At 43.8% G+C, this 57,671-nt stretch carries 50 protein-coding genes, 2 pseudogenes and 1 riboswitch (2 of these 53 cut by a window edge); of the genes and pseudogenes, 45 read left to right on the top strand and 7 right to left on the bottom strand.

Annotated elements, in window-relative coordinates; genetic code table 11:
- Positions 1-664 carry the 5' portion of a formate/nitrite transporter family protein gene (locus AC6I1H_RS07560; RefSeq protein ID WP_497740344.1) on the bottom strand. It extends 143 nt beyond the left edge of the window, so 664 of the gene's 807 nt are visible here — the first part of the coding sequence; the start codon lies at positions 662-664; its stop codon lies off the left edge, out of view.
- A 154-nt stretch (positions 665-818) separates the two neighbouring features.
- Between AC6I1H_RS07560 and AC6I1H_RS07555 the strand changes: the two are divergent.
- Positions 819-1,057, top strand: a pseudogene (locus tag AC6I1H_RS07555) (fumarate hydratase C-terminal domain-containing protein); the annotation flags it as partial.
- 11 nt (positions 1,058-1,068) lie between these two features.
- On the opposite strand, the gene cobT reads toward AC6I1H_RS07555, so the two are convergent.
- Complete coding sequence (cobT, locus tag AC6I1H_RS07550; RefSeq protein ID WP_497740343.1) at positions 1,069-2,124, bottom strand: nicotinate-nucleotide--dimethylbenzimidazole phosphoribosyltransferase; 1,056 nt, start codon at positions 2,122-2,124, stop codon at positions 1,069-1,071.
- Between the two features lie 108 nt (positions 2,125-2,232).
- Positions 2,233-2,411, bottom strand: a riboswitch (cobalamin riboswitch).
- Between the two features lie 164 nt (positions 2,412-2,575).
- On the opposite strand from cobT, the gene AC6I1H_RS07545 reads away from it, so the two are divergent.
- The gene (locus tag AC6I1H_RS07545; RefSeq protein WP_497740342.1) at positions 2,576-4,225 is read left to right on the top strand and encodes a M20/M25/M40 family metallo-hydrolase; all 1,650 of its coding nucleotides are present in this window, start codon (positions 2,576-2,578) and stop codon (positions 4,223-4,225) included.
- Here the strand turns inward: AC6I1H_RS07545 and AC6I1H_RS07540 are convergent.
- Positions 4,222-4,527: an ArsR/SmtB family transcription factor gene (locus AC6I1H_RS07540; RefSeq protein ID WP_497740341.1), complete on the bottom strand. Its 306-nt coding sequence runs from the start codon at positions 4,525-4,527 to the stop codon at positions 4,222-4,224. The two genes, AC6I1H_RS07545 and AC6I1H_RS07540, sit on opposite strands and share 4 nt — an antisense overlap.
- A 155-nt stretch (positions 4,528-4,682) precedes the next feature.
- On the opposite strand from AC6I1H_RS07540, the gene AC6I1H_RS07535 reads away from it, so the two are divergent.
- The 18 genes from AC6I1H_RS07535 to AC6I1H_RS07450 all read left to right on the top strand — a co-directional run bounded on the left by AC6I1H_RS07535 (position 4,683) and on the right by AC6I1H_RS07450 (position 23,221).
- Positions 4,683-5,393, top strand: coding sequence for a GntR family transcriptional regulator (locus AC6I1H_RS07535; protein WP_497740340.1), 711 nt, complete (start codon positions 4,683-4,685; stop codon positions 5,391-5,393).
- A 24-nt stretch (positions 5,394-5,417) separates the two neighbouring features.
- Positions 5,418-6,152 carry a glucosamine-6-phosphate deaminase gene (gene nagB, locus AC6I1H_RS07530; RefSeq protein WP_497740339.1) on the top strand — a complete coding sequence of 245 codons (735 nt, stop codon included), beginning with the start codon at positions 5,418-5,420 and terminating at the stop codon, positions 6,150-6,152.
- 538 nt (positions 6,153-6,690) lie between these two features.
- Entirely contained in the window at positions 6,691-7,959 is a 1,269-nt protein-coding gene (gene ltrA, locus AC6I1H_RS07525) for a group II intron reverse transcriptase/maturase (RefSeq protein ID WP_497740338.1), read from the top strand.
- Between the two features lie 218 nt (positions 7,960-8,177).
- Entirely contained in the window at positions 8,178-9,377 is a 1,200-nt protein-coding gene (gene nagA / locus AC6I1H_RS07520) for an N-acetylglucosamine-6-phosphate deacetylase (RefSeq protein WP_497740337.1), read from the top strand.
- A 172-nt stretch (positions 9,378-9,549) separates the two neighbouring features.
- Complete coding sequence (locus AC6I1H_RS07515) at positions 9,550-9,939, top strand: HEPN domain-containing protein (protein WP_497740336.1); 390 nt, start codon at positions 9,550-9,552, stop codon at positions 9,937-9,939.
- Entirely contained in the window at positions 9,896-10,267 is a 372-nt protein-coding gene (locus AC6I1H_RS07510) for a nucleotidyltransferase domain-containing protein (protein WP_497740335.1), read from the top strand. Before AC6I1H_RS07515 ends, AC6I1H_RS07510 begins: the two co-directional genes overlap by 44 nt.
- A gap of 96 nt (positions 10,268-10,363) precedes the next feature.
- The gene (locus AC6I1H_RS07505) at positions 10,364-11,206 is read left to right on the top strand and encodes a MurR/RpiR family transcriptional regulator (protein WP_497740334.1); all 843 of its coding nucleotides are present in this window, start codon (positions 10,364-10,366) and stop codon (positions 11,204-11,206) included.
- A gap of 210 nt (positions 11,207-11,416) precedes the next feature.
- Positions 11,417-12,790: a PTS transporter subunit EIIC gene (locus tag AC6I1H_RS07500; RefSeq protein WP_497740333.1), complete on the top strand. Its 1,374-nt coding sequence runs from the start codon at positions 11,417-11,419 to the stop codon at positions 12,788-12,790.
- Between the two features lie 24 nt (positions 12,791-12,814).
- Positions 12,815-13,900 carry a DUF871 domain-containing protein gene (locus AC6I1H_RS07495; RefSeq protein ID WP_497740332.1) on the top strand — a complete coding sequence of 362 codons (1,086 nt, stop codon included), beginning with the start codon at positions 12,815-12,817 and terminating at the stop codon, positions 13,898-13,900.
- A 4-nt stretch (positions 13,901-13,904) separates the two neighbouring features.
- Positions 13,905-14,804 carry an N-acetylmuramic acid 6-phosphate etherase gene (gene murQ, locus AC6I1H_RS07490; protein WP_497740331.1) on the top strand — a complete coding sequence of 300 codons (900 nt, stop codon included), beginning with the start codon at positions 13,905-13,907 and terminating at the stop codon, positions 14,802-14,804.
- Positions 14,805-15,356: 552 nt separating this feature from the next.
- A complete protein-coding gene (locus AC6I1H_RS07485) occupies positions 15,357-18,125 on the top strand; it encodes a sigma-54-dependent transcriptional regulator (protein ID WP_497740330.1) in 2,769 nt (922 codons plus the stop codon).
- Between the two features lie 422 nt (positions 18,126-18,547).
- Positions 18,548-18,868 carry a PTS sugar transporter subunit IIB gene (locus tag AC6I1H_RS07480; protein WP_497740733.1) on the top strand — a complete coding sequence of 107 codons (321 nt, stop codon included), beginning with the start codon at positions 18,548-18,550 and terminating at the stop codon, positions 18,866-18,868.
- Positions 18,869-18,884: 16 nt separating this feature from the next.
- Positions 18,885-20,135 (top strand): PTS sugar transporter subunit IIC, encoded by a 1,251-nt coding sequence (locus tag AC6I1H_RS07475; RefSeq protein ID WP_497740329.1) that lies wholly within the window; start codon positions 18,885-18,887, stop codon positions 20,133-20,135.
- A gap of 127 nt (positions 20,136-20,262) precedes the next feature.
- Positions 20,263-20,613 (top strand): PTS lactose/cellobiose transporter subunit IIA, encoded by a 351-nt coding sequence (locus AC6I1H_RS07470; RefSeq protein ID WP_497740328.1) that lies wholly within the window; start codon positions 20,263-20,265, stop codon positions 20,611-20,613.
- 10 nt (positions 20,614-20,623) lie between these two features.
- On the top strand, positions 20,624-22,063 hold the full coding sequence (locus tag AC6I1H_RS07465) for a glycoside hydrolase family 1 protein (RefSeq protein WP_497740327.1): 1,440 nt from the start codon (positions 20,624-20,626) through the stop codon (positions 22,061-22,063).
- Positions 22,064-22,400: 337 nt separating this feature from the next.
- A complete protein-coding gene (locus tag AC6I1H_RS07460) occupies positions 22,401-22,742 on the top strand; it encodes a type II toxin-antitoxin system Phd/YefM family antitoxin (protein ID WP_497740732.1) in 342 nt (113 codons plus the stop codon).
- A 63-nt stretch (positions 22,743-22,805) separates the two neighbouring features.
- Positions 22,806-22,928: a hypothetical protein gene (locus AC6I1H_RS07455; protein WP_497740326.1), complete on the top strand. Its 123-nt coding sequence runs from the start codon at positions 22,806-22,808 to the stop codon at positions 22,926-22,928.
- On the top strand, positions 22,925-23,221 hold the full coding sequence (locus tag AC6I1H_RS07450) for a type II toxin-antitoxin system death-on-curing family toxin (protein ID WP_497740325.1): 297 nt from the start codon (positions 22,925-22,927) through the stop codon (positions 23,219-23,221). Before AC6I1H_RS07455 ends, AC6I1H_RS07450 begins: the two co-directional genes overlap by 4 nt.
- A gap of 33 nt (positions 23,222-23,254) precedes the next feature.
- Here the strand turns inward: AC6I1H_RS07450 and AC6I1H_RS07445 are convergent.
- Together AC6I1H_RS07445 and AC6I1H_RS07440 are read right to left on the bottom strand one after the other, a co-directional pair.
- Positions 23,255-23,641 (bottom strand): annotated as a pseudogene (locus tag AC6I1H_RS07445) (restriction endonuclease subunit R); the annotation flags it as partial.
- On the bottom strand, positions 23,542-23,763 hold the full coding sequence (locus tag AC6I1H_RS07440; protein WP_497740904.1) for a hypothetical protein: 222 nt from the start codon (positions 23,761-23,763) through the stop codon (positions 23,542-23,544). The pseudogene AC6I1H_RS07445 and the gene AC6I1H_RS07440, both read right to left, overlap by 100 nt.
- Before the next feature lie 221 nt (positions 23,764-23,984).
- Here AC6I1H_RS07440 and AC6I1H_RS07435 point away from each other — a divergent pair, with 221 nt between their 5' ends.
- The 15 genes from AC6I1H_RS07435 (at position 23,985) to AC6I1H_RS07365 (ending at position 42,884) form a co-directional block, all read left to right on the top strand.
- On the top strand, positions 23,985-25,340 hold the full coding sequence (locus AC6I1H_RS07435; protein ID WP_497740324.1) for an ATP-binding protein: 1,356 nt from the start codon (positions 23,985-23,987) through the stop codon (positions 25,338-25,340).
- Between the two features lie 153 nt (positions 25,341-25,493).
- A complete protein-coding gene (gene glcT / locus AC6I1H_RS07430) occupies positions 25,494-26,336 on the top strand; it encodes a glucose PTS transporter transcription antiterminator GlcT (RefSeq protein WP_497740323.1) in 843 nt (280 codons plus the stop codon).
- 413 nt (positions 26,337-26,749) lie between these two features.
- The gene (locus AC6I1H_RS07425) at positions 26,750-28,120 is read left to right on the top strand and encodes a PTS transporter subunit EIIC (protein ID WP_497740322.1); all 1,371 of its coding nucleotides are present in this window, start codon (positions 26,750-26,752) and stop codon (positions 28,118-28,120) included.
- A 70-nt stretch (positions 28,121-28,190) separates the two neighbouring features.
- Positions 28,191-29,645, top strand: coding sequence for a glycoside hydrolase family 1 protein (locus AC6I1H_RS07420; protein WP_497740321.1), 1,455 nt, complete (start codon positions 28,191-28,193; stop codon positions 29,643-29,645).
- Positions 29,646-29,701: 56 nt separating this feature from the next.
- Positions 29,702-30,199 (top strand): PTS sugar transporter subunit IIA, encoded by a 498-nt coding sequence (locus AC6I1H_RS07415; protein WP_497740320.1) that lies wholly within the window; start codon positions 29,702-29,704, stop codon positions 30,197-30,199.
- 212 nt (positions 30,200-30,411) lie between these two features.
- Positions 30,412-31,197: a DeoR/GlpR family DNA-binding transcription regulator gene (locus AC6I1H_RS07410; protein ID WP_497740319.1), complete on the top strand. Its 786-nt coding sequence runs from the start codon at positions 30,412-30,414 to the stop codon at positions 31,195-31,197.
- 19 nt (positions 31,198-31,216) lie between these two features.
- On the top strand, positions 31,217-32,260 hold the full coding sequence (locus AC6I1H_RS07405) for a dihydroxyacetone kinase subunit DhaK (protein WP_497740318.1): 1,044 nt from the start codon (positions 31,217-31,219) through the stop codon (positions 32,258-32,260).
- Complete coding sequence (gene dhaL, locus AC6I1H_RS07400; protein WP_497740317.1) at positions 32,257-32,901, top strand: dihydroxyacetone kinase subunit DhaL; 645 nt, start codon at positions 32,257-32,259, stop codon at positions 32,899-32,901. The genes AC6I1H_RS07405 and dhaL overlap by 4 nt, the downstream gene beginning before the upstream one ends.
- Before the next feature lie 38 nt (positions 32,902-32,939).
- Positions 32,940-33,875: a 1-phosphofructokinase family hexose kinase gene (locus AC6I1H_RS07395; RefSeq protein WP_497740316.1), complete on the top strand. Its 936-nt coding sequence runs from the start codon at positions 32,940-32,942 to the stop codon at positions 33,873-33,875.
- An 18-nt stretch (positions 33,876-33,893) separates the two neighbouring features.
- Positions 33,894-34,760: a class II fructose-1,6-bisphosphate aldolase gene (gene fba, locus AC6I1H_RS07390; protein WP_497740315.1), complete on the top strand. Its 867-nt coding sequence runs from the start codon at positions 33,894-33,896 to the stop codon at positions 34,758-34,760.
- 112 nt (positions 34,761-34,872) lie between these two features.
- Positions 34,873-35,847 carry a substrate-binding domain-containing protein gene (locus AC6I1H_RS07385; RefSeq protein ID WP_497740314.1) on the top strand — a complete coding sequence of 325 codons (975 nt, stop codon included), beginning with the start codon at positions 34,873-34,875 and terminating at the stop codon, positions 35,845-35,847.
- A gap of 78 nt (positions 35,848-35,925) precedes the next feature.
- On the top strand, positions 35,926-37,452 hold the full coding sequence (locus AC6I1H_RS07380) for a sugar ABC transporter ATP-binding protein (RefSeq protein WP_497740313.1): 1,527 nt from the start codon (positions 35,926-35,928) through the stop codon (positions 37,450-37,452).
- A complete protein-coding gene (locus tag AC6I1H_RS07375; RefSeq protein WP_497740312.1) occupies positions 37,449-38,396 on the top strand; it encodes an ABC transporter permease in 948 nt (315 codons plus the stop codon). Before AC6I1H_RS07380 ends, AC6I1H_RS07375 begins: the two co-directional genes overlap by 4 nt.
- Positions 38,397-38,685: 289 nt before the next feature.
- Complete coding sequence (locus AC6I1H_RS07370; protein WP_497740311.1) at positions 38,686-42,138, top strand: AAA domain-containing protein; 3,453 nt, start codon at positions 38,686-38,688, stop codon at positions 42,136-42,138.
- 149 nt (positions 42,139-42,287) lie between these two features.
- Positions 42,288-42,884 (top strand): 5-formyltetrahydrofolate cyclo-ligase, encoded by a 597-nt coding sequence (locus AC6I1H_RS07365; protein WP_497740310.1) that lies wholly within the window; start codon positions 42,288-42,290, stop codon positions 42,882-42,884.
- A 97-nt stretch (positions 42,885-42,981) separates the two neighbouring features.
- On the opposite strand, the gene AC6I1H_RS07360 is transcribed toward AC6I1H_RS07365, so the two are convergent.
- Entirely contained in the window at positions 42,982-44,208 is a 1,227-nt protein-coding gene (locus AC6I1H_RS07360) for a dicarboxylate/amino acid:cation symporter (RefSeq protein WP_497740309.1), read from the bottom strand.
- Between the two features lie 351 nt (positions 44,209-44,559).
- Here AC6I1H_RS07360 and guaA point away from each other — a divergent pair, with 351 nt between their 5' ends.
- The gene (gene guaA, locus AC6I1H_RS07355) at positions 44,560-46,095 is read left to right on the top strand and encodes a glutamine-hydrolyzing GMP synthase (protein WP_497740308.1); all 1,536 of its coding nucleotides are present in this window, start codon (positions 44,560-44,562) and stop codon (positions 46,093-46,095) included.
- A 183-nt stretch (positions 46,096-46,278) separates the two neighbouring features.
- On the opposite strand, the gene AC6I1H_RS07350 is transcribed toward guaA, so the two are convergent.
- Entirely contained in the window at positions 46,279-47,028 is a 750-nt protein-coding gene (locus AC6I1H_RS07350) for a Fic family protein (RefSeq protein WP_497740307.1), read from the bottom strand.
- A 314-nt stretch (positions 47,029-47,342) separates the two neighbouring features.
- Here AC6I1H_RS07350 and pstC point away from each other — a divergent pair, with 314 nt between their 5' ends.
- The 9 genes from pstC to AC6I1H_RS07305 form a co-directional block, all read left to right on the top strand.
- A complete protein-coding gene (gene pstC, locus AC6I1H_RS07345) occupies positions 47,343-48,233 on the top strand; it encodes a phosphate ABC transporter permease subunit PstC (RefSeq protein ID WP_497740306.1) in 891 nt (296 codons plus the stop codon).
- A complete protein-coding gene (gene pstA, locus AC6I1H_RS07340) occupies positions 48,233-49,117 on the top strand; it encodes a phosphate ABC transporter permease PstA (RefSeq protein ID WP_497740731.1) in 885 nt (294 codons plus the stop codon). Before pstC ends, pstA begins: the two co-directional genes overlap by 1 nt.
- Before the next feature lie 116 nt (positions 49,118-49,233).
- Positions 49,234-50,688 (top strand): PIG-L deacetylase family protein, encoded by a 1,455-nt coding sequence (locus tag AC6I1H_RS07335; protein WP_497740305.1) that lies wholly within the window; start codon positions 49,234-49,236, stop codon positions 50,686-50,688.
- A 52-nt stretch (positions 50,689-50,740) separates the two neighbouring features.
- Positions 50,741-51,868, top strand: a complete 1,128-nt coding sequence (gene aroC / locus AC6I1H_RS07330) for a chorismate synthase (RefSeq protein ID WP_497740304.1) — start codon at positions 50,741-50,743, stop codon at positions 51,866-51,868.
- 25 nt (positions 51,869-51,893) lie between these two features.
- Positions 51,894-52,967 carry a 3-dehydroquinate synthase gene (aroB, locus tag AC6I1H_RS07325; RefSeq protein WP_497740303.1) on the top strand — a complete coding sequence of 358 codons (1,074 nt, stop codon included), beginning with the start codon at positions 51,894-51,896 and terminating at the stop codon, positions 52,965-52,967.
- A 449-nt stretch (positions 52,968-53,416) separates the two neighbouring features.
- Positions 53,417-54,505, top strand: a complete 1,089-nt coding sequence (fbp, locus tag AC6I1H_RS07320) for a fructose-1,6-bisphosphate aldolase/phosphatase (protein WP_497740302.1) — start codon at positions 53,417-53,419, stop codon at positions 54,503-54,505.
- A gap of 415 nt (positions 54,506-54,920) precedes the next feature.
- On the top strand, positions 54,921-56,423 hold the full coding sequence (locus AC6I1H_RS07315; RefSeq protein ID WP_497740301.1) for a sodium-dependent transporter: 1,503 nt from the start codon (positions 54,921-54,923) through the stop codon (positions 56,421-56,423).
- 267 nt (positions 56,424-56,690) lie between these two features.
- A complete protein-coding gene (locus AC6I1H_RS07310; RefSeq protein ID WP_497740300.1) occupies positions 56,691-57,452 on the top strand; it encodes an arginase family protein in 762 nt (253 codons plus the stop codon).
- Between the two features lie 69 nt (positions 57,453-57,521).
- Positions 57,522-57,671: the start of an S-methyl-5'-thioadenosine phosphorylase gene (locus AC6I1H_RS07305; RefSeq protein ID WP_497740299.1), read on the top strand. It continues 654 nt past the right edge of the window; only the first 150 of its 804 coding nucleotides appear in the window; its start codon is at positions 57,522-57,524; its stop codon lies beyond the right edge, outside the window.

The following is a 57,671-nucleotide window of genomic DNA, read 5'->3' as shown; positions in this document are numbered from 1 at the left end:
ATGAGACCTGAAGACCGAGGAACCTGGCGGCTGGCAAAAAAAACATGTTGGCTATACTGTGTTCAAAGCCGGACAGGACAAAAAGCATTATGGGAAACCAGCATGAGAGAATCTTGGAAGTAATGTCCTGAGCCGAAGTGGCAAGCCATACGGCAAGCACTACCAGTATGTTGCAGCCGATCCCCCTTAAAAAAGCACTGGCAAAATCCAAAGACAGCTTGGCATTTGCTATATTCATTGCGGTGTCAGCCGCGGGGCCGGTCAATAAACCCGACGCTGAAACAATATATGCTATGAAGACGGATCCCAGGAAATTTCCTATGTAAACCAAAAACCAGTTTTTTAAAAGCTGCGAAACAGTTATTTTTTTATCAAACAGGGCAAGGGTCATGAGATTGTTTCCAGTAAACAACTCCGCTCCGGCTATAACGACAAGCATGAGGCCTACGGGGAACACCGCGGCGCCCAAAAACTTCATAAGCCCCACATCGATTCTTTTAAAAGTCTGCATGATGACTATGTCAGCATTGGCTCCAAAAGCGATAAAGGCCCCTGCGAAAAAGCCCAGCAAGATCATCTGCACCGTCGACAAATTAGCCTTTTTGATACCTGCGGTTATAGTGGCTTCCGCAATTTCGACAGGCGATAAAAAATTTTTCTGCATCAAAATCCCTCCAGCGTTATGATGTAATAACATAGAATGATAAATATTTCACAATCTCATTATAACACCTGAAATTAATAAAATCAATTTTTATTGTAATTATTTTATGTCGATATGGTCCCGAAGACAGAGTAAAAAAAATCGCTGCCCCTAAAGAGGAGGGAAGCGAAAAGAGGTAATAGAAGGCATGAAAAAATACGGTGCCGTATATTTCGGAGCCGTAAGAGGCACCGCCGCACTCAACGCCAGGAGTATAAAAAAGCAGAGGTGGCGGCCTATGAAGATCTTAGCACCGAGGCCATCCACCGCTTCTATGTGGAGGACTTTCCGGCCATTGTTGTAATCGACAGCCGAGGCAATAATCTATATGAGACTGAACGATCAGGTGCCTGAGCACAACACTTTCACCTGGAGGAACTTCTGGATACACCCGCCGATTCAAAGGTCGCCATCTCGCTCTGGATGCGGGTGGCAGCTTCTATAATATGAAAAGCGAGGACAGCGCCTGTCCCTTCCCCGAGCCGCATCTTCATGTGGAGCATGGGGTAAAGACCCATCATCTCCAACATTATTTTATGACCCGGCTCTTCGGATACATGGGATGCAATCATGTACTGCAGGGACGCGGGTTTAATTTTGCTTGCGACAAGTGCGGCGGCGGAAGAAATAAAGCCGTCGATTACGACAGGAATCCTGTTTGCCGCTGCGGTAAGTATGACCCCGGCAAGACCTGCAATTTCCAGGCCACCCACTTTTGAAAGCACATCTATTGGGTCAGTGGGGTCAGGGTTGTTTACCTCCAACGCTTTCATAATGGTTTTTATTTTCAAGGAGAGGCCCCTATCATCCAGCCCTGTACCCCGGCCAGCCGCTTTTTCCACTGGACAACCGAACGCTGCCAGAATGGCGCTGCTCGGAGTGGTGTTGCCGATCCCCATCTCACCGGTGGCAAGGATACTTGTGCCGCGATTTATTTCATCTTCAGCCACTTCGATACCGGCTTCAATGGCTCGTACGGCTTCTTCTCTGCTCATGGCGGGGCCTTTTGTCATATTGTTTGTGCCGTATTTTACCTTTTTTATGATAAGGGCCGGATGGTTTATATCTGTAGCCACACCTATGTCACAGCATACGATATTTGCGCCTGCATGGCGGGATAGAACGTTAATGGCTGCTCCTCCATTTATAAAATTTAGAACCATCTGAGGGGTCACTTCCTGCGGGAAAGCGCTCACACCTTCCTCCACTACGCCGTGATCCCCGGCCATTATGATGACGGACTTTTTTCCCAACTTCGGGATTGGATTGCCGGTTATGCCGGCGAGCTGCTTTACAATGTCTTCCAGCACACCCAGGCTACCCTGCGGCTTGGTCAGCGAGTCAAGTCGTAGAGATGCTTTTTCTACAGCCGACCGGTCGACAGGCATGATTCTGCTTACGGTAGCTTGCAGTTTTTCCATAAAGAATTCCCCTTTCCTTATATAATATAAAACAAAAGTTCCTGAATACAAAAAGCTGTATCCAGGAACTTTACCATCATTCCTGTTGACTTGCCGTCTGCTGCGGAAAGCCGACATCCAAAACAGGCAGGTCTTCTGGCTTGCGGATCATTACATTCCTTTCCCTTCCCGGCCCGGGGGACCAGTGGTTTGAAAGGATATTCCCCGCTTACAGCGGCGGGACCGCCCGGGATTTGCACCCGGTTCCCTATTCTCTCTTTTCGAGCACCTGTTTTGCTATTTTATTGTCCGCTGATATTATTATACTATATTAATTAATTTCTCACAAGACCAATTTTTTTGTGATCATATGCCCCGTATATTTCCAACAGGATTGACATCCGATTACCGCATGTTACAATGAAAATAAACAATTGCCTTTAAGGAAAAATAATTTAAGGCGGTGAGATAATTGATTGAAAACAGCCATGAAGGCATATTCAAACTATTGCTGGAGCTTGTATCCGTTCCCAGCATTTCCGCGACGGCCGGCGAAATCGAGATGGCGCTGCAAATTTACCGGAAACTGGCATCACTTTCATATTTTCAAGCTCATCCCGAATATCTGGAATTGCTCCCTATCAAACAGGACCCGCTGGGTCGCCGGGCGGTTTTTGCCCTTGTAAAAGCTGAACCGGTGGTGAAAAAAACCGTCATTTTAACGGGACATTACGATGTGGTGGATGTGGAGGGATTCGGAGCACTGAAACAATATGCCTTTAACCCGGTGGAATATACCCGGCGGCTTTCCGCCGAAAATCTCCCGGAAGAGGCGGAAAGGGACCTGGAATCGGGGAATTATATTTTCGGCAGGGGTGTTTCGGACATGAAATGCGGCCTTGCCATCGAGATGGCGCTGCTGGCGGAAGCTTCATGCAACCCGAGAAATCTCGGTTTAAACCTGATGTTTCTGGCGGTGCCCGATGAGGAAAACAACTCCACCGGCATGAGAGGAGCTGTTTCTCATCTTGCTCAAATTCGGGATAAATTCGATCTCGACTATGTTGCCGCCGTCAACTGCGAGCCATCCGGCCCCGGAGCTCCGGATGACAGACACCGATATATATTTACTGGCACTATAGGGAAAATAATGCCCGTGTTTTACATCGTGGGAAAAGAAAGCCATGTGGGGGAATATTTTGAAGGTCTAAATTCAAATCTCTTAGCCTCATGTTTAACCCTGGCGCTGGAAGCAAATCCGGAGTTTGCGGACAGGGACGGACGAGATATTTTCCCTCCGCCCGCATGCCTGAGACTCAAGGATTTGAGGGATTCCTATTCGGTAACGCTTCCGGAAAGGACGGTGGCTTATTACAATTTGCTCACTGTATCTAAAACTCCCTCTCAAATCCTGGTAGTTATGAAAAAAGCAGCAGCAGAAGCTTTCGATATGGCCGTTGCACATGTAAAAAAGTCTGCTTCAGTCTATTCCGAAAAAACCGGTAAAATTGCTGACATGCCCTGGAAGAAAAAGATAATTGCGTATCGGGAGCTTGTCGAGCAGGTGTGGCAGGTTTTCCCGGGAAATATGTCGGAATATCTGAAGCGGCATTTGAATTCCCTGCCGGCTAGCCTTGACGAAAGAGAAAAAGCCATATCGCTGATTGGAGAACTGCTGAAGCATTATCCACACAGGGAACCGATGATAGTGGTGGGATTTTTGCCGCCTTATTATCCTCATCGCGGAAATTCCGGTATGACGGAGAAAGAAAGGAGCATTTTAAAAGCTGTTGATGAAGTTGTAGATACGGCTGAAAAGGACTATGGCATAGATATGAAAGTTGTGAATTACTTCGCCGGGATTACAGATCTCAGCTATTTTGGATTTCAGGGGGAACCGGAAGAGCTTAAATCCCTCTCCGACAACGTGCCCGGATGGGGGCATATTTATGACATTCCGATGGATGATCTGATGAGACTGGATATTCCCGTATTGAACATCGGGCCTTCGGGCAAAGACGATCACAAATATACCGAGAGGCTGGAGCTGGATTATTCCCTGAATGTGGCTCCGAAGCTCCTGAAGCGGGCAGTGGAAAGTATTGCCCGCCAGCATAGTTAATCACTTTCTGAAAGTTCCCCCGGTTCGAAAAGAGCGTTAATAATTTTCTTTACCTCTTCGTTGGCGAGGGAATAAATCACTTCCACGCCTTTTCTTTTGCCTTCGATGATGCCTCTGGCTTTAAGCACCGCCAGGTGCTGAGAAACCGTAGACTGGGGGAGGTCAAGACAGTTTTGCATGGTAGTGACGTTGCAGTCTTTGTTCATCAATTTGCATATGATGCAAAGCCTTGCTGGATGACCTATAACCTTCAAAATCTCGGCGATTTCGGCCAGTTTGTTTTTATATTTTTCTTTATCCATTTTATCCCTCTTTAATATTAATATTATATATTAATATTATGATATAATTTGGTGCTTGTCAAACATTGAAATTGCCTTTAATTACAAATTTTATCGGATAAAATGTCTATACATCTAATCAACTATATGATATAATATTTTACGGGGTGAAAAGGTTGCTGGACAAAAAAAGCCCTATACCGGTTTATTTTCAGCTTAAAAACTTTATAAAAGAGGATATTGAGAAAAAAAAGCTTAAACCCGGTGATCCCATACCGTCTGAAAGGGAATACTGTGAAAAATTCGGAATAAGTCGCATGACCGTGAGGCAGGCGTTGAAGGAGCTTGAAACCGAAGGGGTCATAGTGCGGGAAAAAGGACGAGGCAGCTTTGTGGCCATCCCGCGAATTGAGCAGGAAGGCTTGATGAGCTTTACTGAGATGGTCAAGGCAAGAGGGATGAAGCCCGAGACAGAAATGGTGGAATTTTTGAAAGTCCCTGCCGGAAATCTCGCCGCAACTCTTGGGATAAAAGCGCAAGAAAGTGTTTTTAAGATCACAAGGTTAAGAAAAGCTGATGGGATTCCCGTTGCTCTGGAAACCGTATACATTCCGGAAGAGTTTGTCCCGAATATAGAAGAGAAAGACCTCACCGGTTCCCTGTATAATATCCTGAAAGACGAATATGGGATGGAAATCAAGGGTTCAAAGACCGGTTTTTCTGCAGCCATGTCCACACCGTATCTGGAAGAACTGCTCAAACTTGAGGAGCCCATGCCTCTTTTAAAAGTTGAAAGCGTGAATTCTGCAGTCGGGTTGACTTATTATGAAATATCCTACTACAGATCCGACCATTTTAAAATAACTGTAAACCTGAGCAGGGGATGAGTATTTGAGAATGGAGGTATTATTATGGATTTGATAATTGCAAAGGATTACGCGGATTTGAGCAGGCGGGCCTGCCGGATAATCGCTTCTGAGATCAAGAAGAAGCCCGACCTTGTGCTGGGGCTTGCCACCGGGAGCACGCCTCTTGGAACATATCGTGAGTTGGTAAGGCTTTACCGGGAGGAAGGCCTGGATTTTTCAAGAGTGGTGACATTTAACCTCGATGAGTATTACGGCCTTTCAAAGGACAACCCGCAGAGCTATCATTATTACATGTTTGAAAACTTTTTCAGGCATGTGAATATAAAACCCGAGAATATCCATATCCCCGACGGAACTGCGGCAGACGTAGAATCCCATTGCCGAAAGTACGATGAAGAAATTGCAAGGCACGGAGGCATAGACCTGCAGCTTCTGGGGATAGGGCATAACGGCCATATAGGTTTTAACGAACCCGGCGATGAGCTTCTGACCGTGACACATATGACGGATTTGACACCGGATACCATAAAAGCTAATTCCAGGTTTTTTAACTCTATGGATGAAGTGCCCAAAAAAGCCATAACCATGGGCCTCGGCACCATCATGCAGGCCAAAAAGATAGTGCTTCTTGCTAGTGGCAAGAGCAAAGCCGGGATCATGGCCGAACTCCTGGATGAAAACGCGGTTTCCACAAAGAACCCTGCTTCCTTCTTGTTGCTCCACAAAGATGTGACGGTCATCATCGACGAAGAGGCAGCCGAACTACTAAAAAAATAAATTGAGTCAGGGGACGGTTCCGTGCGCCACGAGGCGCACAGTATATAGCAGATAAACTGCATGGTAAGGCCTAGCCAGCCACCATTACCTAGTCTTGGGGCCGATGGGTAACCTAAGGCCTAAGCGTAGGCAAGGGAAGTAGTAGGCCGAAATCGAAAGATGAAGGTGATAGCCCCGAAATCCCTGAAATTGGGAAGGCCCATGCCTTAGAACCAGCAGAAGGCAACACCTGCTTTATCGTCAAGGCAAGATAAAGCAGGCTTCCCCGGGGTCAAAGGCCTCGGCATGCTACCAACAATATACTGTGTGAACGTGGGAGACCCTGCAAGCCCCCCACAAGGGTATGATAACTCAAGCATAAAACACAAGAGAATCAAACAGCATGCAGGGAGTCGGATTACTGCATAGTACCCATGAAGCCGGGTAACTCCGGTGGAGGGAAGGCGGTAACATACAGTCGACCTTTCACAGGGAAACATCCATCACACCGGAGGTGAACAAAAGATGGCAACAGGACTGGAAAAGGATAGCAGAAATAGTGGCAAAACATCCAACAGGAAAGCTGCAAACCCTGGTCCACTACATCAACGAAACAACACTAAAAGAAAAACACAAAGAATTACCGGCAGACAAAGCAACAGGAATAGACAGCATCACCAAAGAAGAATATGGTAAAAACCTTGATGAAAACATCAAAAACCTCATGCACAGACTAAAAAGCCAAGCATACAAACCGCAGCCCGTAAGAAGAGTATATATACCTAAAGAAGGCAGCGACAAAGGCCGGCCATTAGGAATACCGGCATATGAAGACAAACTGGTACAGTCATTAATAGCAGACATACTGAATCAAGTATACGAGCCCATATTTCTGGACTGTTCCTACGGATTCAGACCAAAAAGAAACTGCCACGACGCCATAAAAGCACTAGGCGACATAATAGAGCACCACAAAACCAACTTCATAGTAGATGCAGACATCAAGGGATTCTTCGACAACGTAGACCATGAATGGATGATGAAATTCCTGGAATACCGAATACAAGACCAGAACCTACTCAGACTAATAAAAAGATTCCTGATAGCCGGTATAATGGAGCAAGGTAAATACCTGGAAAGCGAAGCCGGAACGCCTCAAGGCGGCAACATGTCACCAATACTTGCCAATATCTATCTACACTACGTAATAGATCTGTGGTTCAATTTCATAATCAAACCGAAGTGTAAAGGAGAATGCCACATAATAAGATATGCCGATGACTTCATATGCTGTTTCCAATACGAAAGCGAAGCTAGAGCATTCTACCAGGCACTGAAAGAAAGACTAAAGAAATTCGGTTTGGAACTTGCCCAAGACAAAACCAGGATAATAGAATTCGGCAGATTTGCAAAAGAAAACAGGCAAAGAAAAGGCCTGGGCAAGCCGGAAACATTCACATTCCTGGGATTTACCCATTACTGCAGCAAAAGCAAAAGCGGGAAGTTCAGGGTAAAGAGGAAAACCAGTTCCAAGAAATTTCGAATGAAAGCTGCCAAGTTAAAAACATGGCTAAGGGAGAACATGCACATGCCTGTAAAAGAACTAATAAAGAGGCTCAACATCAGACTATTGGGACACTACAGGTATTATGGAATCACCGATAATATCGAAAGCCTAAGCAAGTTCTTCTATATAGCCAGAAGGCAACTATTCAAAACGCTCAACAGAAGGAGCCAAAAGAATGGCCTAAACTGGGGCCGCTTCGAACTTTTGCTAAACGTGTTTCCTCTTGTCCGCCCCAAGATATATGTTAGTGTCTATAACTAATGCCACTACGAAGCAAATGACTGCATGAAGAGCCGGATGCCTTAATTGGGCACGTCCGGTTCTGTGAGGGGCATGGGCCGCAAGGCCCATGTCTACTCGACTTGACTCAATTTAGTGAGTCAAGGAACCGTCCCCTGACTCAACTGACCCAAAGTCCCATGAGTGATCCTTTCTGAGTAAGGATATTAAAAAAGAACATCTGTAAGGGAGTGTTTTTTATGTGCACTTTGATAAAAAATGCAAGGATAGTCACCCCGTACGAGATCCTTGAAAACCATGCTGTGGTTGTGAGAGACGGAAAAATTTATGATATTGCGAAAAGTGGTGAACATGACACTGATTCTTTCGGCGAGGTCATAGACGCCGGCGGCAAATTCCTTTCTCCGGGCTTCATCGATATCCACAACCATGGGAATTCCGGCCATGACGTGATGGAAGCCACGTTCAAGGCGCTGGATACTATGGCCCGATTTCATATAAGCCGTGGTGTGACGGGGTTTCTGGCCACCACCATGACGGCATCCTGTGAAGATATAAAAAAAGCGGTAAAAAATGCGGCCGATTATATTCAAAAGCAGGACAGCGCCCAGCATCCTTCCGGTTCTCAGGAAAGCTACAGGGCTCAACTGTTGGGCGTCTATCTGGAGGGCCCCTATTTTTCCATGTCGAAAAAGGGCGCACAGCCGCCGGAATATATAAAAAACCCGGATATCGGAGAGTTGGAAGATTTAATAGAGGTTTCCGGCAATAACATAAAAGTGGTAGCTCTGGCGCCGGAACTTCCAGGCGCGACGGAAGCGATATTTTATCTTAAATCCAGAGGCGTAACAGTATCCGCCGCCCATACCGACGCCACTTATGATGAGGCCGTGAATGGCATCGAACACGGGATTACCCAGGTCACGCATGTGTTCAACGGCATGAGGAACTTTTCCCATCGGGAACCGGGTATTGTCGGAGCTGCATTGACAGATGAGAGGGTATATTGTGAAATGATATGCGACGGCATACATCTTCATCCGGCGGTCATGAAGCTGGTGGCGAGTATAAAAGGTCGTGACAGGATTATTCTCATATCCGATGCCATGATGGCCTGCGGGCTTTCTGACGGCGAATATGAACTCGGAGGACAGAAAGTATTCGTAAAAAGCAAAGCGGCGAGGCTTGCCGACGGTACCCTAGCCGGTTCCACGCTTACGCTGGACAGGGCTATACACAATATGGTCCACATGGTGGGGGTTGCGCTTTGCGATGCCGTCCGCATGGCCACCCTGAACCCCGCCCGGGCTATAGGCCTGTCCCACAGAAAAGGCAGCATAGAGATAGGCAAGGATGCGGACGTTGTGATATTCGATGAAAATATAAACATATCGATGGTGATGACAATGGGAAAGCTTTTCAAACCGGCCTCGAAATAGAAATATATGCAAAAACTGAAGATAAAAACAAATTACATAACATCATGCCTTCCTGTCCGAGGTATATAAAAAAGGGTGAATAGCCGTTATGTTTTGGAAGAGGCTTTTTTATTTACAAACTGTCCGAAAATTGATATTATATTAATTAAGCTTCATAAGGGAGTGAGCTCTTATGTCAAATCGGGCTTTTGATTGGTTAAACCAGGCTCTGAAGGATTTAAAACATGCAGAAGAATCCCGAAATAGTGGCCATCATGAATGGGCATGCTTTGCGGCACAGCAATCAGGGGAAAAGGCAGTCAAAGCATTGCATCTTTTTCTGGGACAGGAAGCATGGGGTCATGTGATTGCCAGGCTTTTAAAAGATTTACCGGAACAAGTCAGTGTTCCGGAAGAACTTGTGGAAAAGGCCAAAGTCCTTGATAATTTTTATATACCCGCCAGATATCCCGACAGTCATCCGGATGGAGCGCCCTTTGAACACTATGGACCTTTGCAAAGTAAGGAGGCCATACAATATGCCGGTGAGATCATTGAATTCATCCGTGCTAAAATGGCCTGACGCCAATAAGGTAATAGAAGCTCTTATTAGACTGGTGGAAAAAGCAGTGCGATCAAGAAATGATATTATAAATATCGGTTATTTCGGTTCTTATGCCCGGGGGGACTGGGGAGTAGGAAGTGACCTTGACTTGATTATAGTAATTAAAGACTCCACTCTTGCTTTCCATGAGCGGCCGATTGAGTGGGATACAATGGAAATCCCTGTTCCTGTAGATCTTTTGGTTTATACTGAAGATGAATTTAAAAACTTAAAATCACAAAACAGGCGGTTTTTCGAAACCCTTGAACAGGAAGCGATATGGCTTTTGCGAAATAAAATTACTTAAAATTTTTATTATCAAGAAGGGATTTTTCATAGTATGTAGAATATAGTATATAGATTCTACAAAAAGTTATTTATTGAAAATGTCAGAGGTGAATCTATGCCGGGAGATATAGAAAAAATTCGCGCCATTATAAACAATTTAAAGCCCTCGGAAAAAAAGATAGCGGAGTTCATTCTGAAGAATCCTCAAGATATATCCGAACTTTCCATATCCGAACTTTCCAAAAAGTGCAGGACCAGCGAAGCGAGTGTCGTCAGATTCTGCAGGACCCTTGGATACAGAGGCTATCAGGATTTAAAAATAAAGGTTTCGTCAGACATAGCCTTCAAAACCAGAAAGATTCAGGGAGTGGTAAACACCGATGATGACATTGAAACCATAATAGCCAAGATATCCAGAAACAATATGCAGGCCATAGAAAACACTATGGATATCATAAACCGGGAAGAAGTTAAGAGGGCGGCGGATGTCCTTATGACGGCGGCCAAAGTGGATTTTTACGGGGTGGGCGCATCCGCCTTTGTCGCCCTGGATGCCATGCATAAATTTATGAGGATAAACAAAGCCTGCACCGCCTACCTTGATTCCCATATGCAGCTGGCATCCGCCGCAAACCTGACGAAAGACGATGCGGCCGTGGGCATATCCTATTCCGGGCAGACAGCCGATACCGTTGATGCATTAAAGCTTGCAAAAAATTCCGGAGCTACCACCATATGCATTACCCGGTTTGGCAATTCACCCATTACCCGCGTGTCCGATATAAAACTGTTTGTGACCGCCAATGAGGCGGTTTTCAGAAGCGGAGCCATGGCTTCCCGCATATCCCAGTTGAACGTTATAGACATCCTGTTTTCCATCATAGCCTGCAGGAAATACGACGATATAGTGAAATACCTGGAAAATACCAGCGAGGCTGTGGCGATGAGAAAGTATTGAAATATTGATTTTGGTGTAAAAGTCATTATGCTGCCGGACCATTTTCAACAGAGACCCTGGTTTCTTCATAAAATCGATTTTTTTTAAGAAATTGTGTAATAAAATTTCAATATAGCATATATATAATGAAGAAATATTACAGGAGGTGAGATATGAAAACAGTGTAGTTTGTACAGACTCATTTTATTAAAATAAAGGAGGCAAGGTACAGTGTCAAAGGAAAGAGATATTGCAGTTTCAATCCTGGAAAATCTGGGCGGGAAGGAAAATATAATATCCATGACCAATTGCATGACCCGCTTGAGAGTCGAAGTAAGGGATAAGTCACGGATTAAAAGGGAAGATTTAACTGCCGTAAGCGGCGTAATAAAACTGCTTGAAAACGGCGAAGGAATTCAGATAGTGCTGGGACCGGGTGCAGCCTCTAAAGTTGCGGGAGAACTGTCAAAAATGGTGGGGATGAAGCTGGGCGATGCAAAAGAAATCAAAAATGCCATTAATGAAAAAAATAAGACGCCTTTTAAACTGATGCTCAAGCGCATTGCAAGCATATTCATTCCGTTAATACCTGGCCTCATTGGCGGAGGCTTGATCTTGGGCATAACCAATGTGGCTACCAAATTCCAGTGGATAGCGGATAAAAACCTGCTGGCCATGCTGAGCCTTCTTGGAAGCACCATCTTTACTTACATGGGTATCATGGTGGGCATGAACACCGCCCGGGAGTTCGGCGGCTCACCCACCATAGGCGGAATCATCGCAGGTGTTATTTATAATCCTGCTCTGGCAAATATTCAGATTTCGGGCAAAGCATTGACCGTGGGGAGGGGCGGCATTATTTCGGTGCTGATAGCCGCCGCCTTTGCAAGCTTTTTAGAGAAAAATATCAGAAAGAAAATGCCGAACACTATTGAACTTCTTGCCACACCGCTATTGACTATTATCATAGCAGGATTCGCCACATTATATATACTTCAGCCTGTTGGAGGAATCATTGCGGATGGGATCGGTCAGGCTGTAAATGTGGCAATATCGGGGAAAGCCGGTTTTATCACCGGATTCATTCTGGCTGGCACATTTTTACCTCTTGTTATGACCGGCCTTCATCAGGGATTGACTCCCATCCATGTCCAGTTGATAGAATCCACGGGAGTGACGGTGCTTCTGCCTATCCTCGCCATGGCCGGCGCAGGGCAGGTGGGAGCGGCGCTGGCGGTCTATGTAAAGACAAGGAGCAAACAGCTCAGAAAAATCATCGAGGGCTCCATACTGGTAGGCATCCTCGGGATAGGCGAACCTCTTATCTATGGAGTGACGTTGCCCCTGGGCAGGCCCTTTATAGGCGCATGCATAGGCGGCGCTTTCGGAGGGGCTTTCCAGGCATTGTTCGCCGTGGGAGCCAAGGGTCTGGGCATTTCAGGCATACCTCTGGCGGCACTTATACAGCCGGACAAGATAATTTATTATCTCCTGGGACTGGTCATATCGTACATAATGGGGTTTGCTGCCACTTATCTTCTGGGATTCGACGATCCTGCCGAAGACAGTGTTTCAAAAGAAAGCGGTTTTTCCTTTAACGCATAACATCTTCCGAGGAGCGGAGCTTATATGGATTACGGCATATCGGTATACCTCACAGAGGATTATGATTTACAGAAAAATATAGATTATATCTACCTTGCCGGCCGATATGGAATGAATTCAGTATTCACTTCGCTGCACCTACCCGAAGTAAACTATGGCGAAAAGCTCGACGAATTTTTTGCCCTGGCAAAAGCGGTAAGGTCCCGGGAAATGAATTTAACTGTAGATATATCGCCGCATGCAATGAAACTTTTAAATGCTTCCGTCGACGATCTAAAACCTTTCAGCGATAGCGGAGCAAGTTGCATAAGGGTGGACTATGGCTTTAACATCGAAGAGATCTCAGCGATGACTCATAATAAATTTGGCATAAAAATACAGATAAATGCCAGTACCATTACACCTTTACAGATGGAGTCGTTGAAAAGAGCAGGTGCGGATTTTTCCAGGATGTCTTCGTGCCATAATTTTTATCCCAGGCCGGAAACCGGGCTTTCTTTTAAATCATTTTTCGAGAAGACAGAACTTCTAAAAAGTTATAAAATTCCCGTATATGCTTTCATACCATCGAAAAATGGTCGCAGGGGCCCCATATATGAAGGTCTTCCTACGGTGGAAATCCACAGGAATTTAAAACCAGGCATTGCGGCGAGGCATCTGATATATACCCGCCTGATAGACGGCGTGTATTTCGGCGACGCGTATGCCGCCGAGAGTGAAATAAAAGAAGTGATGGATATAGATCCTGAAATCATTGACCTTTCCATAGAACTAACACCTGGCATAAGTTGCGAAGAAAAAAACATTGTTTTTGCTCCGGTGCATACTAACAGGCTTGATACATCGGACATGGTAATAAGATCAGAGGAGTCCCGGGGATATGCGAAAATAGGAGAAAAAATCAAACCCAGGAATACCGTGGAACGTCGAGCTTTTAGTGTAACCATCGATAATGAAAAATACCTGAGATATTCAGGAGAGCTCCAGATAGTATTAAAAGACCTGCCGGCTGACGGGAGGGTAAATGTGGTAGGCTTCATTCCTGAGGATGAACATATTCTTATCAGTCAAATAAATCCCGGGACTAAATTTAGATTCAGAAAGGGTTGAAACAATGGACCTGGCAAAACTTGTAACCGAGGGAAGAAATCCCGATACAATGGATATTGATATGCTGGAAACCAAAGAAATGCTGAAAAAAATAAATAACGAGGATAAAAAAGTCCCGCTGGCAGTGGAAAAAGAGATACCTAATATCGCAAAGGCGGTGGATGTGATAGCTCAAAGGCTTCGGGAAGGGGGCAGACTGTTTTACATCGGCGCTGGCACTAGCGGTCGCATTGGGGTGCTCGATGCTTCCGAATGCCCGCCAACATACGGCGTGGACCCGGAAATGGTGCAGGGTATCATCGCCGGCGGTGATACTGCCATTCGGAAGTCCATGGAAGGCGTTGAAGATGATGCCGGGCAGGGCAGGGCCGACCTAATGGAAAAGAATTTAAACAGTAAAGATGCGGTGGTGGGCCTGGCCGCCAGCGGCAGGACGCCTTACGTGCTTGGGGCTATCGAATACGCCCGCAGTGTCGGTGCCTTTACTGTCGGTATTTGCTGCACGCCCGAAAATCTCATGGAAAAATATGCCGATGTGATGATCGTACCGGTCGTCGGGCCGGAGGTTATCACCGGATCCACCCGCATGAAAGCCGGTACAGCCCAGAAACTTGTGCTCAACATGATTTCCACCGGTGTCATGATTAAACTGGGCAAAGTATACAGCAACCTCATGGTGGATGTCCGGGCCACAAACGAAAAACTGGTGCAGCGGGCCAGGAGAATAGTAAAACAGGCTACCGGTGCCGGGGAGGATATTATAGAGAAGGCTCTGAAAGAGACGGGTTTCAATGCAAAACTTGTCATAGTCATGATACTCGCGGGTCTGTCAAAACCCGAAGCTGAAAGGCTCCTGGAGAAAAGCTGCGGCCATATACGAAAAGCCATGGAAGGGCTGAGATAAATCCAAAAGGGTTAAAAAATAGCGCATTAATTAAAAAGTGTTTGCGGACTTCCCCCGAACTTTCATTGAAAAAACGAAGGGGGATTTTTTTAAAAATACAGAAGTAAACCCCATAAGGAATTACGAAGTCATGTCAAAGACGTATTATGTGTATTTTATTTCATCAATACGAAAGCACGATACCACCGTCGCCGGCATAGGTGCTCACGGTGGGGCCCATGGGGTGGACCAGCACCCCCTTCGGCCTGTAACGCCTTGTTATTTCATCCTTTCGATTGGTTGTGATTTAAATAATTTAAACATGTGCTGTATGAGAAATTAATTCAATTGTTCCCTCAAGATTATTTGTGTTTATTATAGCATAAAAACCGCTTGAATATTTTAAACCAAAAAAATTTCCTTTTTTAAATGGGTATGAGTAAGGCCGTCATGCGAAAGTAATAGAATAATAAATAGAATAATAAAGGATATCGAGGAGAGGCAGAAAGTGTATTAACGTGTATTTCAAATTCCTCCTGATTGTGTTAAAATACTAAAAGGGGGAATTTTTTTATGAGGAGAATTGAGAAAGTTTTTGAAACTGTGAAAGAATTGTGTCAAGAGCAGCTAAAAAGCACCGGCCAAGTTCAGGGGGCGAGTACCGATGAAATCGCCCGAAAATTAAACATTCATAGACCCAACGCCTCTGCGGATCTAAATTTATTAGTAAAAGAAAACAGGCTTGAAAAAATTGAAGGCAAACCGGTTCTATACAGGGTTGTGCAGAATTGCGAAAGCGCAAACCTTAAAACTCATTTAAGCAGTTTGAAGTCAACAGTCCTGGACGAGATCATAGGTGCGAAAGAAAGCCTGAGAACCGCCGTTTTGCAGGCAAAGGCTGCCATGATGTATCCTCCCGTGGGCCTGCATACCCTGCTTTTGGGAGAAACCGGCACCGGAAAATCCATGTTTGCCGAAGCCATGTTCAATTATGCCAGGGAAACGGGCCGCCTGGGAGTGAGTGCTCCTTTTGTTTATTTCAACTGCGCCGACTATGCTCACAATCCTCAACTGCTGATATCCCAATTGTTCGGGGTAAAGAGGGGATCTTACACCGGCGCCGATAGAGACAGGGCAGGCCTTGTTGAAAAAGCAAGCGGAGGGATTCTGTTTCTCGATGAGGTTCATCGGCTGCCACCGGAAGGTCAGGAGATGCTTTTCTGCCTGATCGACAAGGGAATGTACAGAAGCCTCGGCGAAATCGAAGCCACTCGCAGGGCACAGGTCCTGATAATATGCGCTACCACCGAAAATCTGGAATCTGCCCTGCTGCGCACATTTATACGCCGGATACCTATGATTATAAAACTTCCTCCGCTCAGGGAAAGGACATTAAATGAGCGGTGGCAACTCGTGAAGACTTTTTTCAAGCAGGAAGCCGATTGCCTGAAGACTAAAATAACGGTGTCTTCCAATTCAATAAAAGCGTTTTTATTGTATGATTGCCCAAACAATATAGGCCAATTGAAAAGCGATATCAAGCTCAGTTGTGCGAGGGCTTTTATTCAGTATGTATCGAATAAGGAAACCGGTCTTGCCATCCGTAGCGAAGACCTTCCGGAATATGTGCGGACCGGCCTTTTGCGATACAAGGAATCCAGAGAAAATCTGAAGCAATTGGGCATCGGTGATGAATCGGTAACATTCGAATCGGACGCTGAAATTGTGAGCACCGCAAAATCCCCCGATTCATTCAACATTTACGAAGCCCTTGAAGAAAAGATGAGGCTCTTGAAAGAAAAAGGGCTTGGCGAAAACGATATTAATCTTATTTTAAGCCTTGATATAGAGACATTCATCAGAAAATACATGTCAAAGCTCGATGGGGAAAACGTTGAACAGTTGTATAAGGTGGTCGACAAAAGGATTGTGGAAATTACCAGAAACTTTCTCCGCATTGCCTCGCAAAAAATGAAAAAAACTTTTGCCGATAAAATATTTTACGGATTGGCCATTCACATCTCTTGCACCGTTGAGAGGATGAAAAACGGCAAATCCATATTCAATCCGCATCTTAACGAAATAAAACGGTCATACCCCGGAGAATTTGACGTTGCTGCAATCCTGGGCGGCCTGCTCTCGGAAAATTTTGGAATAAATGTTCCGGAAGATGAAATTGGATTTATTACAATGTTTTTGGTAATGGATGATTATGCCAGCAGAATGAACAATGCGCGGGTGGGAGTAATTGTAGCGATGCATGGAGATGCTGCTGCAACCACAATGGCGGATGTGGCCGCAAGACTGCTGGGGGAAAAACATGCGGTGGGCTATGACATGCCCCTCGACCAGAAGCCCGAAACTGCGCTGGAAAACCTGACGCGATTGGTGAAGGAGACAGACGAGGGAAAGGGAGTCCTGATGCTGGTCGATATGGGTTCCCTGGTGTTTTTCGGCGACATGATTTACGAAAGAACAGGAATACCCATAAAGACTGTTGAAATGGCGAGCACTCCGATGGTGCTGGAAGCCGCAAGAAAAGCCCTGATGATGTCCAGCCTTGAAGAAGTCTACTATTCGGTTGTAAACCTGAGCCCGTATCTGGGGCGAATATACATGGACGGCACGTCATATGAGACAAGGATAAAGGATAATGTCATCGTAACGGCATGCATAACCGGCACCGGCGCTGCCGTGAAGATGAAAAACATACTGGAGAAACTCATAAAGGAAAGCGACAGAAATGCGGATATAATTCCGATAGATATTGCTTCAATTGAAGAATACAACAGAAAACTTTCCAAGATAAAGCGGGAGAAAAACATTATTGCGGTAGTCAGCGCCGTAAAACCCGAAGATGAAACGTTGGCCTATTTATCACCTACAGACCTTATAGAAGGCAAGGCGGAGAAATTAATCGCCGGGCTCGGCACCAAACAGGCTGAAGATAAAGATGAAAACCTTATGATTTTAGACCGGATGAGGGAAGTAATAAGGGAAAACATAGAAATCGATGCGGACAAGTATATTGATGGGTTTATTGAGCTGTATAACAACTTGAAAGCCCACGAAATAACACTGGACGAGGATATGCTGGTTGGCCTGGTTCTGCATCTGGCATGTGCTATAAAGAAAATTGAAATGGGCGACTTTCTGAAAGCAAATAAAAACGATACTCAAAACGCTTTTTTAATGGAACACTATAAAAAATACAGAAATATTCTTAAAGATGCATTCTCACACATAGAGAACGCCTTTAATATTAAATTGCCTGAGGAAGAATATATTAATTTTATAAAGATAATACACTTGAATACCCATGCCGCCAAACGGCATAAGTAAGAATAAGTTTGCCTTAAAATCTACCCTGTACTAAAGTTAAAACTTTATACCGATTCAGGTTATGTAAAAATTTGACTTTAATACACTGTTTAATAAATTCAAAGTTATTGATGTACTATATTTCGACCGGATCAAAATACAGATGATGGATCACCATTCGACGCAAGGTCATAATACTAGTATCGTAAACTGTATTTTTTGTTTCTTATTTACGATACACATCGATACACAATTATAAATCCCTGTGAAAACAAGGCATACACGTTATTGGTATGCTTTTTGCTTTATTAAATTTTAAACAAACAAAAAATATCAGAGGTGGGGTGATGAATTTAATTGTTTTTAAAAACGGAGTATAAATGTTTTGCTCTAAAAAACTTGTCTTGGCTTAAATGCAACTTGGCTTCAAAGAAAGGGGATTAATTAAGTTGATAAGGGTTTTATTAGTATGCGGGTCAGGAGCATCAAGCGGTTTTATGGCTGCAAATATTCGCAAAGCAGCAGAAAAACGAGGAATTGAAGTAAATGTTGAAGCAAGGAGTGATTCGGAAATAGAGGATTATATCGATTCTATTGATTGCTTAATGATCGGGCCGCATTTAAAATACCTGGAAAAAGAGGTTATAGAGATAGCTAAACCGTTTAATGTCAGAGTGGCTGTAATGGACCCTAAGTACTACAGCACTTTAGACGGGGAAAAGGCGTTGGAACACATTATGAGATTGGTCGATGAAAAAAAGTAAAGGGAGGATTTTAACGATGAAAAAACTTATCAACTGGCTGGAAAACAGTTTTGCACCCAAAATGGAAAAGGTTAATAGCAATGTCTGGATAGTATCCATTAAAGATTCCATCATGCAGGTACTGCCTTTTATTCTTGTAGGCTCCATATTTTGTCTTTTTGCAATCTTGAATGATTTTATTCCATCTCTGCCATCCTTCTGGACTCCGTTTGACTGGACTATGGGGAAGATTTCTCTGTTTGTTGCTTTTTTAATTCCTTTCAATCTGATGGAGAAGAAACACTTGCGCAGGCAGCGGCTGATTGCCGGGATGACAGGCGTTATACTATTCTTAATGGTTGTTACCCCAAAGGTTGTAGCGGATAAAACTATTGGTTTTGATCACAGTTCACTTGGTGCCGGGGGCATGTTTGCAGCCATTATATGCGGTATTTTTGCAGGCATGGTCATGAGCGCTTTCGGCAAATTCTCATTTTTTAAGAATGATTCGGCCATACCCGATTTTGTCAGGGCATGGTTTGATTCTATCCTGCCCATTGGAATAGTTGTACTGTCGGGCTGGATAGTGGTTTTGATCATGAATGTTGATTTGTATAATATTATCCTTTCCATATTCATGCCGCTTTCAAAATTCATTGAGACGCCTTACGGCTTTGCTTTGGTAATGTTTATTGAGTGTTTTCTATATTCAATGGGAATATCCGGGTGGGTTCTGCAACCTGTTTTAAAACCCATATACTTGTCTGCAATAATGGCCAATGTGGCACTTGCCGCTGCGGGAACGGCAACTGCTTCGAGTTTAAATCTTGTTACTGCAGAAACGATTTATTCAGCATATTTAATGATTGGTGGCTTTGGATGTACACTCCCATTAGTATTTATGATGTTGCGCTCAAAATCTAAAAGACTTAAAGCGCTGGGAACTGCCAGTTTAGTTCCGGGTATATTTAACATCAATGAACCTGTTGTGTTTGGTGCTATTGCATGGAACCCTATCTTAATGTTGCCAATGTGGATGCAGGGAATTGTTCTTCCAATTATAGTGTGGATTTTTACAAAAATTATACCTATAGCACCTATTCCCGCTATGGTCTTTGATTTATGGTATGTTCCCTTCCCCTTTGCTACATGGATTGTTACAAAAAGCTTTAAATCTACTATTCTGTTATTGATGACTCTTGCCGCCTCCATAGCAATCTGGTACCCATTCTTTAAGGTTTATGAGAAGCAGCAGCTTGAGGAAGAAGGCCATTTGGAAAGAACGTAAGAAAATATAGTTATAACTGAATTTTGAAATGATCTGTTTTGAATGAAAACGTGATATTATTATGATTAAAGGATAGTGCTTAATAAAAACAATACCAAAACTCACAGAAAGGCTGAATGGATATACCATGGAAAACATTAATTTTGATGATAAATTAGTCAATGCAGCTATGTCGATTATTATACATGCAGGTGATGCACGAAATTATATCAAAGAGGCGTTGGATTTTATAAGTCTTTATGATTTTGAAAACGCAGAAGAGAAACTGAGACAAGCGAATGAGGAAATATCAATTGCACATAAAGCGCAGACCGATATGATTCAGGGTGAAGCCCAGGGTAAAGGAATTGGCTATTCTTTATTATTTACCCATGCGCAGGATACGTTGATGACCATAAAAAGCGAATTAAACATTTCAAGACAACTATTAAAGATATTCAAGTCATTGGATGAACGAATTTCCAAGATTGAAAAATGAGGTGTAAAGAATGAAAAAAATCACAGGATTTCCAGAGAATTTTCTTTGGGGAGGAGCAATTGCTGCAAATCAGGCTGAAGGGGCTTACGATGTAGGAGGAAAAGGGATATGCGCTGCAGATATTCATGCGTATAATCCGAATATAGACCGTAAAGCACTGCGCACCGGGGAAGTATCTCTATCAGAAATTGAATTTGCATTAAAAGATAAAGAAAATTATTACCCGAAAAGATATGGCATCGATTTTTATCATAGGTATAAAGAGGATTTGGCATTAATGGCTGAAACAGGGATGAACTGTTTTAGAACTTCGATCAATTGGGCAAGGATTTTTCCGAATGGCGATGAATCAGAACCTAATGAAGATGGTTTGAAATTCTATGATGATTTATTTGATGAAATAAGAAAAAACGGCATGGAACCTCTGATTACATTGTCTCATTATGAAATGCCTATTAATCTATCGCTCAAATATGGCGGATGGTACAATCGTAAACTGATCGATTTTTTCACTCGCTATTGTGAAGTGTGTTTCAGACGCTACAAGGACAAAGTCAGGTATTGGATTTTACTCAATCAAATCAATTTAATTTCTTCTGAATCCTTCAATGCATTGGGAATACCAAGCGATATGGTAGATAATCTCGAACAAGCAAAGTATCAAGGAATTCACCATGAATTTGTTGCATGTGCAAAGGCTACAAAAATTGCACATGAGATTGATCCGGATTTTAAGATTGGCATGATGCTATGTCACGGCATTGTTTATCCGGCTACATGTAAACCTGAAGATGTTCTAGCTACTATGAAAAAGAATCAAATGCAGTACTTTTTTGGAGATGTTTTATTAAGGGGGAAATATCCGGGATATAGCTGGCGCTTTTTCAATGAAAGAAATATAACAATTAACATGGAACCAGGTGATGAAGAAATAATTGCTGAAAATACTGCAGATTTTATGTCATTTAGCTATTACTATACAAAAATTAATTCTGCAGAAAACTCGGCTGATTTACATGATACATCGAAAAATCCATATTTGAAGAGTTCAATGTGGGGATGGGATATCGACCCTATAGGATTAAGGATTGCCTTAAACGAATATTATGATCGATATGAAAAACCGATTATAATAGCTGAAAATGGAATCGGTGCTTTGGACAAAATTGAAAGTGACGGTTCAATTCATGATGATTACCGTATCGACTATTTGAAGAAGCACATCGAACAAATGAAGGAAGCTGTAAAAGATGGCGTAGAAGTAATCGGCTACTGCCTTTGGTCGCCCATCGACATTGTAAGCTGTTCCACCGCTGAGATGTCTAAACGCTATGGTTTGATTTATGTAGACCTTGATGACTTTGGAAGAGGGACCGGAAAACGAATAAAAAAAGATAGTTTTGAATGGTATAAACGGGTAATAAAATCTAACGGAGAAAATTTAGATTAATTAATAAGATGCCCGCATCGCATCGTAACGCTGTCAGGTGTATGAAGCCTATTTTAGAAAAGAGCGAAGAGGATTGTCAATATTTGGATATTTTTTGTTTTGTCGTTCAGCCGTTACTTTTGTGCGGCTTTATTTTTTTAATATAACGTGTTTTGATATTTTCATTATTTTTGGTTGTAAAAGCCGGTACGTTTCTGCTTGAGGCTGTTTTCAAATTAAGCCTCTGTTTTCTTAATGTGATTCCTCTGGATTAATGTAATGTTTGAAACATAAATAAAAACATTGATAAATTTATCGACATCGCATATAATATTTTCAGGACGTTATTGTGAAAGAGATGACTGACGATATGTTTGAAAAAAACATCGTAAGTAATGTTCTAAATTCCCTTGTACCAATTTCCCGGTTCAATAGGGGAGAGGCAAATAAAATCTTTGAAGAGGTTAAGAGAACTGGCTTTAAAGTTGTTTTGAAAAACAACAAGCCGGAGTGTGTGCTTTTAAAGCCTGATTTGTACGAAAAAATGATTGAAACCATCGAGGAATATCGATTGTTGCTGGAAGCCGAGAGGCGTATGGAAGGAGCAAAACCGGAAGACTTTATCCCGCAGGAAAAAGTTTTATTGGAGTTTGGCATAAATAAGGCGGATTTAGATGAGCAAGATGTGGAGATAGAGTAGCTTATGTGGCAGGGATTCTGTTATCAGTGAAAATAAAGAGGCTCTTAAGGAGTTAGCAAAGTTATGAAAATACTAAGCGTTGAGAACATTATTTTGTTCCATGAGAAAATCATAAAAGAAACTGGCGGAAGTGCTGAAATACGAGACAGAAGACTCATTGAGAGTGCTTTAATAGAGCCTTTATGACTTATGATGGTAAAGACTTATATCCCACCATTATTGACAAAATTGCCGTTATAACATATAGCCTGATTAACAACCATGGATTTGTGGATGGCAATAAAAGAATTGGTATAGCAGTAATGATTATATTGCTTAAAATGAACAATATAAAGGTTTATTACACTCAACAGGAATTAATTGACTTAGGCCTTAAAACTGCAGGTGGAATAACATATAACTGTTTGTTCCACTTAATTTATTGTACAAAAGCTTCAGATGAAGAAAAAAATTATAAAAACCTATATGCAAAGCATTGAGGAAATAAGGATGTAAGCAGTTTTAACTGATATCTTTTGAACATGGGTGGCCGAGTAGTTCAGGCAGAGCAGGGGATTAAAATTAGCCAGTGCTTTCTGGGTCTTGTCTCCCCCCATTTTCTGCGGCTCGTCCAGAATGAGGATGGGGCGGTTGGCCCTTATGACGTCAATAGGCCTGCGGCTGCCGAATTCATCCAGTTTTTCATAAATGCGGCGGGCTTCTTTGCTCCCGGCATCCTCTTTCAATGATGTGTTAAAGGCCTGGATATTGATAATCATGACGTTTATCCCGCTGCTTGCGCTGAAGTTGTCAGGTTCGGTCAAATTTTGACTGTTGTAGACGAAAAAGCGGGCTTTTCTGCCGTAATGCTCCATGAAGTGGTCCTGGGTAATCTGAAAAGTTTTATATACCCCTTGTTGATATAGTCGTCGTCGCCGGTGGCGGTCATTACGGAAATCCGCATCTGCGATTCTACGCGTTCCTTCAGGTTTATGTAGTCGTCCAGCGCTAAATCCGGCCAGAAGTTGACAAGCTGGATCAATTTGTTTTTGCTGCCAATGGATCATTTTAAGTTTACCGAAAGGATAGTGGTTTTAAACTAAGCTCATCATTTTACATAAAAATGTGATTGGACAAACAAAACACCCAAAAATTATGTGATACTATTGACTTAAAACCCGACATGTGGTTATAATAGTTTATAAAAATGTGATTTAATAACGTAAAATATGTATAAAAATGTGATATTTTTGAGGTGATATTGTGGAAAGGTTGATTATGCAGGAATTGCTGCGGTGGAAAAATTCCAGGCACCGGAAACCACTCATTTTAAAGGGTGTCCGGCAGGTGGGTAAGACATGGCTGCTTAAAGAATTTGCCAGGCGTTATTATGAAAGTATCGCCTATTTCAACTTTGATGAGCATCCGGAATATAAGCAGTTTTTTGAAAACACAAAGGATGTTGAACGCATTCTGCAAAACCTGATGATGGCCAGCGGACAAACCATCAAGCCAAATAAGCCGGAGGCCACACTTATAGTCTTTGATGAGATTCAGGAATGTCCCAATGCTCTGAATACACTTAAATATTTCTGCGAAAACACACCTCACTATCATGTAGCCTGCGCAGGTTCCCTTTTGGGCATTGCGCTGTCCAAGCCTGCCTCGTTTCCTGTTGGCAAAGTGGATTTTTTGGAAATCAGGCCGATGACCTTTACAGAATTTTTAATGGCCAACGGTGACGGCAATTTTGCCTCTTACATGGACAGCATAGACAGGATTGAGCCAATTCCTGATGCTTTCTTCAATCCGCTTTATGAAAAGCTTAAAATGTATTTTGTGACCGGCGGGATGCCGGAATCCGTCAGATCCTGGACAGAAGAACGGGATGTTGAACTGGTACAGCAGGTGCTTTCCAATATTCTGGGGGCATACGAACGGGATTTTGCCAAGCATCCCGACCCCAAAGACTTCCCTAAGATATCGCTCATCTGGAAGTCAATACCTTCGCAACTGGCCAGGGAAAACAAGAAATTTATTTATAAAGTCGTTAAGGAAGGGGCCCGGGCCAGAGAATATGAGGATGCTTTGCAGTGGCTTTGCGATGCCAACCTGACTTATAAGATATACCGCAGCAGTGCGCCGGGGCTGCCCATTTCAGCCTATGATGACTTATCTGCCTTCAAGCTGTATCTGGTGGACGTGGGGCTTTTGCGCCGTTTGTCCCTTTTGGCGCCTTCCGCTTTCGGCGAGGGCAATCGCCTGTTTGTGGAGTTTAAAGGAGCCCTCAGCGAGAACTATGTGCTGCAGGCATTAAGAAACCAGTTTGAGGCCGTACCCCGGTATTGGGTGATGGATAATCCTCGGTATGAAGTGGATTTTCTGATCCAGAGGGAAAACGACATTTTGCCTGTTGAGGTTAAATCGGAAAGCAATGTGGAAAGCAGAAGCCTGAAGAAGTTTAAGGAAAAATACGGCGACAAGGTAAAACTCCGTGTTCGTTTTTCGCTGAACAATCTGCGGTTGGACGATGACCTGCTGAATATCCCGATGTTCATGGCGGATTATGCAGATAAACTCATTGGGATGGCATTGAAGAAAAAAGAGAAGAAGAATTAACTATTCAAAAAAGTCTAGAAGTAATTAACGTGATACATTTTGATTAAGCCTATACTTTGTTAAAGCACTAAATTTTATATTGGTAAGGCTCTCAAGGAGATAGATGTGATATAATATTTTCAACATCTGATTGATACAAATGCTGGGGGATTTATGGTGCACGATTTTTATGTAATAAAAGTATTGAACAATAATGTCATTATAGCGCAGGATGAAATCACCGGCGAGGAAGCAGTGCTGGTGGGGAAGGGCCTGGGGTTTAACGCAAAGCCCGGGGAAAAAGTCAGGAATAAAATAGAAAAGGTATTCTATTTTTTCGACGAGAGCCAGTTAAAACAATACAAAAATGTTTTAAACAGCATTGACAGGCGCATAATCGGCCTTACCGAGGAGATACTGGCAATGGTGTCCAGGGAACTGGAGGAGCCTTTAAACGAGCATATCCACGTAGCGCTGGCCGATCACATAAGCTTTACGCTGGAGCGCCTATCCGGCGGCTTGGAAATTGAAAATCCCTTTCTGGAAGAGATAAGAGCCCTGTATTCCCGCGACTATGAACTGGCCTGCAAAGCCGCCGAAATGATTGAAGATAAATTTGACGTAAAAATCCCTGACGGCGAAAAGGGCTTTATAGCCATGCACCTGCACGCCGCGAGGAAAAACCGCGAGCTGTCGAAAACCGTCAAATACACTTCCATGATAAACAGGATGGTGGAAATCATAGAGGAAGAACTGGGCATGAAACTCGATAAGGATGAAATAAACTATGCCCGTCTACTGGTGCACCTGAGATTTGCGCTGCAGCGCGTCGATGGCAATATACACCTGAAAAACCCCTTGCTTGGCCGCATAAAAAAGGAGTTTGCGAAAAGCTTCAAAATTGCCGAAAAGATAGGCAGGTTTATCCAGGAAAGATTGGGCAAACTGCCGCCACAGGACGAGCTGGGGTATCTTGCGCTACATATCCAGAGAATGTTGAAAGATAAGATTGACTGATGGGATATTGTTTTTAAGTGAAATGCAATTGCAATTCGATTTTATTCCATTCATTCGATTTTTTTCATATTGATTTTTTGCAGTCTGTATGGTATTATAAAATCAATCAAATATTTTAATTTAATTTTTTCCGGCGTGTTACTGGCAGAGCAGGCATGAGCTGGGAAAGAGCATATTTTGCTTCTTTCTCAGCTCTTTTGTTTTTATTGCATGGCTTTGCATCAAACACGACTGCATCAGAAATGAGTCAGGCGATGAGAATAAACTTTTCCGCAAAAATTTACGAACCGGTTTTATTAGTGGGGAAAATTAAAAGGCGGAGGTGATTTGATAAAAAACTAAAATATCATCAATATAAAAAGCATTTACAAAAGGTGTGTTTAATTAAAAAAAACTTTAAAGGGAGTGGAATCATGGATTATAAGACTATTGCAAAAGAGATCTTGATATGCGTCGGCAGGACGGGCAATGTGAAGGACCTGACATTCTGCGCTACGCGACTTCGTTTTAATCTCAAGGATGAAGGCCAGGTAGACAAGGAAGGGTTAAAGAAAATTGAAGGGGTAGAGGGTTATATAAATAAGGGAGGCCAATTCCAAGTAATAATCGGAACGGATGTTTCGCATGTCTATGATGAACTAATTAAATTGATGCCGCGCCAAACTTCTGAATCTGCAAAGGTTGATGTTGAAAAAAAGGAAGATGCTGTATCCTATATTCTAGATATCATTGCTGGAATTTTTACTCCCATCTTGCCGGCTATTACAGGAGCAGCGATGATTAAAACAATCCTGATATTATTGGCAAATGTATTTCAAGTGCTATCGCCAAAATCGCAGGAGTATGTAATTTTAAGCTTTGTTGGCGATACAGTGTTTTATTTCCTGCCTGTTATGCTTGCTTATACTGCAGGCAAAAAATTCGGTATGAATCCATTCATGGCAATGGTTCTTGGAGGAATTCTTTTGCATCCCACGTTTACAGCATTGGTGAATGCAAAAGAACCTGTTTCATTCTTTGGACTTCCGGTAACACTCGCAAATTATGCTTCGACCGTAATTCCGATAATTCTTGTGATATGGGTCGGGTCATATGTGGAACGCTTTGCGGATAAAGCAACGCCCAAGACTGTCAGATTTTTTGTAAAACCGTTATTGACTCTGCTAATCATGACACCTGTAACACTGGTTATTGTTGCGCCAATCGGCGCTATTGCGGCAAAGCATCTTGCATCGGGAGTGGGATTTTTGTATACCGCTGTGCCATGGCTTGTCCCTATTCTGCTTGGAGCATTTTCACCGCTGTTAGTTATGGCAGGAATGCATTATGCGCTAGTTCCGATAGTATTACAGTCGATGACATCCTACGGCTATGATTTGATGGGGGTAGGATATTTGGTGACAAACATTGCGCAGGGTGCGGCTGCTTTGGCTGTCGCAACGAGGACTAAAAACAAATATTTTAAATCCGTTGCGGGAAGCGCAGGGTTTACAGCACTTATAGGAGTTAGCGAACCGGCAATGTATGGAGTTAATATAAAACTCAAAAAGCCGTTTTATGCAGTGCTTATTGCCGGTGGAATAGCGGGTCTATATAGCGGAATTATGTCTGTCAAGCGTTTGGCGTTTGCGCCTACCGGTCTGCTGACGCTCCCAATTTTTATTGATCCAAACAATCAAGGAAATTTAATTAATGCAGTGGTTGCATGCGCCATATCTTTCGCAATTTCGTTTGTTTTAACCCTAATTTTTGGCTTTGAAGATATGGAACAATCCGATATGTGAAAGCAAATAAACTGATAGCATTTTGTGATAAAGATGGGATATGAATGAAGCTTTGAAAGGAGGACTTCTAATGAAAACGTTTCCGGAAGGATTTCTGTGGGGCGGAGCTATTTCTGCCAATCAGGCAGAGGGAGCCTGGCAGGAAGATGGTAAAGGATGGTCGATAGCAGATGTGAGAGCATATAACCCGAATTTGGATCGCAAATCCTTAGATAAAGAGCGGATAATGACCGAAGCAAAGCTAAAAGCAGCTCTTGCTGAGACGGGATATGGACATTATCCTAAAAGATATGGAATTGATTTTTATCACAGATATAAAGAAGATTTGGCATTGCTTGCAGAAATGGGAATAAAACTTTTTAGGACATCTATTGCATGGTCCCGCATTTTCCCAAAAGGTGATGAGACTGAGCCAAACGAAGCCGGACTAAGGTTTTACGAAAAACTGTTTGAGGAATGCCGCAAGCATGACATGAAAATATTAGTTACTTTGCATCATAATGAGATGCCTCTATACCTGGCAACTGAATACGGAGGATGGAAGAATCGCAGGCTGATAGAATTTTTTGAGCGATATGCGAGGACAGTTTTCGCTCGTTATAAGGATATGGTTGATTACTGGATTCCTTTCAATGAGATAAATGCTGCTGTGTTTAATCCGTTTAATGGCGTTGGAATCATCGCAGATCGCGAAAAAAATATTGAACAGGCTGCATTTCAGGCCTGCCATCATCAATTTGTGGCAAATGCGCTTTCAATAAAGGCTGCCAGAGAAATTATGCCGAGTAAAAGAATCGGGGGGATGATAGCGAGATTCACAACATATCCGGCGACATGCAAACCGGAAGATGTAATGCAAATGACTCTTGATGATCAGTATAATAATTTCTTTTTTAGTGATATAATGGTTAGAGGTAAATACCCAAGATATATGGATAGATTTTTTAGCAAAAAGGGAATCAAAATCAAGATGGAACCTGATGATTTAAGAATTATCGAATCGTATACGGTTGATTTTCTTGCGTTCAGTTATTATATGTCTATTGTCTCAAGCGCAGACGATTCAGAAGAAAAAACCAACGCAAATTTGATTACCGCAGGCAGGAATCCATATCTTGAAACATCCGAATGGGGATGGCAGATTGATCCGATCGGCCTTCGATATACATTAAACCAGTTGTATGATCGATATAACATACCTCTCCTGATTGCGGAAAATGGTCTGGGCGCCGAGGATAAACTTGAGCAAGATGGAAAAATCCATGATGAATATCGCATAGAGTACCTTAAAAAGCATGTTGAACAAATGCTGGAAGCAATTGAAGACGGAGTTGACCTGATAGGCTATCTTTGGTGGAGCCCTATAGATATTATTTCGGCAGGGACTTCAGAAATGTCAAAGCGTTACGGCTTCATTTATGTCGATCAGGATGATCTGGGAAACGGGAGTTTAAAACGCTATAGGAAGGATTCCTTTTACTATTATCGGCAGATAATAGAAAGCAATGGAGGAAACTTGACTTAACTCTGCAAAACTGCTTTTTTGGATTTTATCGTTTATTATTCGAGGAGGATTTGCTAGTGCTGTTCGGCATTTTCGGCAACAATAACAACAATAACCATGTAATAATCAAAGCACCTATGAGCGGCAAGGTCGTAAGCCTTTCGGACCTTCCCGATGAAGTTTTTGCCCAAAAGATGGTAGGAGACGGAATAGCCGTTGAACCGTCAGAAGGAGTTGCGGTGGCTCCGTTCGATGGCATAGTGAAGCAGGTTTTTTCCACCGGCCATGCAATGGTGCTGGAATCGAAGGAAGGCATTGCTGTGCTCATCCATATCGGCCTTGATACGGTAAACCTGAAGGGTGAAGGATTCCATGTCATGGTGGACGAGGGCAGCATGGTGCGCACGGGAGATGTTCTTGTGAAGTTCGACCCGGAGATCATATTGAGGAACAATTACTCAATCATGAGCCCGATAGTGCTTCCCGAAGGCGACAGGATAAAGTCAATAGACTTCACCATGGAAAAATATGTTCAAAAAGCCCATGATGTGCTCATGAAAGTAAGGATGAGGTAAAAAAGCTCACCATTTTTGCTCCCGGCCTGAGTTTGCGACAGGCTGGGATTTTTTTATGCCTGGATTGTGCGGATGATTTTTTTGTTCTCAACAGTTGCGAAAATTTACGATAAATTACAATTAATTTTATTATATGGTATTCAAATATTGACAAACGAAATATAATGATATATAATAAAAACATAATGAAACAAAATGGTGGCGATGGTGTTATGCTAGCCGAAGAAAGAAAAAGATGCATTCTTGAGATGGTTGAGGAAAACGCCTCTGTCACGGTCGCTGAATTGAGCGAAAAGTTCAATTTGTCAGAGGTAACCATACGCAAAATCTTGAACGAGCTTGATGAATACGGTTACCTGAAACGCACACGGGGCGGCGCTGTCAGCCTGTCCAGGTCGATACGCGAATATGGTGAGAAGGAAAAGGAAAAGAAAAACATCAAGGAAAAGAAAGCAATTGCCAGAGCTGCGTATGAATACATACAGGACGGAGAGACCATTTTCCTTGATGCGGGTTCCACTACTCTGGAGCTGGCCCGGCTGATTAAAAATGGAAACAAGCGAAACATTGTCGTCATTACAAATGCGATAAATCTTGCCGTAGAAATGGTGGAAGCCGAAGACATAGACCTGGTCCTGATAGGCGGCAACGTCAGGCACCGTATCATGTCATGCGTGGGAAGCATTGCCGAGAAGGCTATAGAGGGCCTTTTCTTCGATAAGGTATTTATGGGGGCAAACAGCCTGGACATTGAACACGGGATTACCACGCCTAATCTTTATGAGGCACAGGTAAAGTCCTGCATGTTGAGGTCAACAAGGCAGTCATTTGTACTTGCCGATTACAGTAAATTCGGGCAGGCTTCGCTGGCCAAGGTGTGCCCCATCAGCAGGATAAATAATTTGATTTCGGACTGGAATCTGCAAGAAGAATATATCGAAAAGATTCGCGACCTTGGGGTAAACGTTGTAATTGCAGATCAAAGCCAGGTAAGCTGAGAGAGGATTTCCAATACTAATGCAGTTTGAATGGGATGTGGTCATATTGAATAAAATCATAAATTCTCCCGATGAAATCGTAAAGCAGATGATAGAAGGGTATTTGTGCGCCAATTCCGTTTTGTTTGATGCGGTGCCCAATACAAACGGGATAGTATTGAAAGAAAAGAAAACCAAAGTTGCTATTGTGACCGGAGGCGGAGCAGGAAATGAACCCTGGAACATAGGATATGCGGGGTACGGCCTGGCAGACGGCGTTGCGATAGGGCATGTTTATGCTGCGCCTCCGACAAGATCCATTATAAGCGTTGCAAAAGCGACAAACCATGAAAAAGGTATACTTTTTATAGCAAATAATTATGCGGGAGACGTGCTCAACTTTGAACTTGCTGCCGAACTTCTCCAGATGGAGGGTATAAAGGCACGGTGCGTTTTTGTCAGCGACGACATCGCTTCGGCGCCTCCGGAAAATGCCGATGAACGCCGGGGCATAGCAGGAATTGCCTTGGTGCTGAAAATTGCGGGTGCTGCGGCTGATGCAGGGCTTGATCTGGACAGAGTAGAGCAGATAGCAAAGAAAGCAAACAGAAACATTCATACGCTCAGCGCAACTACATCTCCGGGGTATATGCCCAACACGGGCGAGGCAATGTTCCGGATGGAAGACAACACGGTTGAAATCGGCATGGGATTCAACGGCGAACCGGGGATTTTTAGAATGAAATTTGCCGGGGCTGATAAAATTGTGGATGTCATGATGGATTATTTGTTGAACGACTTGAGGGCAGGGGCCGGTCAGGAAGTGGCGGTGTTTGTCAACGGTTTTGGCCTTACAGGAATGATGGAGCTTTGCATAGTCAACCGCAGAGTGGGGCAGATATTGAAAGAAAAGGGAATCGTCATCCACGACATGTTTATCGACATGCTGTTTGTACCTCCGGGAGCGGGAGGATTTTCGATATCCCTTTTAAAACTTGACGGCGAATTAAAGCAATATTACGACTGCCCTGCATATTCGCCATTTTTCAGAAAAGCAGGACTAAGAAGGCCGGGGGTATTATGAAGAATTTTATGACAACCGATGAATTAAAGGAAATGTTTTTATACGTTTCGCAGCAGGTTATCGACAGCGAAAAATTTTTAACAGAAATTGACAAGAAGATCGGCGATGGCGATCACGGCATTATTATGTCGCTGGGATTCAAAGAAGTCAAAAATCAATTGAGTGCCGGGAATTTTTGCTGTGCAAATGAGGTGTTCAAGACTGTAGGCATGACGCTGCTGGATACCATGGGCGGCGCTTCCGGAGTGCTTTTCGGCACGATATTCATAAGCGGCATAGTGGGATTGGAACCTGTGGAGCACATAAGCCTTCCGGAATTTGCCGGGATATTCGAAAGGTCGCTTGCTGCTTTGAAGAAGAGGGGCAAGGCGAATATAGGCGACAAGACCATGGTTGATGCGTTTGAGCCGGCGGTTGCCGCATTGGTTGAAGCTGCAGATAAAGGCAATTCGCTGATAGACGGCTTTGAGAGTGCGCAGGGCAGGGCCAGGGCCGGGATGGAATACACAAGGCAGTGCGTGGCTAGATTCGGAAGGGCAAAATCATACGGCAGGGCGTCAATAGGAGTAGAGGATGCAGGGGCGGCATCGATATGGATTATCTTCAGGGCAATGGCGGAATGGATGAGGACCCACCTGTAATTATAGCTGCATCTTTGCAATATTGAGGAGGCCGAAAATTGATTACTACGTTAACGCTAAATCCTTGCATCGATAAAACGGTTGTAATAGGCGGATTCAAATATGGCGGGCTTAACAGGGTCATTGATACCCGCACGGATGCATCCGGAAAGGGTATCAATGTAAGCATCGTGATAAGCCAGTTGGGAGAGCAGACAAAATGCCTTGGCTTTAATTTTTTAAACGGCAAAAACCTTGTGTGCGAAAGGCTTGAAAAACACGCCATACCATATGAATTTATAGACGTAGAAGGGACATTGAGGACTAATATAAAAATATTCGACAGGGAAAGCGGCATCATGACCGAGCTGAATGAAAGCGGGCACTGTGTAAGGGAGGAATCGGTGGCTTTGTTAAAGGAATTAGTCGTCAGCAACGTTAAAGACACCGAGATAATGGTATTTAATGGAAGCGTGCCTGCGGGAGTCCCAAAGGATATATACGGGCAGTTGATAGAGAAAGCAAATTATGCCGGAGTTAAAACGATATTGGATGCAGAAGGGGAACTGCTTTTGGAAGGCATAAAATCGGGGCCGTTTTTTATTAAGCCCAACCTTTATGAGTTTGAAACGGCGTTTGGAATTAAGGTGAAAGACGTCAAGGATGTTGTAAAGGTCTCTAAGGGGATAATTGAAAGCGGGGTAAAAATTGTTTGTGTCTCATTGGGGAAGGACGGCGCAGTTTTAGTAAGCCGCGATGAAGCATGGTACTCTCCAGCCCTGAGCATAAAAGTGAGGGGGGTACAGGGAGCCGGGGATTCTTTGGTTGCCGGTGTCTGCATAGCTTTGAGGCGGGGGCTGGAATTGCCCGAAATGCTGAGGTATGGCATGGCGGCTGCACACGCTTCGCTCCTCAGGGATGGAACATTGCTGTGTACCCGCGAAGATTTTGACAACATGCTTTCAAAGATAAAAGTGGAAAAAATAATCGCTTGAGCAAAGGATGTGCATAAAGTGCCACTTGTTACAAGTAAGAAGATTTTGCAGGATGCAAGAAACGGACGGTATGCGGTTCCGGCATTTAATATTGAAAATATGGAAATGGCGCAGGCGGTAATTGAGACAGCGGAAGAAATGGATTCTCCGGTCATAGTCCAAACGACGCCGTCTACTGTAAGATACGCAGGAATCGGCATGTTGAAAGCTATCGTATATGAGAAGGCGAAATGCAGTCCTGTACCGGTAGTGCTCCATCTCGACCATGGCGAAAGTTTCAATTTGATAATAGAGGCCATAAGGGTAGGATACACTTCGCTAATGATCGATGGTTCCGGGCTCGGGTTTGAAGAAAATATTTCTCTGACGAAGAAGGTAGTGGATATAGCAAGGGTGTTGAATATTCCTGTAGAGGCGGAACTGGGTAGAGTGGGAGGAAAGGAGGATGAAACGGAGAGCGGCCAGGGCTCTGCATATACCGACCCCGGAGAGGCGGAGGAATTTGTGGCCATGACAGGCATTGATTCTCTTGCTGTTGCGATAGGGACAGCCCATGGATTTTATAAAGGGACGCCCAAGCTTGACTTTGATAGATTGAGCGCGATACGGGATAAAATCGAAGTTCCCCTTGTGCTTCACGGTGCGTCGGGCGTTCCGGACGAGGCCGTAAAAAAGGCGATTGAATTGGGCATATGCAAGGTGAACTTTGCCACGGAGCTTCGGGCAGCGATGACAAGAGGAGTGAGGGAAGCGCTGGAGGACAAGGGAATCTTTGACCCGAAGGCATATTTAGCGCGGGGGAAAAATAAAGTGAAGGAAATAGTAAAAGATAAAATTATGCTTTGCGAGAGCATGGGCAAAGCGGCAAAATATTGCCGGGAATGATTATAAACCGCATCCTGACGAGAAAAATAATTCCCTCCAGCGAGGGTTTTAAATAAATAATAAGGAAACAGTGTTTCCGTAAAAAAGAAGAATTTCAAAGGGAGGAAAAAGCATGAAAAATTTTGTCAAAATCATCTGTGTATCGCTTGTTATCCTGCTCGTCGCAGGATGCGGCGCACCCAAAAATCAATCCGGTTCTCCTGCAGGTTCAAGCGAATCGTCGGCTGCCAATGCATCCGGCCAATCATCGGAGAAAAAAGAGATTGTGGTCGGCGTGAGCCTGCTAACCAGGGAGCATGTATTTTACAACAACATTGAAAAGGCACTTAACAAAAAGGCTGAAGAACTTGGCATAAAACTGATAGTTCAGGATGCCTCCAGAGATGCAAACAAGCAGTTGAGCCAGGTTCAGGATTTTGTGACTCAAAAAGTTGATGCGATAATACTCTGCCCGACGAATTCAGCAGGCAGCAAGTCAATGGTGGAGATAGCCAACAAGGCAAATATCCCAGTCTTCACCATGGATATCTCTTCGGACGGCGAGACGGTAGCGCATGTTGCGACGGACAATTACAAGGGCGGCCAGATGGCGGCGGAATATGTGGCAAACAAGATGCTCCCGGACGGAAAGGGAGAAGTCGCCATAGTAACTTATTCCGAAGTTGAAAGCTGCGTGAACCGCGAGAAGGGATTCGTGGATTATCTTGCCAAGAACTTCCCCGGTATAAAGGTTGTCGATGTCCAGAACTGCTCCGGGGATCAGGCGAAGGCTGCTGATGTAACACAAAATATGCTTTTGAAACATCCAAACCTCAAGGTCATATTTGGCGTGGGCGATCCCTTCGCCATGGGTGCGCTATCCGCTGTGAAAGCCGCAAATAAAAAGGTTCAGATAATAGGATTTGACGGCAATCCGGAAGGCATTAATGAAATCAAGAGCGGAGGCTTGTGGGTAGCCGATGTGGCTCAGGACCCCGAGGCAATAGGCTTTAAAACTCTGGAAGCTGTGAAAGACAAACTGGATGGCAAAGATGTGCCGAAGTTTATTCCAATCGCTCCGAAGATAATCGATAAAGATAATCTTTAGAAAATAATATAAGACGGTGGAAGGAGTTGCCTTCTTCCGCCGTCTTGTTCTTATCAGAAGAAAAGGAAGGGGAAAAACATGCATCAGAAGCCGATACTTGAAATAGCGGGGGTCAGCAAATCCTTTCCCGGAGTTAAAGCACTATCGAAGGTTGATCTGGACATCTACCCCGGACAGGTGCATGTGTTGCTGGGAGAAAATGGCGCAGGCAAATCTACTCTTATCAAAATCATTTCAGGTGTATATACTCGCGATGAGGGCATTATTAAATTGAACGGCAGAGAGGTTTTTTTCAACAATCCCCGCCAGGCGCTCAATGCGGGTATAAGCGTAATCCATCAGGAATTGAGCGTAATCCCGGACCTTACTGTTGCTGAAAATATATTCTTGGGCAGGGAGCCCAGATTGCAGAGAACGGGGTTAATAGACAAGAAAAGGATGTATAGCGAAGCAGGCCGCCTGCTGGAATCCATGGGCGTAAAAATTAACCCCAGAGCGGTAATACGCGACCTGAACACTGCAGACAGGCAGATGGTTGAAATAGCCAGGGCGGTTTCGCAAAACAGCTCAATAGTAATAATGGATGAACCGACATCCTCGCTTTCGGAGAATGAAGTGGAGGCGCTGTTTGGAGTAATTGAAAGATTAAAGAGCGAAAATGTGGCTATTATCTATATATCCCATCGTTTGAAAGAAATCACATCGATTGGCGATGTGGTCACGATATTGAGAGATGGCTGCGTTGTAAAAACTGTAAAAATAAAAGACATAGACGAGAATCAAATGATTGCTTTGATGGTGGGCAGGGAAATTACGAAGTTTTATTATAAATCTGAAGTGCCATCTACCGGCGAAATTGTTTTAGAGGTTAAGAATTATACCCGCAGGGGCGCCTTTGAAGATGTGTCTTTTGCCCTGAAGAAGGGAGAAATATTGGGAGTTGCTGGGCTGATAGGCGCAGGCAGGACGGAAGTCATGAGGGCCGTGTTCGGCGCGGACAAAGTAGACCGTGGCGAATGCATTTACAACGGCAAACCGGTAAGATTTGCCACGCCGCAACAGGCCATAAATGCCGGAATAGGTTTTATACCTGAGGACAGACGGAATCAGGGCCTGTTATTATCAAAAAGCGTCAGGGAAAACATCTCGCTTGCCAGCCTCTTTCCCAACTCCAAGAAGGGTTTTGTCGACTTTAAATGGGAAAAAAACGTGGCAAAAGAATATATCGCCATGCTTCGCATAAAAACACCGGACGAAAATGCCGTTACCAAAAACCTCTCCGGTGGCAATCAGCAGAAAGTGGTGATCGCCAAATGGCTGGCCGCCCGATCAAAAATCCTTATCATGGACGAGCCGACCAGGGGCATCGATGTCAACGCTAAGGCTGAAATATATGCAATCATGAAAAATTTTGTAGAAAATGGCGGAAGCATCATCATGGTTTCATCAGAACTTCCGGAGATACTGGGGGTATCGGACAGAATAATGGTTATGAGGGAAGGAAGGGTTGCGGGCATTATCGATGCTCAGGGGGCCACGGAAAAGGATATCATGCATCTGGCCAGCATCAGCAGTAATCAATCGGAGGAGGCAGTAAAGCTATGAAAGATTTTATACACAGCTTCAAGAAAAACTCAATGGTTCTTTTTCTGATCGCGATGCTGCTAATTTCGGCGGTATTCGTGCCGCGGTTTATGGAACCCACAAATCTTGTCAATGTAATGATGCAGATAGCGATTAATGCGCTGCTGGCCACCGGCATGACATTTGTAATATTGACGGGTGGAATCGACCTTTCGGTGGGCTCGGTGGCAGCGCTTGCCGGTATAGTGTCTGCGGTTTTAATAAAATTTTTCCCGGACGCAAGCATCTTTACAAGTTTGGCGGTCATATTGGGAACGGCGCTTGTGGTCGGAGGAATTTGCGGCAGCATTATAGCGTTCAGCATTGCGAAGCTCAGAGTAACCCCGTTCATCGCCACTCTCGCCATGATGAGCGTGGCAAGGGGGCTTGCTTATGTGTATACCGAATCAAAACCCGTATTCGGGCTTCCGGATTCCTTCAGTTGGATGGGCCTTCGGTATATCGGGCCGCTGCCTGTCATGGTAATAGTTATGGCAATAGTTCTGATAAGTGCGCATATAGTTTTGAGCAATACATGTTTCGGGCGTTATGTGTATTCAGTCGGAAGCAACGAAGAAGTTGCAAAACTCAGCGGAATTAATGTTACAAAGGTTAAATTCTATGTATATATAATCTGTTCTATTCTGGCAGCCCTGGGCGGGGCGGCTCTTGCATCGAGGCTTCAGGCGGGCCAGCCCAATGCGGCCCAGGGGTACGAACTCAATGCCATCGCAGCGGTGGCAATGGGCGGGACCAGCATGTCCGGCGGCAGGGGAGGCATTGCACAAACAGCACTGGGCATAGTCATAATAGGTGTCATCAATAACGCTTTAAGCCTTTTGGGAGTGTCGTCATACTGGCAATCAATCGCAATGGGGATTATAATACTGGTTGCAGTGGTTTTTGATCAGAACAAAGGTGAATAGAATGATATTTTGTACATGTGTTTACCATGCGAAATCGTGCCAGAAACTGTAACCTCTTTTTGATGTTAATTATACTTTTATGGATAAAATTCGTAATCATATGATCTGAGCTCTTGGGTTTTTGCCCGGGAGCTTTTAATTTATAATTCGAATCATAGTTACCTTGCAGTTGAGGTTCGGTTTTGATACCTTCTTAACATGGAATATCATAATATGGTATAATTTACATGTTAATCATTGCTGGTTTTGAAGTATTTTGGCTAATATAAAAAGTCGAGGTGTTTTAAAAATGACTTTCAACGAGGAACTTTTGAAATCCTGGCTGGAATTTATCAAATTGGAAGATAAGGCAGCCGGGGGGATAGAATATAAAAATATTTTCGAGGGAAATTTAAAAGATATCAACAAAAAACTGGAACTCAAAGGCGATAGGCTATATATCAATGAAAAGACTGCTTTTGACAAGATTAAGGATACTGTGAGGGAAAATTCCAATTCCAATAGAGGTAGTTTATCCCTATCGTTTCCTTCCGTATATGTTAAGGAAAAAGGTAAAAAGAAATTAAAACCACTGTTTGTTATAGATATTGAAAGCATTTTTAAAGGAGATTACAATGAGGATGGATGGGATCTAACAGAGATGGAGTTTGTTCCATCTTCTACCAATATCCAAGAAATTTTACAGCTAGATGACGAAGAATTGAATAACATTGAAGCGGCAGCCAGGTTAAGCGATTTTATTTATGCCACCTTTAACATAAAAGCGGACACAATAGAGGAAATGGCTTCTCGGCTGACAAGCGAACTCAAACAAATTAACAAAAATATTTTTATTCACCCTCTTCCTTATATATTTGAATACCAGGGCGAATATTTTAATGCCAATTTGAAAAAGGACTTTCTTCGCATAATAGATAAAAACAAAACCGCTTTATCTCAAAAAAACCTCCTTACCACTTACATATCAAATAAAGATTATGCCGAACAGGAATTATTCTTTGGGGCATTAGGAGATTTTCCGCCGACGGATTCCCAGGCTCAAGTTATATATAGCAGTATTAAAAATACGATTGTGGCCGCCCAGGGCCCTCCTGGTTCCGGAAAAACTACTTTAATCGTAAATATTGTGGCTAATCAGGTCGTAAAGAGCGCATTGACTTTAATAGAAGGGAAAGATCAAAATTGCTTGACGGTTATTACCAGCACTAATAATAGGGCTGTGGCCAATGCCATTGAAAAGATAACACAACTAGATAAAGAGCAAAGCGAATGGGATTTGTGCCTGGACGGTGGGAATCGGGAAAAAATAAACCAGTATGCAATTAAGGCTATTGATAAAAAAATTGAATTTTTAAAAACTCAAGACTTTGATGAAGAGAAATATGAAAGATTAAAAGATGAAATAACCTGTAACTACCGCGAGATACAGGCAAAAATAAACGAATTCTATGACCTTATTGAAAAGATAAAAAAAATTGAAGGCGATATTGCTGAAAACAAAAACTTGTTCGATAAACAGAAAGAAAAGGTTGACCGTACGCGATTAAAGCTTGAAAATGATATAAAAGACTTCTTCGGGCAGGAAAGCTCCATAGGATATAGTGACCTGAATGACATAAGTTGGGACACCTATTATAAGATAAAGGATTTGTTGATAAAATACCATAGTAGTTTTCCAAGATTTTTTGATTTTTTCGGCTGGCGTTCTAGAAGACATTTGAACAAACTGAACGTGGAGATGGAACCCCTATTAGAAAGGACTTATAACAATCCACCGGGGCTAAGAATGAGTTTGGTGGAAGATAAAGCAGCATTAATTAGATTGAAGGATAAGGCTGACCGCATATGCTTGTTAATTGACGCTCAAAAAGAATTTATGGCCATGAGTAAACAACTTGACAACATGAAATCTAAACTGGATAATTTAGACGAGCAGCTGGCCAACAAGAAGCAAGATGTTAGAGGATGGTTGAAAAAGATAACTTCAGGAAAACTCAGCGAAGAAAAAATTGATTCATATTTTGCCAAAATAACTTTTGAAAAAAATGATATCTTTAAACTGTATCATGAGATATTTTTTAATCAAAATCTGGAGCTATTTAGGCTTTGCAAGGGCTTTTTATTACAGCATGTCTTAAAAGATAAAAATACATATATAGATACTCTCGAAAAATACGTAAAACTTATTGCCAGGGAAGGGGACAATAATGATGTTTTCAATGAAGTTTTAATTGATGTAGAAGGTTTTTATAGAAATCTGAGCAAAGTATTTCCGGTATTCGGTTCTACCTTACAATCCGTATCCAATATGTTTAAGCATACAACTCCCAATCTGATTGATAAGGTTATCGTAGACGAGGCCGGAATGGTAAAATGCTATCATGTAGTTCCGATGTTTTTCAGGGCAAATTCGGCAGTAGTTGTGGGGGATCCTCTCCAAATACCTCCGGTGATTGCCCATGGAGAGGGAATATTAAAGGATTATGAAGAAAACGTCTTTTTGAACGACTATTTTAAGGCCAATAATGTGGATGACGTTTCAATAAAAATGTATATTGACAATTATTCCCCATCTTCCGAAAAGGTCACAGCTTACCGTCTGGCTGCTACATGCAACTTTCAAGGGGCCAATTTGCAGGAAAAATATCATGAAATCAGGTTGAAAGAACATTTCCGCTGCCAGAAAGATATAGCCGATTACTTTAACGATATTTGCGATTATGGGTTGACGGTAAAGACTCCTAAGAAGACTCCCCTTTTGGGCACAAATCTGGTTGCATATCATGTGGAAGGAAAAATGGAAGGCAAGGCAAATGTAGAGGAGATTGAAGCAATTAAACACATTATTCGCCACCTTATAAAGCATGGATACCGTATAGGCGGGGCGCCTGACAATGGTATCGGTGTGATTACACCGTACAGGGTTCATTGTAACAGATTGCAGCAGGAGCTATGCGAAGAATTTGAGGAGTTTAAAAAGGACAAAGACAGGATTGGTACAATCCATACCTTTCAGGGCGGTGAAAAGGATGTCATAATCTGTTCCACCAAAATTTTTAGCAAAAAAGATTCGGATCGTTTTATTAATAAATGGCCGAATATATTAAATGTAGCGGTATCAAGAGCCAAAGAGCTTTTTATTTTAGTGGGCAATCTTGACAAGTTAAGAAGCTCGGGAGGTTATACCAATAAGCTTGTGGAACACATAGAAAGCAGAGGCGAAATTTTAGAGTGGAATGAAAAGCCTGCAGAAATAGCTAGATGGCAAGAGGAACCCAATGCAGTCATAATATCTGACTATGAGCATATAAAAGTTTTTGATGAGGCAATAGATGAATGTAAAAAAGAATTATTGATAGTATCACCTTGGATTAGAGCTTCGGCCAAATACCTAATAAACAAGCTAGCTAATAAAAATATTAAAACAACTATTATATTCGGCTGGCGGGATGACGATGTAAATGATGAGCAGGTGCTGGAAATATTGAGAAAGATGCCGAATGTAAAATTAATTGATAGCAGAACATCGGGTGAAGGAACTCATGAGAAGATAGTGATATGTGACCGGAAATTCGCGGTTATCGGAAGCTGGAACTGGCTTTCTCATAAATATTACAGACAATCTGCTATGAAACGGGCAAGTGAGAAATTGGTATTACAACACGAAGTCAGTGTAAAAATATGTGACCACAATAAAATAGAACAGTTATGTAATCAACTGCTAAAAAGATACAGTGGATAATAAATTAGATAAAATAAAAGGCCTTTATAGCCACCCGGATTTTGTAGTTATCCGATAAGGTTTTATGTTATTTTTATTATTTTTAATGTGCGTTTATATATTAACATTTTGAAGCGACGTGTGCAGGAAGGCGGGGGAGGTCTTATGTCGTGAAAGAAGAGAAATATGCCATGAATCATAAGAAAGAATTGAGGAGGACATTTTTGAAGGCCCGGTCGGAACTTGCCGCAGAAGATATAATAGAAAAAAGCGCAAAAATCATGTCCGGGCTTTTTTCCCTTAAAGAATTTCATGGAGCAAAAACGATAATGTTTTACGTGGATGCCAGAAATGAGGTTAAAACCAGAGATGGCATCACAAAAGCTCTATCGGAAGGGAAAAGGGTAGTGGTGCCTAAAGTAAAAAAGGGGTATGGCTTGCTGGCCATTGAGATAAAAAGCCTTGATGAGCTTTCACCGGGCACCTTCGGCATTCTGGAGCCTGCCGGAGAAAAAGGCATTTCGCCGGAAGAAATAGACCTGGTGGTGGTCCCCGGCGTGGCCTTTGACAAAAGGGGCAACCGCATGGGTTACGGGGCGGGGTATTATGACAGCTTTTTGCCGAAGCTCCGGTCGGAGGTTAAAAAAGTGGCCGTTGCGTTCGAAATGCAGGTGACCGACAGCCTTCCAGCTGAAGAACATGATGTAAAGATGGATATGATAATAACCGAAAATACTTTATATAATTTTTCCGCTGAAACGACATAAAAAGCCTACCCCTTCATTTAAAGGGTAGGATTTTATATTATCAATGAAAATCAATTTGTACTGTTTTAATAATTATCACTTCGGTGACTTGAGCTCTTTATGCGCTTACAGTTTTAACGCCGGGTTTTTGAAGCTCGCCTTCCGAGGCTGCTACTACCACGGCTCCTGCCATATCACCGGTGACATTTATGCAGGTTCTGGCCATGTCCAGGACCCTGTCAATTCCGGCTATAAGGGCAATACCCTCCAGCGGCAGACCCACCGATTGAAGAACCATGGTGAGCATTATAAGCCCGGCTCCGGGAACGCCGGCGGTACCTATGGATGCAAGAGTGGCAGTGAGGATGATTACCATTTGCTGGGCCAATGTAAGGTGAATTCCAAATACCTGTGCTATAAAAAGAGCGCATACTCCCTGGTACAGGGCCGTCCCATCCATGTTAATGGTAGCCCCCAGGGGAAGTACAAAGCTGCTGATTGTTTTTGGCACGCCGAGATTTTTTTCTACAGATTCCATGGTGACCGGTAGAGTTCCAGAACTGCTGCTGGTGGTAAATGCCACTACCATAGCCGGAGAAGCGCCCTTAAAGAACTTCAATGGGTTCATCTTTGCGAAGATATAGACCAGGGACGAATACACCAGAACTGCGTGAAGGGCCACACCTATATACACTGTTATAATCACTTTTAAAAGAGGAAGCAACACTGCAGGACCGTTGGCAGCCACGACCGGCACGATTAAACCGAACACGCCTATGGGGGCATAGGACATGATGAGCACCACTATTTTATAGCTGACTTCGGCAAAACTTTCAAAAAAATTCAGAACCGGCTTTCCTTTATCCCCTATTAATGTTATTGCAATTCCCAGGAAAAGGGCGAAAACAATGATCTGAAGCATGTTAACATCTACCATGGCCTTTATGGGATTTGACGGCACTATATTTAATAGAGTTTCGACAATAGATGGGACCTTACTTACATCAGGTTTGGTACCGGCAGGTAAATTCATTCCGAGACCGGGGTTTAATATATTACCAAGAATGAGTCCCAGGGTTACGGCAAAAGCTGTAGTAAGGAGATAATATGTGAGGGTTTTGGCTCCAATCCTCCCGAGTTTTTTAACATCACCAGTGCTGGCGGCGCCCACTACAAGGGATGAAAGAACCAGTGGCACTATGATCATCTTGATGAGATTTAAAAACAGGTCTCCGAAGGGTTTAATATACGTTTTTGCCGCATCGGGAGCTGATGTAAAGAATAATCCCACTATGACACCAAGGACAAGGCCGATGAAAATTTTAGTTGTCACATTAAGTTTCATGATATCCCTCCTTATAAAATTTGTTATGAAATTAATTTAAAGATTTAAAAATAAAAAGAAACAACCTTATCTCATCCCTTCCCCTCACTCTATTAATAAAATTCAACCGGGACAAAAGATTGGGAATATTACAGTACATTTTATTCAAGAAGTAACTTATAATAACAAAAAAATACAGAAAACAACAGATAAAAAATTAAATTTTACAAATCATCAATCACATTTTTATTTCCTGTAAAAGATTATCAACTCAATCAACTTTTTTACTATATATTATGGAAAAGCTTCAAATTTTATGGGATAATATAAAATAAAACCGGATTTTTATGTATCGGAAATGGAGGTTTTTTAATGCCGGAAATAAGAGAAAATGTAATAATAATGGACTTTGGAGGGCAGTACAGCCAGTTGATAGCTCGGCGGGTTCGCGAAGCTCATGTTTACTGCGAAATCCTGTCATACAAGACCCCTCTGGAGGATATTTTAAAAAGGAGGCCCAAGGCCATCATTTTTTCCGGGGGTCCTGCCAGTGTATATTCGGAAAATGCGCCCGTATGCGACAGGAGGCTTTTCGACTCGGGGATCCCGATCCTGGGGATATGCTACGGCATGCAGCTTATGTGCCACCTGCTCGGCGGCAGGGTAGAACCGGCCCGGGCCAGGGAATATGGACGTACGGAGCTTTTCGTTGACAAAGACGGAGGGCTTTTCCGGGAGCTTGAGGAAAAAATGATCGTATGGATGAGCCACAGTGATTCAATTCTTGCTCTGCCCGAAGGGTTTACGACGCTGGCTCGTACGAAAAACACTCCATATGCGGCTGTGAGCAACGGCAAAAATCTTTTCGGAGTGCAGTTTCATCCAGAGGTGGTCCATACTCCCAGGGGAAGGGAAATCCTCAACAATTTTCTCTTCGGTATAGCAGGCTTGAGCGGAACCTGGTCCATGAAGGCTTTTGTTGAAGAACAGGTAAAACTGATCAGAGAAAAAGTAGGGGGCAAAAAGGCACTGTGCGCTTTAAGCGGCGGTGTGGACTCTTCCGTAGCCGCGCTGATTACCCATAAGGCTATTGGAGACAACCTAACCTGCATTTTTGTGGATCACGGCCTGCTCAGAAAAAATGAGGCTCAAAGCGTGGAGAGAACTTTCAGGGATAAGTTTCATATCAACCTGATAACCGTGGATGCCTCTAAGCGATTCCTGGATAAGCTGAAAGGAGTGACAGACCCGGAGAAAAAGAGGAAAATCATAGGTGAGGAGTTTATAAGGGTTTTTGAATGCGAGGCGGCAAAACTTGGGAAAATAGACTACCTTGTTCAGGGGACCCTGTATCCCGATGTGATTGAGAGCGGCACCGAAACCGCAGCTGTCATAAAAAGCCACCATAATGTCGGCGGGCTTCCAGAGGATGTCGAATTCGAACTCATAGAGCCGTTGAGGGATTTATTCAAGGATGAGGTCAGGAAAATTGGTGTTCAACTGGAACTTCCGGAAGAAATAGTCTACCGCCAGCCCTTCCCCGGACCGGGTCTTGCGATAAGGGTTCTGGGTGAGGTAACCCCGGAAAAGCTGGACATTGTACGTGAAGCCGATGCCATCGTGTATGAAGAGATAAAAAAGGCCGGCCTCTACAGGGAATTATGGCAGGCTTTTGCGGTGCTGCCGGATATAAGAAGCGTTGGCGTTATGGGAGACGAACGCACTTACGTATACACGGTGGCGGTGCGAGCCGTTGTAAGCGAAGACGGCATGACCGCAGACTGGGCGAGGCTGCCGGCGGATGTCCTTGACAGTATATCCACCCGCATAGTCAATGAGGTTCCCGGGGTAAACCGGGTGGTCTATGACATAACCTCGAAACCGCCGTCCACGATAGAATGGGAGTAGACGCATAGAGGCAATGTCAATAAAATTACACCAGAAACACAAAGGGAGCCTCCAGGATTATATCCCGGTATAGGCTCCCTTTTATATATATTTATATATATAAGAAACAGAATGGCCTCAACATTACCACTGGTTATATTTCGGAGCGGAATCTTAAAGATTAGATACCGCTCTTATTTTATTTTAATGCAGATTGGGGAAAGGAATATGCAGTAATCTCATAATCTCCTTTTCAGATTCCAGAACGCGTTCAGCAATAAAGTCCATAAAAGGTTGATCATCATCATGGGCCCGCTCCAGTAAGCTAATATACTCATGTCGCAAGACCGGTGGAATTATGGCTAGCATATAACCGTCTTGAATGAGCGCTGTATTCATTAGCAAACGGGCAACTCTCCCGTTTCCATCTATGAAAGGATGAATAAACACAAATCGTTTATGCAGCTGAGCGGCAAATTGAACCGGATGGTATTTGTTACGCTCGGAGGCTGCCCACTGGAACAACTTTGCCATTTCCTCTCCTATCTGCTCTACTTGACATACTTCATATTTTGAGCCAGTTATGAAGACCGGGCGGTCACGGTACTTTCCCGCTTCCTTGACATCAATTCCTATATAGAACATTCGGTGCATTGTAAGGGCGTCTGTTTCGGTTATTTGGTGACTGCCAAGCAATGTGAACATGAAATCATATGCCTTTGCATGTCCCAGAGCCTCGAAGGTATCTCGAAGAGGCTTACCTCCAACAGTCAGTCCATCTTCCAGGAGGATCTTTGTTTCACTTAAAGTGAGAGTGTTCCCTTCAAGAGCATTACTCGACCATGTAAGGCCTATGCGGTAGTAGTTTTTAATTTCATTTAACAAGTGACCTTCAAATGGGCGCATTTCATCAATGGCCATCTTGTAGCGATCGATTTTTTCATATATAGTCATTGATTAACACCGCCCTTCGTAACAACTTTATGTGTGGTAATAATGCCGCTTGTTACTTCGCTGCCATTATATTACCACTCCTTTCAATATTCCCATTATAAACGAATTTATTTAATAAATCAACGATAACATTTCTCTTTTATTGAGAAACATTAAAAAGTGCAATCAGAGGGGTTGATGAAATGGTCGTTGATGTTTTCAAGATCCGCACAGAAATTTACATAAAATTTACATAAACTTAACATTTTAATAACATGATTTAAATGTAAAGTTGCTATGATTTTGATGGGACAAAAATTAAAAGGGGACCGGATATGGCTGATCAGAAGCTAATAAACAGGCTTGGCAGGAATTTTACTCTGCTGTGCGCAAGTTTTATCATCCTGACGACCCTTTCGATAATAATCTTTATCGCTTCAAAAGGTCTTTCTACTTTCATAAAAGACGGCGTGTCCATCAGGAATTTTTTGTTTACAACCGTATGGAGGCCGGATGCACCAAAATCCGAGGGAGGACCGCTGATCGGAGCGCTTCCTTTTATAGCGGGTTCAGTTGCTGTATCCCTTCTCGCACTTATTATAATCACCCCTTTTAGCATCGGTGTAGCCATTTTCATGTCAGAAATTTCACCGGCATGGGGCCGTAAAATCCTTCAACCGGTAATCGAGGTTTTCGTGGGCATACCTTCTGTGGTTTACGGCTGGATAGGCCTCAGCATACTGGTGCCTTTCATCAGAAACTATATCGGCGGCCTGGGATTCAGCCTCCTGGCAGGTTCGATAGTCCTTGCCATTATGATATTCCCCACCATAGCCAGTGTTTCCACTGACAGTTTGCAAACACTGTCAAAAGACATCCGGGAAGCGTCTCTCGCTCTGGGAGCCACACGCTGGCAGACCATAAGGATGGTGCTTCTGCCCGCGGCTCTGCCGGGAATTTTGACGGGTGTGGTCCTGGGACTGGCGAGGGCTTTCGGAGAGGCGCTGGCGGTACAGATGGTTATAGGAAATGCCGTCAGGATGCCCGACTCGCTCTTGAAGCCAATGCATACCATGACAAGCATAATAACTATGGAGATGAGCAATACGGTGATGGGGACGGTATGGAACGATGCTCTCTGGTCCATTGCGCTGCTTTTGATGCTGATATCGTTCATGTTTATCATGCTCATAAGGTTTATTGAAAGCAGGAGGGCAATAAGATGATAAACGCCAGGACTTCTGATAAAATCGCCACTTTCATCTTTTACACTATGGCGGCTTCTGTTTCACTTATATTATTGGCACTGGTGGGATATATTCTGTACAATGGCCTGAGGGTCGTCAACTGGCATTTTATCACAAGCCCTCCCAGTGCTTTCAGAGCAGGGGGAGGGATAGGTCCCCAGATTTTTAATTCCTTTCTTCTGCTGGTTCTTACAATGCTCTTTACCATACCCGTAGGTCTTGGGGCGGGCATTTACCTCGCCGAATTTTCTAAGGAGAACCGCTGGACAAAAATTATCAGGATCTGCACCGAGACGCTGGCTTCTCTTCCATCCATAGTCATAGGGCTCTTTGGCCTGTTGTTTTTCGTCACGGTTTTGAAATGGGGTTTTTCCATTATATCGGGCGCTCTGGCGCTTACGGTGCTCAATCTTCCGGTGATGACAAGGATATCGGAAGATACGTTAAGGAGTGTCAAAAACGAATTAAGGGAAGCAAGCCTGGCCCTGGGAGCCACCCAGTGGCAAACCATAGTGCATGTAGTGCTTGTGGCCGCCATTCCGGGGCTTGTGACCGGCATTATCCTCACTGCGGGACGCGTGTTCGGCGAAGCTGCGGCGCTCCTGTATACTGCTGGCATAACTACGCCACGCCTTCAATTCTACAACTGGAACCCTTTCAATACAAATTCTCCTTTATATATATTCCGCCCCGCCGAGACTCTTGCCGTTCATATCTGGAAAGTCAACAGTGAAGGGCTGGCTCCCGACGCCAGGCAAATAGCCGATGGAGCTTCTGCCGTTTTGATAATCATTGTGCTTTTTTTCAATATAGCCGCAAGATGGGTTGCAAGGCGGCTTTACAAAAAAACGACGGGGATTTGAAACGGCTGAGAAAGCCGTTTTTCTTTACACACGGTTTCATAAATGATATAATTTTTCATATCAATTCGAGCAAAGTGTAAATTACGGCCGCGCATATATAAATAAGGAGAACGATTATGGGCCGAAGATTTGCTTTTGCAAAGAAAAAATACTTCTTAACAGTAATGGTGATAATCGCTTTCATCCTTTTTTACGGAATCGGAGTTTTCGCATATTTCTACACAAATTTAGGATACGCTGTAAAAAGAAGCACGGCTAAATTGCATGCAGAACCCATAAAAGTCGGCGACAGGATATTGATCGTTGCCCCCCATCCCGATGATGAAAATGTGGGTATGGGCGGCCTGATATATAACGAATCTAGGCAGGGGAAAAAAATAAAGATTGTGGTTGTCACAAACGGCGACGGATTTAAAAGGGCGGTAAAGGAGAACATCAAGCCAAAAAAAATACAGCCGGAAGACTATATCAAGCTCGGCCTCATAAGACAGCAGGAAACCGTAAACGCCATGCGGCGGTTGGGACTTACCGGGGACGATATAATATTTTTGGGTTATGCCGACGGGAGCATTAAAAGCCTGTGGGAGCAGAATTGGGATTACGACAATCCTCATTTGAGCAGGAACGGTTATAAAAAGACTCCGTACGACAACAGCTACGACAAAAATGCGGTTTACTGCGGGAAAAATCTTGTAAAAAACCTCTGGCAGATAATTGATGATTTTAAACCCACCGATATTTTTTATCCGGACCCCGACGACATGCACTCCGACCACTGGGCGGTGGGCGCTTTTGTCAAATACACCGTAGAATTGCACGATTACAAAGCCGGCATGTACTCATATCTTGTCCACCACTACCAATGGCCCGAACCCTGGGCGCTGCTGCCGGCGGCGGGATTGTACCCGCCCCTTTCATTGGAAAACGTGGGAACCAGGTGGCACATCTACAGGATAAATCCGGAAGCTGAAAAAGCCAAGGAAAAAGCCATGCGGGAGTACAGGTCCCAGTTCAAGATCATGGGTGCCTTTCTGGATGCTTTTGTCAGGAGAAATGAACTTTTCGGAACGTATGAAGATGCTTGTTATAAATATGTGGATACAGTGCCGGACTTTAAATATGGAAAGGAACTGCCCTATAAAGTGGTTGCCGCCAGCATCCTGGATAATCCGCTGCTCAGGCTGGAGGGTAGCGACGATTTAAAAGCTCTCGGAATGGTCCGGTCGGATAATAATTACTTTTTTGCCATTGAAACCCGCGGCAATGTTGCAAAAAATACCGATTATATTTTTAATGCGCTTTTCTTGTATAAAAATAAGAATATTGCAAGGTTGAAAATATTTATAAGGAATTTCAAGGCGACGGCTGTTATGGAGAATGATAGGGGCGTTTTTTTCAAACAGCCGCTTACGGTAAATGTTTATAAAAACAGGATATGGTTTTCCATTTCTTCAGAACATATTGGCGATCCGCAGAAGGTTTTTTTAAACGCGGTTACTTCCACGAATGGGAGGTATGTGGACAAAACGGCCTGGAGAATGGTAAAACCAGAGGCCGAAAGCCGGGATTGAAATACTGGATGCCGGTGAAACTTGTTAAAAGTAAAACACGGGGGGATAGGTAATGTTAAGGTTTTTAACGGCGGGCGAGTCCCACGGCAAAGCTCTGGTGGCCGTAATAGAGGGGCTTCCGGCAAACCTTGCGATAAGCGAAGACGCAATAAACAGGGAGCTTCAAAGGCGCAGGCAGGGTTACGGCAGGGGCGGAAGAATGGAAATAGAAAAGGATGAGGTGGAAATCCTCAGCGGCATAATAAAAGGTAAAACCACGGGCAGCCCTCTTGCTCTCATGATAAAAAACCTGGACTATGACAACTGGAAGGACAGAAAGGTGCCTCCTGTCACAAAGCCAAGACCCGGCCATGGGGACCTGGCGGGTACATTAAAGTATAATCAGGATGACATAAGAAATGTGCTTGAAAGGGCCAGCGCCAGGGAAACCGCCGCCAGAGTAGCGGTGGGAGCCGTGGCAAAGCAACTTCTGGTGGTATTCGGAATACGTATAATGAGCCATGTGGTGTCAATAGGCGGCGTGAGTTTAACGTCAGGAGATTATTCCATTGAGGACCTGGCCGGAGCCGATAGATCACCTGTGCGGTGCATAGATGAGTCGGTTTCAAAGCAGATGATGGAGGCAATAGATGAAGCACGCGCTTTCGGGGATTCTCTGGGGGGCGTGTTTGAAGTGGTGGCGGAAAATGTTCCGGTGGGACTCGGAAGCCATGTCCACTGGGATCGCAAACTGGACGGCCTCATTGCCCAGAGTTTCATGAGCATTCAAGCCGTAAAAGGCGTGGAGATAGGCATGGGTTTTGAGGCGGCCCGTAGAAGGGGTTCAAAAGTGCATGACGAGATTTTTTACGATGAAAAAAAGGGATATTACCGCAAAACCAACAACGCCGGAGGACTGGAAGCGGGTATTACCAACGGATGCCCTGTTGTGGTGCGGGCTGCCATGAAACCCATCCCGACTCTGTATAAACCGCTCAGAAGCGTGGATATCAAAACAAAAGAGCCTTTTGCCGCCGGAATCGAGCGCTCCGACATATGTGCCGTTCCTGCCGCCAGCATTGTGGGCGAAGCCGCACTAGCCTGGGTTCTGGCCGGGGCCATGGCGGAAAAGTTCGGCGGAGACAGCATTGAAGAGATGCGTAACAATTTCAAAAGCTATAATATAACAGTTATCAGATGATAGTTGAACAGTAGGGAGTGAGATTATGGAACAAATTACTGTAAATTTAGGAGAGAGATCTTACCATGTAATGATAGAGGACGGATTGTTGAACGACATCGGTCGCCTCGTGAGACAGCATTTTTCCGGGCACAAGATCATGGTTGTAACCGACGACAATGTGGCGAAATTATATGCCGGTAGGGTGGCAACTAGCCTAGAAAATGCGGGGTTTCAAGCTTTTGTGAAAGAAATTCCAGCGGGCGAATCCAGCAAATCCCTCGCCAGAGCTGAAGCGCTTTATAATGCGGCTCTCGATTGCAGGCTCGACAGAAGCTCCGCCATTCTGGCGCTGGGTGGCGGCGTTGTCGGGGACCTGGCAGGGTTTATTGCAGCCACATACATGAGGGGCATCAGCTACATACAGGTTCCAACCACCCTTCTTTCACAGGTGGACAGCAGCGTGGGAGGCAAGGTAGCGGTGAATCTGCCCAGAGCCAAGAATATAGTCGGAGCCTTTTACCAGCCTTCTCTGGTCGTCATAGATTCGTCCGTCCTGTCAAGCCTTCCTGATAGAGAATTCAGAGAAGGCCTGGCCGAGGTTATAAAATACGGTGTCATAAAAGATGCGGAATTTTTCAGATGGTTGGAGCAAAATGTAAGCAAGCTGAGGCATGGCACATCTAACCTTGTTTATCCCGTAAAGCGATCGTGTGAGATAAAGGCGCGGATCGTATCCGAAGATGAAACCGAACGGGGACTTCGCAGGATTTTGAATTACGGCCACACCGTCGGCCATGCACTGGAGACGGTTTTCGGCTACGGCACTCTGTTGCACGGCGAGGCGGTGGCTCTGGGCATGGTTTTTGAAGCAAAGATAGCCCTCTTGCGGGGGCTTATTGACGAAAGGACTTTTTTGCGCATCGAAGGCCTTGTAAAATCTGCGGTGCCGGTCGAAATGCCGTATAAACCCGATCCGGGCCGCCTTATTGAAATTATGAGTTTCGATAAAAAGAACTTGAATGAAAAGATCGTTTTTATACTGCCTGAAAGTCTGGGCAGGGTCGGTGTTTATACCGATGTGAAAGAAGAGGAAATTTTGCAGGCTATTGTCCCATAGATACCGCAAAACCGCTAAAGTCGTCCCGCTTTCAAGAATCTTTCTGTGCTCTTCGGCTATTTTAAGAATACCTTCAGTGATGAAACCTTCCAGCAATTGAGGATCAACGACTTTGACAGACGCTTCGATTATCATGGCTTCAAGGGCCGGCACGGCAAGAGGGGTCTTCATGGCACTGCTGCCTATGACAAGGGCGGTGTCTTCTTTTTTTATTCTTTTTTGAACAATCCCGGTTAAACCAAATAATATACAATTATGAATGTAAAGTGCTATATTATATGCAACAAATATGAAGTATAAAGCTATATTTATTAAAAATAATATATTCAAATTTTAATCTATCAGGCAGGAATATTTTTAATTATGTAGAATAAATATATTGTATATCACATTCAAACATATATTATATATTATTGCCTTGATATCTTACATCATTAGGAGGTATTTCAATGAGTGAAAAAATCACATTATCGGTAATCAAGGCCGATATCGGGGGATTTGTAGGCCACAGCAGTGTCCATCCGGAGCTTCTGCAGGAAGCTGAGAAGGCTCTGACGGAAAAAGGTGAAGGTTTGCTGGAAGACTTCAGAGTAACCAGCGTGGGTGACGACATCAATCTTATTATGACCCACAGGCAGGGCATAGACAACGAAAGGATACACAAGCTGGCATGGGAAACCTTCCTCGCATGCACTCAAATTGCCAGGAAGCTGAAGCTTTACGGAGCGGGGCAGGATTTGCTCGCCGATGCCTTTTCGGGAAATATTAAAGGTATGGGGCCGGGAGTGGCGGAGATGGAATTTGAGGAACGTCCCAGCGAACCCGTCATAGTTTTCATGGCCGACAAAACCGAGCCCGGCGCCTGGAATCTGCCGCTTTTTAAGATGTTCGCGGACCCTTTCAACACCATTGGTTTGGTTATAGACCCCAAAATGCATGAAGGTTTTGTGTTTGAGATTCTTGACCTGATTGAAAACAAGAAAGTGACTTTTTCCTGCCCGGAGGAATTGTACGATATGCTTGTGTTTCTGGGAGCGGCCAACAGGTATGCGGTCAGGGCCGTTTACCGCAAAAACGGCGAAATAGCCGCGGCATCTTCCACCCAGAGGATGAACCTCATGGCGGGCAGATACGTGGGAAAGGATGACCCGGTGCTATTGGTGCGCTGCCAGAACGGATTTCCAGCTGTGGGGGAAGCCTTGGAACCTTTCGCCAGTCCACACCTGGTGGCGGGCTGGATGCGTGGATCTCATTTTGGCCCGATTGTTCCCGTCTCTCAGAAAGAATCCACCCCTACGCGCTTTGATGGGCCACCAAGAGTCATTGCCCTGGGGTTCCAGTTGGCTGAGGGGAAGCTCATCGGCCCCCAGGACCTCTTCGCCGATGTGGCTTACGACAGGGCAAGGCAAAAAGCTATGGAAATAGCCGATTACCTGCGGAGTTTGGGCCCGTTCGAACCCCACAGGCTGCCTCTGGACGAGATGGAATACACGACTATGCCTCAGGTAATGGAAAAGTTAAAAGATAGGTTCAATTGAATAGAAGCTGGATATAAGGCAGGAGTATAACCTCCTGCCTTTAAATTAAAAGTCGCAGAAAAGATTGATTAAAAGCGGATTTTAGGATGGCAAAAAAACATCCCGCGCGAAAAATATACAAAAAAAGTTATATATATATTTAATGTGAAAATATTCCCGGATAAAAATATTTTGAAAATCTTTCACAAAAAGAAGGAATTTTATATTTAATGTAGAAATAATATAATATTCAAACTGGGTTACCCAGTATACCGACAGGGCGACTCAGTACACCATAAAAAAGGGGGGATGGAGGGTGTGTTATTTCATACGGGATAGAGACGGGCCCGCATGAATAGCTGAAAAATCCGTTGCCGTCTCGAACGCAATGTGTTGAATTAACCCATCAATCGATTAAAGCAGAGGAGGTTAATGTATGGCCGAAAAGCGTGAACAATGGGGCAGCCGGTTGGGATTTATCGCCGCATCCCTCGGAATGGCTGTAGGAACCGGAAACATATGGAGATTCCCGCGGGTGGCTGGAACAAATGACGGCGGGGCGTTCCTGGTCGCATATCTGGTGGCAAACCTCGCATGGGCGATACCGCTGATGATGATGGAACTTTCCATGGGTAAAACCACCAGGTTTGGGACCATAGGAGCGTTCAGAAACTGGCTTGGCCGTGAAAAGACCTGGATGGGAGCCTGGGTCGGCTTTACATGTCTGGGCATAATGTTTTACTATTCGGTTATCCTCGGTTGGGCTCTCAGGTATTTTACCTTCGCGGTCAGCGGCGCCATCCATAAAGGGATGGATTCTGAAGCATTGTGGAATGGATTTATTAATACTCCGTCGCAAACCATATTATTTCATTTAATCGCAATGTTAATCGGAGGATATATCGTATACCGTGGCGTCCAGGCCGGGCTCGAACTTGCCAACAAGATAATGATCCCGACATTATTTATCTGCCTGATAATCGCAGCCGTATGGGCCATATCGAAACCGGGCGCAATTGTTGGCTTGGATTACCTCTTTGTCCCCAAGTGGGCTTCTCTGGGCAATCCCAATGTATGGTTGAATGCCTTTACCCAATCTGCATGGTCTACGGGTGCAGGCTGGGCGCTGATGTTAACTTATGCTGTCTATATGAAGGAAAATGAGGATATAGGCGTCAACAGCTTTATGATAGTTCTCGGCGACGCATCAGCGGCTATCCTTGCAGCCATGTCGGTGCTGCCTACGGTTTTCGCCCTTTCTCCTTCTCCCGATGCAGCGGTTGAAGCTTTGAAAGCTGGAAATACCGGTTTGACCTTTATCTATCTGGCAAAATTATTCCCAACTATGCCTGGTGGAATAATTGTAGCTTCTTTATTCTTCCTCGCTTTGGCTCTTGCAGCCCTTTCATCACTATTGCCTATGATTGAAGTTGGCGTGCGCAATTTCATGGATGCGGGCTTTGACAGGAAGAAAGCTACATTGATTATCTGCATAGGCGGATTTTTACTTGGAGTTCCTTCGGCTTATAAAGTCGACTTCCTCAACAATCAGGATATGGTATGGGGTGTAGGACTTCTTATCAGCGGTCTGATGTTCGCATATGCCGCATATAAGTATGGTATAGACCGCGTCAGAAATGAAATCATAAATAAAACCAGCGATATTTATGTGGGCAAGTGGTGGAACTATTGCATCGGCCTCTTCCCCGTGATGTTTGCTTTCATATTCGGATGGTGGATCTGGCAGGCAATTACATGGTATCCAAATACGTGGTGGAATCCTCTGGAGGTATACAGCCCCGGGACAATGGTGGTTCAATGGGTAATTTCGGCCATCGTCTGGATTGCCCTGAACAACTGGCTTGCCAACTGGATTAAAGGCACCTCTCCCCAACTTTTAGCCATGAATGCAGGGGCAAGCATTAAGGAGGGGAAATAAATGACAGCTCAAACAATAATATGGATGTTAATAATGCTGGTAATATATTTTGGAGGATTTGCATATTTCGCAAATATTGCCGCCTCCAAGGAGAAAACCAAATCTCAGGAATAAAAAGTAATATATTAAAATGTACAGACAGGGGACTTTCGAAAGAAAGTCCCCACGTTTTTTGGATTTAAAGGAAAAATGACATAAGCTGGCGAATATATTGAATCAGCTTGAATCCAGTGCAGGAAATATGTATGAAATTAAAGGGTGGTTTTTATGAATCTGGAGACGGTTAATGTTATCGATAGCGGTACAGGTATCATGTTTCAGAAGGATTTAATAAGAAAAGCCGCGGCGGTTGTTGATTTGAGCAGTGTCAGAGGGGTGCGTTTTTGCGGAGAAATAAAAGATTTTGTTGGGCTGAATCAGAAACTCAACGCCCTCAAATCCGGGATATCCTTTCTGGGGACCGGAGATTTTCACCATCTTTGCCTGCACTTTCTCAATAAACTGCATGCAGAACCGCTTCTGGTACTTTTTGACCACCATTCGGATATGATGGAGCCCTTGCCGGGGACCATAAGCTGCGGGTCCTGGGTTAGAGCGGCTTTAAATAACGGGAGAGTAAAAAAATGCATAGTAGTGGGGCAAAGCGCGAAAGATGAAGCATTTTCCGGCTCAATCGCCGACGGCAAGGCGATCTTTTTTCCCGAAAATATTCCTCATGAAAAAAAAGTGTTGGGGGTAGTAAAAGAACTGATGAAACACGTAGAACCGGTATATATAAGCATAGACAAGGATGTTCTTGCTCCAGGAGAGGCTTATACCAACTGGGACCAGGGGTCATTGAAACTGGAAGAACTCATCGATTTTTTAAAGGTCATCAAAAAGGCGAAAAGCATTGTCGGTGTCGATATCTGCGGAGAATGGCCAGTTCCTCTGGATGAAATTTTCCACACCCGGGATGACAGGGAAAAGATACGGGTAAACCAGGCGGTAAATCTTAAAATATTGGATACCCTGTCAGGGGTAGTGTAATTTTTTAGATATAGTAGTAAAATATGTACGATGACAGATGAATAAATTAAACTTAAGGAGATGATTTTGATGGATTTCAGAGCCGATGTTGGCGTGTTTGGTGGTTCGGGGTTTTACTCTTTTCTGGATGACGTAAGAGAGATAACGGTGGAAACCCCGTACGGCCCCCCCAGCGATAAAATTGCCCTTGCCAGAATAGGCGGCAAGTCCGTAGCATTC

The sequence above is a fragment of the Biomaibacter sp. TOL genome, from assembly GCF_059717795.1.
Note: the sequence above shows the minus strand (reverse complement) of the source record. Positions and strands in the feature narration are given on the sequence as shown.

Coding starts and splice junctions, on each gene's coding strand:
- nagB (WP_497740339.1), top strand. CDS start 5,418: ATGGATTTGATAATTGCAAAGGATTACGCGGATTTGAGCAGGCGGGCC.
- AC6I1H_RS07335 (WP_497740305.1), top strand. CDS start 49,234: ATGGGCCGAAGATTTGCTTTTGCAAAGAAAAAATACTTCTTAACAGTA.
- AC6I1H_RS07540 (WP_497740341.1), bottom strand. CDS start 4,527: ATGGATAAAGAAAAATATAAAAACAAACTGGCCGAAATCGCCGAGATT.
- AC6I1H_RS07505 (WP_497740334.1), top strand. CDS start 10,364: ATGCCGGGAGATATAGAAAAAATTCGCGCCATTATAAACAATTTAAAG.
- AC6I1H_RS07450 (WP_497740325.1), top strand. CDS start 22,925: ATGACTTATGATGGTAAAGACTTATATCCCACCATTATTGACAAAATT.
- glcT (WP_497740323.1), top strand. CDS start 25,494: ATGGTGCACGATTTTTATGTAATAAAAGTATTGAACAATAATGTCATT.
- AC6I1H_RS07470 (WP_497740328.1), top strand. CDS start 20,263: ATGGAAAACATTAATTTTGATGATAAATTAGTCAATGCAGCTATGTCG.
- AC6I1H_RS07495 (WP_497740332.1), top strand. CDS start 12,815: ATGGATTACGGCATATCGGTATACCTCACAGAGGATTATGATTTACAG.
- AC6I1H_RS07405 (WP_497740318.1), top strand. CDS start 31,217: ATGCAGTTTGAATGGGATGTGGTCATATTGAATAAAATCATAAATTCT.
- pstC (WP_497740306.1), top strand. CDS start 47,343: ATGGCTGATCAGAAGCTAATAAACAGGCTTGGCAGGAATTTTACTCTG.
- AC6I1H_RS07420 (WP_497740321.1), top strand. CDS start 28,191: ATGAAAACGTTTCCGGAAGGATTTCTGTGGGGCGGAGCTATTTCTGCC.
- AC6I1H_RS07475 (WP_497740329.1), top strand. CDS start 18,885: ATGAAAAAACTTATCAACTGGCTGGAAAACAGTTTTGCACCCAAAATG.
- AC6I1H_RS07510 (WP_497740335.1), top strand. CDS start 9,896: ATGCCGGTGAGATCATTGAATTCATCCGTGCTAAAATGGCCTGACGCC.
- AC6I1H_RS07460 (WP_497740732.1), top strand. CDS start 22,401: ATGACTGACGATATGTTTGAAAAAAACATCGTAAGTAATGTTCTAAAT.
- AC6I1H_RS07515 (WP_497740336.1), top strand. CDS start 9,550: ATGTCAAATCGGGCTTTTGATTGGTTAAACCAGGCTCTGAAGGATTTA.
- dhaL (WP_497740317.1), top strand. CDS start 32,257: ATGAAGAATTTTATGACAACCGATGAATTAAAGGAAATGTTTTTATAC.
- AC6I1H_RS07350 (WP_497740307.1), bottom strand. CDS start 47,028: ATGACTATATATGAAAAAATCGATCGCTACAAGATGGCCATTGATGAA.
- AC6I1H_RS07385 (WP_497740314.1), top strand. CDS start 34,873: ATGAAAAATTTTGTCAAAATCATCTGTGTATCGCTTGTTATCCTGCTC.
- guaA (WP_497740308.1), top strand. CDS start 44,560: ATGCCGGAAATAAGAGAAAATGTAATAATAATGGACTTTGGAGGGCAG.
- AC6I1H_RS07315 (WP_497740301.1), top strand. CDS start 54,921: ATGGCCGAAAAGCGTGAACAATGGGGCAGCCGGTTGGGATTTATCGCC.
- AC6I1H_RS07425 (WP_497740322.1), top strand. CDS start 26,750: ATGGATTATAAGACTATTGCAAAAGAGATCTTGATATGCGTCGGCAGG.
- AC6I1H_RS07485 (WP_497740330.1), top strand. CDS start 15,357: ATGAGGAGAATTGAGAAAGTTTTTGAAACTGTGAAAGAATTGTGTCAA.
- AC6I1H_RS07380 (WP_497740313.1), top strand. CDS start 35,926: ATGCATCAGAAGCCGATACTTGAAATAGCGGGGGTCAGCAAATCCTTT.
- aroB (WP_497740303.1), top strand. CDS start 51,894: ATGGAACAAATTACTGTAAATTTAGGAGAGAGATCTTACCATGTAATG.
- AC6I1H_RS07375 (WP_497740312.1), top strand. CDS start 37,449: ATGAAAGATTTTATACACAGCTTCAAGAAAAACTCAATGGTTCTTTTT.
- fbp (WP_497740302.1), top strand. CDS start 53,417: ATGAGTGAAAAAATCACATTATCGGTAATCAAGGCCGATATCGGGGGA.
- AC6I1H_RS07410 (WP_497740319.1), top strand. CDS start 30,412: ATGCTAGCCGAAGAAAGAAAAAGATGCATTCTTGAGATGGTTGAGGAA.
- AC6I1H_RS07310 (WP_497740300.1), top strand. CDS start 56,691: ATGAATCTGGAGACGGTTAATGTTATCGATAGCGGTACAGGTATCATG.
- AC6I1H_RS07465 (WP_497740327.1), top strand. CDS start 20,624: ATGAAAAAAATCACAGGATTTCCAGAGAATTTTCTTTGGGGAGGAGCA.
- cobT (WP_497740343.1), bottom strand. CDS start 2,124: ATGGAAAAACTGCAAGCTACCGTAAGCAGAATCATGCCTGTCGACCGG.
- nagA (WP_497740337.1), top strand. CDS start 8,178: ATGTGCACTTTGATAAAAAATGCAAGGATAGTCACCCCGTACGAGATC.
- AC6I1H_RS07455 (WP_497740326.1), top strand. CDS start 22,806: ATGAAAATACTAAGCGTTGAGAACATTATTTTGTTCCATGAGAAAATC.
- murQ (WP_497740331.1), top strand. CDS start 13,905: ATGGACCTGGCAAAACTTGTAACCGAGGGAAGAAATCCCGATACAATG.
- AC6I1H_RS07370 (WP_497740311.1), top strand. CDS start 38,686: ATGACTTTCAACGAGGAACTTTTGAAATCCTGGCTGGAATTTATCAAA.
- AC6I1H_RS07360 (WP_497740309.1), bottom strand. CDS start 44,208: ATGAAACTTAATGTGACAACTAAAATTTTCATCGGCCTTGTCCTTGGT.
- aroC (WP_497740304.1), top strand. CDS start 50,741: ATGTTAAGGTTTTTAACGGCGGGCGAGTCCCACGGCAAAGCTCTGGTG.